The following is a 56,546-nucleotide window of genomic DNA, read 5'->3' as shown; positions in this document are numbered from 1 at the left end:
CCGTACGCAGCCTGTAGCCGCAGCCCCGCCGGGGACGGCAAGCCAAAAAAGCGTTCCCTGCGAAGAGGCTCTCTCGCGGGGAACGCTTTTTCGGTTCATGACGGGACGGCTGCGGCTCCGCCCTCGGCAGCGCCGTCGGCGATCCACTCGGGAACGGCCCCGGCCGTCTGCTCGCGGATGAACTGCCACTGGCGGCGGCTCGCCTGGATCATCGCCGCGTCCATGATGGACGGATCCTGCACGACGCGGGAAAACCAGCGCACCGCCTCGCGCGGCTCGTCCAGGCGGCGGTGCAGCTCGCCGATCAGGTACATGAGCTTGGCGTCGTTCTCCACATGCTCATGCTCGAAGACGGACTTGTACGCCTCGAGCGCATGGCGCAGGAAGCGCCGCTCCTGCTCCTCCTCGCGGCCGTAGCGGTGCAGCCAGGCGATATGATGCAGCAGGCCCGCGATGAGCCGCGCCTTCTCGCCGATCGCCTGGGCGCTCAGAAGCGCGAGCTTGTAGCAGAGCAGCGCCTGCTCCCTCGTCCTCTCGCCGCTGAAGCTCCTCGGCTTCCAGGAAGGGCCGATCTGCTCGAAATAAGCTTTTTTCTGGTCATGCCTCAGCTCGCGCGAGCCGTTCTCCGTCGTCGCGTAGCCGCAGCGCGGGCAGACGCGCACGACATAAAAATCCGCGTTGACATCATGCTTGTAGTAGCAGCAAAAGTCCGTGTCGGACGAGACCGCCCGCTTGAAGCTGGAACGGACGCGGGCGGTCGGATACTCGGATTCGCAGCAGGGACAGGATACGACCGATTCATATAGCGGCTCCATGCGCGAAACATCTCCTTCTCGGTTGTCGGGCTCTTATTCCGTATCGTCCTGGCCGTCGCTGTTCACGAAATGGTAGGCGGGACCGGACAAGCGGTCGATGACGAAGCTTCTCAGGTCGTCCGGCATGCCGATCTCCCTCGCCGCCGCATCCATGCAGCCGAGCCACGCGGCCGCGTGTTCGGGGGTGATGCGGAACGGCAGATGGCGGGCCCTCATCATCGGATGGCCGTGCTCGTCCGAAAACAGCGGCGGACCTCCGAAAAACTGGGTCAAGAACTGGATTTGCTTTTCCATGACCGGCGCCAGATCGTTTTGAAACAACGGGGCAAGCCGCTCGTTCTGAACGACTTTAGGATAAAAGGCATGGACGAGCCTCGTGATCGTCTCCGCTCCGCCCATGAGCTCGTACGGACTGCTCGGTTTATTCATCGGTAAGGAAACCTCCATTTATTAGGTCGAACGGTCTATGAGGAAAGAACTACTCTCTCGCGGCTAGAAAGCGTTTTCCCATGAAAAAATGCCCGCATCGCGGGCATTCGGATAAGTGGTGGGAACAAGCTTCAGCTTTCGTAATCTTCTTCACCGGGAGCCATGAGGGACTCGCGAATCACATACACAAAAGCGCAAACCAGAATGCCTGCGACAACACTCATTCTCCATCACTCCAAGCCGTTTAGAGTAATGCTATTGTACCATAAAGAAAACGGAATGCCAGCCCTTTTTGCAAGCGTTTTCTATCTTTTTTAGATTTTTCTGACAACGGTTTGTCCTTCTGATTCCCGCGCTTGTCTCATACAATGGATCAAGCTTTCCTGTCCCTCATCCCATCCGAAGGAGCGCCCCGCCCATGAGCCGCAAGCTGCTTCATCCGTCGACCGTCACCGCCCTCTGCGCCGCCCTGCTCATGGCGCTCATGGCCTTTTATCCCGCTTCCGTGCTGGCCTCGTCCCTGCGCGGCCTTTCGATCTGGTGGGAGGTGCTGTTCCCCGCCCTCTTCCCGTTCTTCGTCCTGTCGGAGCTCATGCTCGGACTCGGCATCGTCCATTTCGCCGGGAAGCTGCTCGACCCCGTCATGCGGCCGGTATTCCGCATACCGGGAAGCGGAGGCTTCGTGCTGGCGATGGGCTATCTGTCCGGCTATCCGGTCGGAGCTCGCCTGGCGTCCCAGCTCTGGGACCAGAAGCTCATCTCGCGGGTGGAAGGAGAGAGGCTCGTCGCGGTCACGACGACCTCCGATCCGATCTTTCTCATCGGCGCCGTTTCGGTCGGCTTCTTCCACCAGGCCGCGATCGCGCCCGTGCTGGCGGCCGCGCACTACGGCAGCAGCCTCGCGATCGGCTTCCTCATGCGCTGGCACGGCCGCGGCGAAGCGGAGGAGGCTGCTCCCGAGCCGATGCTGCCCCGCCGCAACTCGTCCGCCCGCAAGCGAGGCGGCATCGTCTCCGCTCTGAAGGCGATGCACGAGGCGAGGCTGCTCGACGGCCGCCCGTTCAGCGTGCTCGTGCGAGATGCCGTCCAGTCGGGGCTGAGGCTCATGATTGTCGTCGGCGGGCTGGTCGTCGTGTTCTCCGTCCTCATGGAGCTGCTCCGCGAGACGTCGCTGCTCGGCCTGCTGGAAGCGGGACTCGGCCTCGTGTTCGAAGCGTTCGGCGGCTCGGCCTCCTCCGCCGCTCCGGTCATCAGCGGCCTGTTCGAGGTGACGCTCGGAGCCAAAGCCTCCTCCGAAGCGAGCCTCGCGCTCCTCCACCGCACTGCGCTCGCCGCCTGGGTGCTCAGCTGGGCCGGACTCTCGGTCCACGCGCAGATCGCCAGCCTCGTCAGCCATACCGGCATGCGGTACCGGCCGTTCCTGCTCGCCCGCTTCCTGCACGGACTGCTCGCCGCCGGCATGGTATACGCCCTTTGGGGCTGGATCGGTCCCGGATGAGCCGCTCCCGACAGAGGCCGCCGTCATTGTGTTCGCCCGCGATTTCCGCTATCATTTGGGTATCCTGATTGATTCGGAAGGAGCGCCTGCGTTGTTGAACTATGTGGTATTGAGCCGAGGCGACCGGCTGTCCAACGAGCTGACGGAACGGTTTCACCGGCTGGCGGCCGGACGCGGATTCATCCGCAACGACAAGAAACCGGACATGGTCATCTCCATCGGCGGAGACGGCACTCTGCTTCATGCCTTTCATACTTATCTGGAGCGGATCGAGGAGGTCGCCTTCGTCGGCGTCCATACCGGCCATCTCGGCTTTTACGCCGACTGGCAGGCGGACGAGCTGGAGGAGCTCGTGCGCATGATGGCCGAGCAGCAGCCCAAGCTGGTCCATTATCCGCTCGCTCAGATCGAGCTCGATACGCCGGAGGGAACGACCGGCTATCTGGCGCTCAACGAGTTCACCCTCAAGGGCGTGGACGGCACGCTCGTCGTGCAGGTGAACATCAACGACGAGCCGTTCGAGATGTTCCGCGGCGACGGCATGGTCATCTCGACGCCGACCGGCAGCACCGCGTACAACAAAAGCTTGAACGGCGCCGTCATTCATCCGTCGATCCCGTCGCTGCAGCTGGCGGAGATCGCCTCGATCAACAACCGCGTCTATCGGACGCTCGGCACGTCGGTCATCCTGCCGCAGCATCATCACTGCGATCTGCTGTCCAAAAAAGACCAGCGGCTGCTGCTGACGATCGATCACCTGAACATCCAGCGCTCGGACATCCGCTCGATCCGCTGCAGCGTCGCCGAGTCGCGGGTCAGCTTCGCGCGCTATCGCCCGTTTCCGTTCTGGAACCGCGTGCGCGACGCCTTCATCGACACGAACGATTCCCAGCCTCAGCCCGACTCGCGGTTTCCGGGCTGAACGGCCGCAGCTCCCGCGGGACATGCGCCGGACAGGACAAGCCGCGCAAGGCGCCATGAAAAAGGGACGTGCACGAGCTTGCGCTCGTGCACGTCCCTTTTTGCCGCTCTCCCGCATCCGCCGAGCCCGCTAGTCGCTAGCTGCCGGACGGTCCGCCGGGTCCCGGACCGGCTGGAGGCTGGCCTCCGCCGGCCTGCTGCTTGCGGCGGCCTCCCTGCGGACGCTCGCCGCCACCCGGACGCTCGCCGGCTCCGCCTTGGCGCGGCTCGCCCGGCTGCTGCTGCGGCGCATGCTCGCCGCCCGAGCCGCTGCTGCGGCCGCCGCGCCGGTGCGAGCCGCCTCGACGGCCGCCGCCCGAGCTCTGCGGCGGCCGCTCGCCGCGGTCGGCACGCGGCGTCTCGCCCTGCGTTTCGCGCGCCCGCTCGCCGCCCGGCTCGCGCTGCCGCTCCGGAGCGGCGGAAGCTCCGCTCTGGTCGCGGCGCTCCCGCCGCTCGCGCTTCTCGCCGCCGCCGGGCGAAGCCTGCTCGCGCCGGTCGGAGCCGGCGGAGGCATGCTCCCGCCGTTCGCCGCGCCGCTCGGAGCCGCTCGAGGCATGCTCGCGGCGCTTGCCGCCATGCGGCCCTCCGCCGCCCTGGCGCTTGCCTCCGCCTGTCCGGCCGCCCTGCGGCTGTCGGCGCTCGCCGGCGGCAGCTGCTTCGGCCTCGCCATCGGCCGCCGAATCGCCAGCCGCTCCGCGCTTCGAGCCGGAAGATCGGTCCGCCCCGCGCCGGCGGTCGGCGGCCGGAGGACGGCTGTAGCTGTCCTCCTCGAAGCGCCGCACGCCCGGCACGATGACGATGTCGCCGGCCGCCGGCTGCTCCGGCGGAGCGTCCGGATCGGCGGATGCCGGCTCCTTGAGCTCCATCACGAAGTACGCGCAGCCGAAGTTGCAATACTCGTTGATATATTCCATGAGGCTGGAATAGGACGTGTCCCGGTTCGCCTTCGGATGGCCGTCGCGATAGAAGCCCTTGAGCCGGAGCTGGCTGTATCCCCAGTCTCCGACGATATAGTCGTAGCGCTCCAGCACGTCGCTGTAGCGGTCCCGGAATACTTCGGCGTTCCAGGCGGTCTTGTGTTCATGGATCAGCTCGTACTTCTTCGTTCCGACAAAGATCACCGGTAGCCCTCCTAGCGGCCCGGGCGGCCGGTCATACTCCGGATGCCGCTCCTGCTGCAGATTTGACCTGTTCATGCGCATGGTACGAGCTGCGCACCATCGGACCGGATTCGACGTGGCTGAAGCCGCGCGCGAGGCCGTCTTCCTTCAGCTGCTTGAACTCGTCCGGATGGACGTAGCGCGCGACCGCCAGATGGTTCGGCGACGGCTGCAAATACTGGCCGAGCGTCAAGATGTTGACGTCGACCGAGCGCAGATCGTCCATCGAAGCGATGATTTCCTCGTATTCCTCGCCGACGCCGAGCATGATGCTCGACTTGGTCGGAATCGACGGAGCCATCTCCTTGGCCCGGCGCAGCAGCTCGATCGAGCGCTTGTACTTCGCCTTGGCGCGGACCCGGTCCGACAGCCGCTCGACCGTCTCGATGTTATGGTTGAGGATATCGGGCTTGGCGTCCATCACGATCCGCAGCGACTCCTCGTTGCCCAGGAAGTCGGGAATGAGCACCTCCACGCTGCACAGCGGCAGGCGGGCGCGGATCGCCTTGATCGTCGCGGCGAAGATCGAAGCGCCGCCGTCCTTCAGGTCGTCGCGCGCCACGGAGGTGACGACGCAGTGGCGCAGGCCCATCTGCTCGGCCGCTTCGGCGACCCGCTCCGGCTCCTGCAGGTCGAGCTCGGTCGGCAGACCGGTCTTGACGGCGCAGAACCGGCACGCGCGCGTGCAGATGTCGCCTAGAATCATGAAGGTCGCGGTGCGGTTGGCCCAGCATTCGTAGATGTTGGGGCAGCGCGCTTCCTCGCAGACCGTATGCAGCGTCTTGGAACGCATCATATCTTTAAGCTCGGCGTAGTGGCCGTCGGTCTGAAGCTTGATCTTGAGCCATTCCGGCTTCGGCAGCTTCGGTTTGGGAGCTCTGGTGCTCATGGAATCCCCTGCTTTCGCTTTCTGTCGTTCGGTAGAAAAAAGGGCGTAAAACCTGACCTCCATTATAACATGTTTCGGATAAAATCCAATCGGAACGCAGAACCTACGGGAGCGAGCTCAAGTTCCCGGCGGAGGTGGACATTAGCAATGAAGAAATGGATGGCCCTGACGGCTGCGGCGATGCTGCTCGGCGGCTCGCTCGGTCAGCCGGCGCACGCGGCTCCCGCATCGGAAGCGGACGCGAAGGAGGCGGGAGCGCCGGAGCAGCGCCGCGCCGCCTACGGGCAGCTCTCCCTCATGACGGGACTGGATTGGGAACAGATCGCCGCCCTCGACCAGTACGAGCGCACGCTGCGCAAGGCGCGGCCCAAGGCGCGCCCGAAGCTCGGCTCCTGGGCCGGCCTGTACGCTTCGCCGGAGCAGTGGAGCGGAGCGACGAACCCGGATCCGAGCGATCGCAATCCGGATTCGATCCGCTTTTTCGGCGGCATCGGCCGCGACGGCGACGGCGACGGCAAGGCCGATCCGAGCAGCGACATCGACCTGCTCTACGCCCAGGCGTCGGCCGTCGCGCGCTTCGGCGGCACGGCAGACGACTTCTCGATCGGCGTCTGGGAATTCTACCACAATCAGCGCGCCGTCCAGCGGGTCAACCAGTTCACGCTGCTGTACCGCACGTTCGGACGGCTCGATCTCGACGGCAGCGCCTTTCCGGTGCCGGTCGGGACGGACTACTCCTATCGCAGCACCTGGGGAACGGCCCGCGGCTGGGGCGGGCATCGGACGCACGAGGGCACCGACATCTTCGCCGGCCACGGCCTGCCGGTGCGCAGCACCTGCTACGGCGTCATCGAGAACATGGGCTGGAACGCCTACGGAGGCTGGCGCATCGGCATCCGCGACCTCGACAACCGCTACCATTATTATGCGCATCTGTCCGGCTTCGACAAGTCGCTGCGCAGCGGCATGACGGTCGAGCCCGGCCGCACGCTCGGCTGGGTCGGCAGCTCCGGCTACGGCAAGCCCGGCACGTCCGGCAAATTCCCGCCTCATCTCCACTACGGCATCTATCGGGATCGCGGCATGATCGAGTGGGCGTTCGACCCTTATCCGCTGCTGCGCCAGTGGGAAAAGGCCGAAGCGAAAGCGAAGAAAGCCCGCCGCGGCCGCTAGCGGCGCCGCAGCCCTTTCGGCAAGCCTCGTCAGCCTCAGCCCGCATGATCCGAGCCGCCCTCATGCAGGGCGGCTTTTTGCTTTCTCCCCTTCCCCGGAGTAGGATAGGAGCGATAGATGATAGTTGCCAAAGGAGGCTAAAGGATGGCTTCGTCCCCTAGCATCGTCTGCATCACCGGCGCCTCATCCGGCATCGGCCTCGCCACCGCGCTCCGCCTTGCCGGCGAAGGCCATGCCGTCTATGCCGGCACCCGCCATCCCGAACGGGATCAAGCCGCCTATGCCGGCACGCCCAACCTGACGTTCCTGGAGATGGAGGTGACCGATCCCGCCTCGCTCGAACGGGCCTTCCGTCTCATCGACGAGCGTCACGGCAAGCTGGACGCGCTGTTCTGCAACGCCGGCTACGGCATGCTGCGCACGCTGGAGCAAGCCGACATGGAGGACGTGCGCCGGCTGTTCGAGACCAATGTGTTCGGCGTCATGAGCACGATCCGGGCGGCGCTGCCGCTGCTGAAGCGCTCCGACAACGGTTATGTGCTGGTCACCTCCAGCGTCGGCGGCCTGGTCGGACAGCCGTTCAACGAGCTGTATTGCTCCAGCAAGTTCGCGCTCGAAGGCCTGCTCGAAAGCCTGGCGACCTATTACAAGCCCGCTTTCAACATCGATGTCACGCTGATCGAGCCGGGCGCCGTCGCGACGGCGTTCTCCGGCACCGTCATGGACCAGGTGTCCCGGACGGGCGGCATCCTTGAGGATGAGTACAAGCCTCTATTGACCCGCTACCTCGACCGGTTCGCCTCGCGCACGAGCGTGCCGCAGACGGGCGAGGACGTCGCCGGCATCGTGTCCGCCCTGCTCGCCATGGAGGAGAAGCCGCTGCGCGTGCGCACCTCGGAGGCGGCCGAGGCTTTCGCCCGCTTCAAGACCATGCAGGATCCGGACGGCCTTCAAGGGCTGCGCAATACGCGTAAGCTGCATCTGGATCTCGAGTAGGCAAGACATTGTACGACGAAACGACCCGAGAGAAGGCCCTCAAGGGCTTTCTCCCGGGTCGTTTTCCGTTTGGTCCGCGCTGTTGCCGGGCGGGGCCACTCCCGCTCCCGATCCCGCGTCCGCGCCGCCCGAGGGCGGCGGCAGCGTGAGCGCGGGCGCGGCCGCCGCGCTGTCTCCGACCGGCTTGCCCTTGCCGTCGTAATAGTACATCGGCACGTCTCCGACGACCATCAGGTAGGAGATCGGAATTTCCGTATCGACCGTCTGCGAGGCGGCATTGAACGGAATGATGACCGACAGCTCCGTGTGGATGCGCATGTAGACCTCGACGAGGATCATGTTGATGCCCGCATCCTTCTGCCTCGTGCTCAGCTCGACCTTGGCATCGCCGATCGGCTCGAATCGGATCGGCACGCGCGGGCCGAACGAGGCGAGCAGCGCGCTGTCCAGCGCTTGCCCGATCGGCACGCCCTCGCGGAAGCTCTCGCTTTCCTGCAGCGTATGCTGCACCGTCTGGATCGTCTGCGCCGTGATCCTCATATGCTCGTTGTAGTTCATCATGAAGCCGCTCACCTTGCCGGAGGCGTCCATCTTCCACTCGATCAGGTTCTCGAGCTTGGCGCCCGAGGCGACCTGATCGGTGATCGCCTTGTTGATCGCCTCCGTCATGATCTGCTTCACCTTGAGCTGGGCGATCCGCATGAGCGGCGGCTGCAGCTCGCGTTCCAGGTAAAAATAGCCGTTGAGCGTCCCGAACGCCAGCAGCAGCGCGATCGTCAGCAGCATCCATCGCCAGCGCCTGCGCCGCGTCTGGCGGGGGCGCCCAGCATCCCCGGCGAGCGGAGCCGCCCGGCGGCTCCGCGAAGAGAACAGCGGGCGGGGCCGCAGACGTCCGGACCTCGCGCTCCGGCTCCCGGACGAAGAAGCGGAGCGGGACAGCCTCATCCTCCGGACCGGCCGCATCGGCAGCTCCGGCAGCCGCCAAGGGGCGCGTCTTTTTCCCCATCTCGCCATGCGTTTCCCTCCTCGGACGAACTCGCTTCCCTACTCATCGTATGCGGACGGCGGGCTCGTCAGAAGAAGCCAAAAAAACCGGTCCGCCATCATGGCGGACCGGCTGCAAAAGGACAAGCGCGTCCCGGCTGCGGCCGGGCTATAGAATGGACGAGATGCGGTTGACCGGCATTCCGTTCGAACCGCTCTTGCCCGGCTCCGCGTCCGCGGTCCGGGCGCGCTCCGTCAGCTCGCGGAACCAGTCCTCGTCCCACGTCAGGAGGGCAAGCTCGATCAGCGTCCGCAGCTCGCCGGCTCCGGCCTGCTGGCCGTGCTCGGACAGCTTGCGCACCTTGGAGGCGCGCGCGCCGACGCGCTTGCCGACAATCCGCTCGCGGTCGCTCTGCGTCACGACGATCCGGTAAAACCCGACCGGATCCGCCGCATCGACATACCCGATGAATCTCTCGTCCATAACGGTGACCCCGCTTACCCAGTCCCCGATCTGAATCGCTTCCATCCCCGTTTCCATGCTCATCTGCCATTCCTCCCGCCGTTAGTCGCTTCAGGTCGACGTCTCTTCCGCCTTCACGCGCTGCAGCACGTCGCGGATGGTCATGCTCTCCAGATGCTGGAGCAGCTTGGCCTCCGTTTCCGTGAAAATCTCGTCCATCACCGCTTCCATGCGGCAGGCGATCATGCAGTCTCCCACCTCGCCGCCGGAGCACCAGCCCGGCTTGATCGAGCCGAACGACGTCGCCGAATAGATCTCGGCCAGCGTCGTCTGCTCCGGCAGCCGCTCCAGCAGATAGCCCCCGCCGATGCCTTCCTTCGTCCCGATATATCCCTGCTTGCGAAGCAAGCTCATCACCTTGCGTATCCGCGACGGATGGGTGTTCACGTTGCGGGCGATGGCATCGCTCGTCGCCATCCGATCCGGCCGGCTGGCCAGATAAACCAGGCTGTGGACCGCGATGGTAAATTCGCTGTTCATCCGCACGCTCCCTTCCTTTCCCGCCATACTGTTATTTTAATGGTAACAGTTGCCCGCGTCAATCGTTTACATCGTTTGTTCAATTTAAATAAACTTATTGAATTTTATTTCTAAATATTTATAATTGGTGTTGAAAGCGAATTCATTTCCAAGCGAAAGGGGCGATGCCCGCTTCGGCGCCGTCAGCGCCGGCCGCATCACCGCATGCTCCGCCAGGCATCATCCATCACCTTATTTCAAGGAGGCCCATGATGAATCGACTGACGCTGCCCCGACCCCGCTCCATTCTGCTCCTTGCTCTCGCCGCCGTGCTGCTGTCGCTGCTCGTCCTGCTCGCCCGGCCCGCCAAGACCGAGGCGGCGATCGTCAACCTCGCCTACAACCGCCCCGTCACCGTCTCCAGCACAGAGAGCTCCGCTTACGCCGGCGCCTATGCGGTGGACGCCAACGGCAACACCCGCTGGTCCTCGGCTTACAGCGACCAGCAGTACATCATCGTCGACCTCGGCACCGCCCGCCCGCTCACCGGCGTGAAGCTGCGCTGGGAGGCCGCGTATGCGAAGGGCTTCCAGATCCAGACGTCGAACGACAACTCCACTTGGACGACCGTCTATTCCAACTACAACGGCGTCGGCGGCGTAAACGACATCAGCTTCACGGCCACCGTCCGCTACGTCAAGATGTACGCCTTCCAGCGCGCGACCGCCTACGGCTACTCGCTGTATGAGTTCGAGATCTACGGCGACAACGGCCAAGGCGGAGGCGGCAGCGAGCCGGTGTCCGCCGTCAAGCAGCGCATCCTAAGCTACTTGAACAATCTCGGGGGCAAGACGATCGTCGGCATCGAGAACAAGTTCAACAACACCCCGCGCAGCGACAGCGACCGCGTGGCAGGCATCGCGGGCCGCACGCCGTCTCTGTGGGGAGGCGACTTCGGCTTCGGCAGCCTCGCGCTCGACAACCGCTGGAACATGATCCAGGAAGCGAAGAACCAGTTCAACAAAGGCGCTCTCGTCACGCTCATGTACCATCCTTGCGCGCCGACCCGCGACGAATACTGCAGCTGGGACGAGATCGGCGGAGCAAATCCGGCCAAGCTGACGTCGGCCCAGTTCACCCAGCTGACGACGCCGGGCACGAGCCTGTACAACAGCTGGATCGGCCGTCTCGACACGCTCGCGACCTATTTGCAGGATCTGGAGAACAACAACGTCGTCGTCCTGTTCCGTCCGCTGCATGAGATGAACCAATGCGTGTTCTGGTGGTCCTGCCACAAGGGCTCGAACGGCTCCGCCAAGCTGTACCAGATCACCTACGACTACCTGACGCACACGAAAGGGCTGGAAAACCTCATCTGGGTGTGGAACGTGCAGGACTTCTCCAACCTGAGCACGGAAATCTCCGCCTACAACCCGGGCAGCAGCTATTTCGACATCGCTTCGCTCGACGTCTACAATACCGGCTACACGCAGAACAACTACAACACGATGCTCCAGGCGTCCGGCGGCAAGCCGATCGCGATCGGCGAATGCCAGTTCATGCCGTCCGCCTCGCTGCTCGCCAGCCAGAACAAGTGGATCTACGCGATGTTATGGCCCGACTTCATCGAGGAGAACCGCAGCACGCTGCCAGGCATCTATGGCGCCTCCAACGTGCTGACCCTCGACGAGATGCCGGGCTGGCGGTAACCGCCGCGCCGTCTCTTCTCTTCGGATGAAGAGCGGCCCAAGGAGCGGAACGTACGCATCGCTTGCGTCCCCGCCGCAAAAAGCGCCCCTCTGGAAGCCGTCCCGGACCCATCGTCCGAAAACGGCCCCGAGGGGCGCTTCTCCTTTCAAGCCAGATGGCAGGCGACCTGCCGTCCGCCGCCTGCGGAGCGGAGCTCCGGCGCATCGTGGACGCAGCGCTCCACGGCGAACGGGCAGCGGGTATGGAACTTGCAGCCGGAGGGCGGATTCGACGGGTCGGGAATGTCGCCCTTCAGCACGATCCGCTCCCGCTTGAGCTTCGGGATCGGGATCGGCACGGCGGACAGCAGCGCCTTCGTATACGGATGCAGCGGCGAGCGGAAAAGCTCCTCGCGCGGGCCGGTCTCCATCATCGAGCCGAGATACATGACTCCGATCCGGTCGCATAGATGCTCGACGACGCTCAGGTCATGCGAGATGAACAGATAGCTCAGCCCTCTCTCCTGCTGGAGCCGTCGGAACAGGTTGATGATCTGGGCCTGGATCGATACGTCGAGCGCGGATACCGGCTCGTCGGCGATGATCAGCTTCGGATCGAGCGCGAGCGCGCGGGCGATGCCGATCCGCTGGCGCTGGCCGCCCGAGAATTCATGCGGCAGCCGGTCGGCCTGATAGGCGGACAGGCCGCAGGATTCCAGCGCCTGCAGCGCCTTTTCCCGGACATCCGACTTGCTCGCGAGGCCATGGTCGAGCAGCGGCTCGCCGATCGCGTCGCCGATCCTCACCCGCGGATTGAGCGAGCTGTACGGGTCCTGGAAGATCAGCTGCAGCTTCGGGCGCAGCTGGCGCAGCCGCTCTCCGTGCAGCTCGTGCAGATCCTCGCCCATGAAGCGGACCGTCCCGGCCGTCTTGGCCGCGAGGCGCACGATCGACTTGCCGACCGTGCTCTTGCCGCTGCCGGACTCGCCGACGAGGCCGAACGTCTCGCCCTCGCGGATCGTCAGGCTGATGCCGTCGACCGCCTTGACCTGCCTGGTCGTCCGTCCGAGCAGCCCCGACTTGATCGGAAAATAAGTTTTCAAATCCTCGATTTCGAGCAGCGCCTCACTCATGCTGTCCCTCCTTCCCGTGCAGCCAGCAGGCCGCCTGCTGATCGGAGCCGACCGGCGCAAGCGGCGGCTCCTGCCTGCGGCATCGATCCATCGCGAACTCGCAGCGGTCCGCGAACGCGCAGCCGGCGCCGAGCTCAAGCGGATTCGGCACTTGGCCGGGAATCGAGTACAGCTCCTCCCGCACCTGGCCGAGCACCGGCTTGGAGCGCAGCAGCCCCTGCGTATACGGATGCCGCGGCTCGCGGAACAGCCGCTCGACCTCCCCTTCCTCGACGACCTTGCCCGCATACATGACGATCACGTAGTCGGCCATCTCCGCCACGACCCCGAGATCATGCGTGATGAGAAGCAGCGCCATGCCGCTCTTCTCCTGCAGCCCGCGCAGCAGATCGAGGATCTGCGCCTGGATCGTCACGTCCAGCGCCGTCGTCGGCTCGTCGGCGATGAGCAGCTTCGGCTTGCAGGAGACGGCGATGGCGATCATCACCCGCTGCAGCATACCCCCGCTCAGCTCATGCGGATAGGCGCCCGCGATCTGCTCGGGACGGCTGATGCCGACCTCGCGAATCAGCTCGACCGCGCGGCGCTCCGCTTCCTTGCGGCCGAGCCGCAGATGCTCGCGCAGCGGCTCGGCGATCTGGCGGCCGATCGTCAGCACCGGATTGAGCGAGGACATCGGCTCCTGAAAGATCATCGACAGCTCATGCCCGCGCAGCGTCCGCAGCTCGTGGCGGCTCATGCGCAGCAGATCGCGTCCGCCGAAGCGGACCTCGCCTCCGGCGACCTTGCCGGACGGCCCTTCGACGAGGCCGAGCACCGACATCGCCGTCATGCTCTTGCCGCAGCCGGACTCGCCGACGATGCACACCGTCTCGCCCTCTCGGACGCGCAGGCTGACGCCATCGACCGCGCGCAGCACGCCGGCCTCGGTCTGAAAATGGGTCTGCAGCTCCCGTATGTCTAGCAGCGCTTCCATCGAGTCCACCTACCTTCTCTGCTTCGGATCGAGCACGTCGCGCAGCGCGTCGCCGAAAAGATTGATCGCGATGACGGTCGCGAAAATCGAGAAGCCCGGCGGAATCCACAGCCACGGCCGCTTCTCGAAGTCGATCATGTTGTTGGCCGCGTCGATCATGTTGCCCCAGGTCGGCGTCGGCGGCGTCACGCCGAGGCCGAAAAAGCTCAGCACCGACTCGCTGAGGATCGCCCCGCCGATGTTGAGCGTGGCGATGACGATCAGCAGCGGCACGAGATTGGGCAGCAGATGCCCCAGTAGCCTGCGGCGGCCGCGCAGGCCGAGCACGGTCGTCGCCTGCATGAATTCCCGCTCCCGCAGGCTGAGGATCTGGCCGCGCACCATGCGCGCCAGCCCCGGCCAGCCGACGACGGCGAGCATCACCATGACGATGTACATGCGCGAGTCGGGCGGAACTTTCCACTCCGATAGGAGCGCGCCGGCGATGAACAGCAGCGGCAGGCTCGGAATGGTGAGCAGCAGATCGGCCAGCCGCATGATGAGCTGGTCGACGATGCCGCGATAGTAGCCCGCGACGATGCCGAGCAGCGCGCCGAGCGCGACCGACAGCCCCATCGAGGCGAGGCCGACCGTGAGCGAGATGCGCCCCGCCTGCAGCACGCGCGTCAGCACGTCCCGCCCGAGCGCGTCCGTGCCGAGCCAGTGCGACGCGCTCGGCGGGCGGTTCATTTGCGCCATGTTGATCTTGTTGTCCGCATAGGGCGAGAACAGCGGCCCGAGGAAGCAGGCCGCGAACATGAGCGCGACGACGAGGAAGCCGGACACAGCCAGCTTGTTGCGGATCAGCCGCCGCGCCGCGTCGCCCCAGATCGAGGACCGCTTCGACCGGCCCGCGCCGGGCTGGACGGCGAGCCTTCCGTTAGCCACAGACATAGAAGAACCTTCCTTCGGTTACAGGTTGACGCGGGGATCCGCGATGCGATAGAGCAGGTCGGACAGCAGCGTGCCGACTACGGTGAGCACGGCGATGAACATCGTGAAGCCCATCAGCAGCGGATAGTCCCGCAGGCCGAACGACTTCATGTACAGCTGGCCGATGCCGGGCCAGTTGAAGATGCTCTCGATGATGAGCGAGCCGCCGAACAGCGCCGGCAGCTCGAAGCCGACCAGCGTGATCGCCGGCAGCAGCGCGTTGCGCAGGGCATGGGTGAACAGCACCTTCCTCTCCGGGAGCCCTTTGGCTCTTGCCGTGCGGATATAGTCCTGCTTGATGACGTCGATCATGTTGCTGCGGAAGTAGCGGGTCAGCGAGCCGAGCCCGAGCAGCGTCATGACCGCGGCCGGCAACGCCATATGGTTCGCGACCTCCAGCACATACGCCCAGCCTTCCGCGTTGCTGCCGGTCGTCGTCATGCCGCCGGGCGGCAGCCAGTGCAGGTCGACGGCGAAGATCTTGATGAGGAACAGGCCGATGAAAAACGACGGGATGCTCATCGCCGCGAAGATGAGCACCATGACGAGCGAGTCGAACCAGGAGTACTGGCGGTAGGCGGCAAGCACGCCGATGACGACGGCGAGCAGCCAGGTGAAGAAGGTCGACACCGCCGCCAGCAGGAACGAATTCCAGATGTAGTCCTGGAACAGCGTCAGCACCGGCTTCTGCTGCGCCAGCGAGATGCCGAAGTCGCCGCGGAGCGCGTTGCCCATCCAGGTCAGATAGCGGTCGAGCAGCGGCTGGTCGAGCCCGTAGATCATCCGCAGCTCCGCCTTGCGCTCCGGCGTCAGCTTGATGTTGCCGCTGATGAAGTCGCCGGGCGTCAGCGCGTAGAGGGCGAAGATCAGGAACGAGGCGGCCAGCAGGATGAGCAGCATGTAGCTCAGCCGCCGGATCAGATAAGTGCTCATGGCTTCTCCTTCCGAAAAGGGATTTCCCCTGTCCGCGCCAGTCGGACAGGGGAGAGATCCAGGCTTATTGGACGTCCTTGAGCGACCAGTTCGGCAGGCTCACGGCCAGGCCGTAGAACGGACTGATCTCCAGGTTCTCGATGCGGCCGTTGTAGGCATAGACGCTTTTGCGATAGCTGGTGAAGATGACGGGCAGCTCGTCGTTCAGCAGCTGGAAGATCTCCTTGTACACCGCTTTTCGCTGCTCGATGTCGGTCGTCGCCAGACCTTTGTCGTACAGCTCCTTGAAGGCGGCGTTGTCGAAGCCCTTGATCTCGCCGTCGACGAACTGCGCGAGGCCGTCGGCAGGATCGGTCAGCATCGGCGTGGAGAAGGAGACGAGGTCGTAGTCTCCGCCTTCGACCTTCGAGACGAGCGAGTTGAAGTCGGCGAAGATTTCCGGCTCGAACTGGATGCCGAGCGCGGTGTAGTTCTCTTGCGCTACGGCGATGAAGATGTCGGTGTTCTTGCTTTTGGAACCGAGGTAGTGGATCTTCAGCTTCTGGCCGTCCTTCTCGCGGATGCCGTCCGAGCCTTCGGCCCAGCCGGCCTCGTCCAGCAGCGCCTTCGCTTTTTCGAGATCGTACGGGTAGGCGTTGATGCCTTCCTCCGTGTAGGCCCAGGAGGTGAGCGGAGAAGGAATGTTGGCTACTACGCCGGCTCCCTGCTGCGCGTCGACGTAGATGCTCTGCCGGTCCAGGCCGTAGGTCAGCGCCTGGCGGACCTTCTTGTCCTGCAGCGCCGGGCGCTCGAGGTTCACCTGCAGGTAGCCGTAGGTGCTCGGCGTATACGGCACGATGTTGACGAAGCCGAGCGCGGTCAGCTTGTCGATGTTCTCCTGCGTGGCGCTGAACGAGGCGTAGTCGACCTCGCCCGTCTCGAGGTACTGCCAGGTGTCGCCCTCGGACGTCTTATAGATGAAGTGCGGCGTCTTGGGCTTCTCGCCGAAGTAGTGCTCGTTGGCCGTGAAGCGCACTTCCTGGCCGGGGATGAACTTCTCCAGCTTGTAAGGACCGTTGCCGAGCGGGCTCGAGCTCAGCTGCTTCATGTACCCGAGATCGCCTTGCTTGTAGTCCTTGCCGTAGTAGGCCTTGGAAAGGACGTCGCCGCCGAGCAGCACGAGCGCGGCCGCGTTCGGCTTGTCGAGCGTGACCGAGATCGTCTGCGGATCCTTCACCTCGATGCCGGATACGGCAGCCGCCGTCCCGTCCTTGTAGGCTGCCGCCCCCTTGATGCCGAGCGCGGGAATCTGCGAGTCGCCGTCGTAGGACTTGTCGTTCAGGATCGTCCAGGTGAAGGCGACGTCGTCGGCTGTCAGCGGCGAGCCGTCGCTGAACTTCAAGTCAGGCCGCAGATGGAACGTGTAGGTCAGGCCGTCCGGGCTGGCTTCCCATTTTTCCGCAAGGCCCGGCGTCGGCTCGCCCTTGTCGTCCACGAGCACGAGCGAGGTGTAGAGCAGCGAGGAGACGTTGCCGTCATAGCCGCTTTGCTGGAAATAGGGCGTGAACGCGCCGCTCGGATCGACGAGCCCGACGATGATCGTGTCCGTCCGCTTTTTGGCCGCGTCCGGCAGCTTCGACAGGTCGGCCGCCAGGATGGCGCCTTCCGCTTGCGGAGCGGCCGCGCCAGCGTTCCCTGTAGCGCCTGCGTTTGCCGCCGGCGCGCTTGCAGTCGGAGCCGGAGAGCCGGATGCCCCTTCGTTGTCCGCGCCTCCGTCCGAGCAGGCGGACAGGACCAGCATGCTGGCCAGCAAAATGGATGAAGCGAATCCTACCCTGTTTTTCATGGCATCCTCCCGCTCAATCGAACGATTTAATTCCGATTGAATAAGTATGATTTTTGAATGAATATCCCCATTATAGGAGCCTATATTGGTTCTGTAAATAGAGAACTGTTAAAAATTTCTCCATAAAGAGAATGAATAAGAAAAGCCTTCCCCTTGGCGACGAATGACCGTCGATTCGGGGAAAGGGCTTTTCAGCTTTCGATATACGCTTTCAATGCAGCCTGCATCCGTTCCAGAGCGCCCTTCCGCAAGCTGTAGACGGTCAGCGTCTCGCCTTCGAAATGGGCATGGATCAAGCCGGCGCTGCGAAGCTTGCCGATATGGTCGTGGGTGATTCCCTTGGACAGCTGCAGGTGGCGGACGATCTCGATGAAGCTGCGCGGACCGCCGTGCAGGAAGCGGAGAATCTTGAGCCGGCTCCGCTCGCCGAGGCTGCGGATGATCCGGAAGTCATGGGCGGAGAGGAACTCGTCCTCTCTCAGATCGATCCGGGCGGCATAATAACAGATCGTCATGCGCCGGAAATGGAAGATGACGTTGATCGGCTGGAAATGCATCTGCGGAATGAGGACGAGCTCGCGCAGCCCGTCGATCGGCTCGAAGCGGAGGCCGTTCGTCGTCTCGTCCACATACTTGTCCAGATCGTCGGCATCCGCCAGCGCCGTCCTGCGCTCGCGGCAGACCGCTCCCAGCCGGACGATCGCCTCCCGGTCGACGCTGCGGAAGTACTGCTCCTCCCAGCGCTCGAAGACGGAGGCGGTCAAGTCGCGGAACGCCGCCATATCCTTGGGAAACTGGCTGCAGTACGGCGCGAGCCGCTCGTACAGCTCTCCCGCCCCTTGCCCGCGCAGCCAAGCCGCGAAGCCCGAGGCATCCTCCGCCGGGCTTAGATGCACAAGCAGGAACGTCAGCTTCCAGTCGGCGTTGATCGCCAGCTCGTCCAGCAGCTCCGCGAACTGCGGCTCCAGCCTTGCCTTGACCTCTGCCGCCCACGCCGCCGGGAGATCGAGCTTTTTGTGGGACTGGCGGCAGATGTAGGCATGTAGGCTGCTCATCGCCTCGTGAAGCGGCTTGAATGTGATCGTTATGTCATAAGTCATAGCTGCACGCCCTTCTGCCCTCTAGCCGTTAGAGTCTTTGGGCGTAATTCTACACGACCCGACGACGGTTCGGCAAGGCTCTGGTCCTCCTCGCGCCGCGGCCCAAGCCAAAAAACGCCCGCGGGCCCGCGGACGTTGATGGTGCTTAGGCTCTAAGTCAGATCGTGCCGACCGCTTCCGAGCCGTCCTCTGCGGACGGCGCGGGGCTGTCCGAGCCGGCGACAGGCGCGAGCCGGTAGACGCGCGACTCGTACGGCTTCAGCGACAGCTGCGCGATCGGCGCCTCGGCGTCGGCCAGCTCGCTCGCGAGCAGCAGCTCCGTGCGGCAGCCTTCCAGCTCGCCGGCCAGCTCCGCATGGGCTTCCGACGAGCTCAGGTTGCAGAGCACGAGCAGCTTTTCGCCGTCCAGCGTCCGCGTGTAGGCGTAGATCTGCGGATGGTCGCCCAGGGCGAGATCGTACGTGCCGTAGACGAGCGCCTCATGCTCCGTCCGCAGGCGGATGAGCCGCTTGTAGTGATGGTAGATCGAGTCCGGGTCGTCGATCGCCTGCTGCACGTTGATATGCGTGTAGTTCGGATTCAGCTTGAGCCACGGCTCGCCCGTCGTGAAGCCGGCTTGGTCGTCCGCGCTCCACTGCATCGGCGTGCGCGAGTTGTCGCGGCCGGTCTTCCAGATGACGCGCATGACGTCCTCATGGCTCTTGCCGTTCATCGTCTCGTAGCGGTACAGGTTTTTGATCGCGACGTCGTTGTAGTCCTCGATCGACGGGAACTGCACGTTCGTCATGCCGATCTCCTGCCCCTGGTAGATGAACGGCGTGCCCTGCATGAGGAAGTACATCGTCGCCAGCGTTTTGGCCGACTGCTTCCAGTAGACGCCGTCGTCGCCCCAGGTCGATACGGAGCGCGCCTGGTCGTGGTTCTCGAGGAACAGCGCGTTCCAGCCGCTGCCCTCCAGCCCTTTCTGCCAGCGCGTCAGCGTCTCCTTGAGCGAGGCGAGGTCGAGGCTGCCCTCCGGGCTGCGGTTCCAGAGGCCGAGATGCTCGAACTGGAAAATCATGTTGAAGGCGCCCTTGCGCTCGTCGACCCATGCCTCCGCATCGTCGGCGGTCACGCCGTTGGCTTCGCCGACGGTCACCGCCTCGGGATGCTTGGCGAGCGTCTCTTCCTTCAGCTCGGCGAGGAAGCGGTGGATGCCCTCGCGGTTCATATGCCCGTCGAAGCTCGGCACGTACGGCAGCCCTTGCGGGTTCGGCAGGTCCGGGAAGCCTTCGACTTTTTTGATATGCGAGATCGCGTCGACGCGGAAGCCGTCGATGCCCTTGTCCAGCCACCAGTTGACCATATCGTACAGGTCGCGGCGCACGGCGTCGTTTTCCCAGTTGAGGTCGGGCTGGCGGCGCGAGAAGATGTGCATGAAGTACTGGCCGGTCTTGTCGTCGAACTCCCAGGCCGGGCCGCCGAAAATGCTCTCCCAGTTGTTCGGCTCGGCTCCCGTCTCGGCATGCGGATCGCGCCAGATGTAGTAGTCCCGCTTGTCGCTGTCGCGGGAGCTGCGCGACTCGATGAACCACGGATGCTCGTCGGACGTATGGTTGATGACGAGATCGAGGATGAGCTTCATGCCGCGGGCATGCGTCTCCTCCAGCAGCCGGTCGAAGTCCGCCATCGTGCCGAACTCTTCCATGATGTCCTGGTAGTCCGAGATGTCGTAGCCGTTGTCGTCGTTGGGCGACTTGTAGATCGGACAGATCCAGATCAGCCCGACGCCGAGCCCCTTGAGATAGTCGAGCTTCGAGATGATGCCGGGGATGTCGCCGATTCCGTCGCCGTTGCTGTCCATGAAGGACCGCGGATAGATCTGGTAGGCGACCGCTTCCTTCCACCAGCGGATGTTATGCGTCATTTTATCCATCACCCTTTTGATCGTTGTTTTCGTTCAAGTTGTTGTTCAAACGTTTGCATAACTCATGATAGCATATTCCGAAACGTCTGGCTTCTGTTTTTTGAGTCTATTATTTTCCTACATGCTACCAGTATGAACCGGTTCCTGGGTATTTAGACCGCGAGTTTTAACGGCGCCTGGAGCGACGCATGCAGAGTCGTCGGCAGTAGCTTCTTTATACAACCTAAAAGACGGGAAGAAATGCAGCCGCGATGCGCTGCGCTTCTTCCCGTCTATCCTGGTTTAAAAATCTCGCTGCCGCATCGCCTCGTACAGCACGATCGTGGCGGCCATCGCCACATTGAGCGATTCGCTGCGTCCCTTCATCGGGATCAGGACGCCGTAATCCATCTGCTGCAGCGACAGCGGCGACAGTCCGTCGGCCTCGCTGCCGAGCAGCAGCCAGGTCGGCTCCGTCAAGTCGCACTCGTACAGCCCGCGCGCCGCCTGCAGGCTCGTGCCCGCGAGCTTCATCCCGCGCGACCGCGCCTCCGGCAGCAGCTCGGCCAGATCGCCCTCCAGCACAGGCAGATGAAACAGCGAGCCCATCGTCGAGCGCACGACCTTGGGGTTGTACAGGTCGACGCAGCCTCGGCCCAGCACGACCGCGTCGGCTCCGGCCGCGTCCGCGCTGCGGATGATCGTGCCGGCGTTGCCGGGGTCGCGCACGCCGTCCAGCACGACGACGAAGCCGCGCTCGCGGTAGAGCGCCGAGCGGTCCGCCGACGGCTTGTCGACGACGGCGAATGCCGGCGGCGGCGAGTCGGTGCCGGCGCACTTCGCGACGACGGCGCGCGAGGCCGCGACGAGCTCGACGGCCTTGCCGTAGAGGCGCAGCGGCTCCGCCAGCTCCGGCGGCAAGCCCCGTTCCGCGTCGTAGACGACGGCGCGCACGACGGCTCCGCAGGAGAGCGCCTCGGCGATCATATGCGGCCCTTCGGCGAGGAACTGGCCGAGTCGGTCGCGATGCTTCTTCTCCTGCAGGGAGGCCCATGCCTTGACCTTGGGATTGGCGGTCGAGGCGATCGTCAGCGGCGCCTCGATCACCGGCTCTTCACCTCGCGCGTCACGGCGAACTCGACCTCGAGCCGCAGCAGATCCTTGTTGGCCCCGACGATGACGAGCACGTCGCCGCTGCGGATGACTTGATCCGGCATCGGCGTGATGTCCATCTTGCCGCCGGCCTTGATGCCGAGCACGTTGCACTGGTACTTGGCCCGGATGTCGAGCTGCTTGATCGTGCGGCCGAGCATCGCGTCCGGCGCCTCGAACTCGATGATGCCGTGCTCCGGCGTCAGCTCGATGAAGTCGAGCACGCTCGGCGAGATCAGATGATGGGCGACCCTCAGCCCCATGTCCCGCTCCGGATAGATGACGCGGTCCGCGCCGATCTTGCCGAGCACCTTGCCGTGCAGCTCGTTCTGCGCCTTGACGATCAGCTGCGGCACGCCGAGATCCTTGAGGATGAGCGTCGTCAGGATGCTCGCCTGGATGTCCTCCCCGATGGCGACGACGACGACGTCGAAGTTGCGGATGCCGATCGCGCGCAGCGCCTCCTCGTCGGTCGTGTCGGCCGATACCGCATGGGTGACGATCGGCGCCATGTCCTGGATCCGTTCCTCGTCGCTGTCGATGGCGAGCACCTCGAAGCCCATCTCCGACAGCGCCTGGGCGACGCTTGAGCCGAAGCGGCCCATGCCGATGACGGCAAACTGCTTTTTGCGCATGCCTTACCTTCCCGCCTTTCCAATCCGCTCTGATGGCATCCATTATAGCATACGGCAGGCGATTTCCCGAATGTCCGCGGCCCGGGACGGACAACCTAACGGAGATCCGAATTCAAGGAGGAATGAGCAAGCGATGAGCCAATTCAACCTGCGAGAGGCGATTACGCAGATCGTGCAGGACAAGTCCGAAGGCGAGCTGAGCGAGATCATCCGGGATTCCATCGACAGCGACGAAAAGGCCCTTCCGGGCCTCGGCGTGCTGTTCGAGATGATCTGGAAGGACAGCGCGGCCGCCGAGCAGCAGTCGCTCGTCGGCAAGCTGCACGGGCATCTGCACAGCCAGTCGCAGCAGAGCTGATCTTTCCGCCTTGCCGCATGCCGTCCGGCTTGCGAGCGTTCCGGCCTATTGGGCCGAACAAGCCCCGACAGCCCCGTTTTCGCGACCTCCGCGAAAACAGGGCTTTTGGAGCTAGGCCATGCAGGTGCGCATGCCCATGCCGGCGATCCATTTCCGATAGGCGACCGACAGCTTGTCAGCCTTATGGTTCAGCTCGGCCTGCAGGTCAAGCGGCAGCAGCTCCGGCTTTTGCGTCTCGATGATCCACTTGTCCTGCTCGAATACCGTATCCTGGAAGTCGATGAAGCTCTGATCGTCCACGTCGAACGCATAGTTGCGCGATACCGGCATATAGACGAGGCACTCCTTCTCCGACACCGGCAGCACCGTCAGCATGATCCACAGCGTCTGGCCGGTAGCCGCATCGCGCTTGGACAGCCGCGCGGCCAGCGGACGGAACACCTCCTTGACGTACACATAGGTCGTGCCCTCGGCATGCTCCGAGCCGGAGTGGGCGACCGGCTGGAAAATCGGCACATCTCCGGTGTAGACGCGCCCCTCCTCGCGGTACACCTCGAAGTCCGGCAGCTCCGCATAATCGGGATGGCCGAGCAGGCCGCCATGCACATACATCAGATGGGCGAAGTCGGTGAAGTTCTCGATGACGCGCGTGCCCGCCGCGTTCACGCGGTAGGGACCGCAGACGAGCGGCCGATATTCCGCCGTCTCGAATTCAGCGAAGTCGGGCAGCTCGGCGGCCGGCTCGCCGATGCACACCCAGACGATGCCGTATTTTTCGCGCGCCTGATATTTGACCGCCCTGGCGCGCGGCGGGATGCGGTCGTCCTTGCCTTGCGCCGGGATGCACACGCATTTGCCGTCGGCATCGTACTTCCAGCCATGGTATGGACAGACGAGATCGCGGTCGTTCTCCACCCAGCCCTTGGACAGCATCGCCCCGCGATGGACGCACAGGTCGCGCAGCGCATGCACGCCCCGCGACGTGCGGTAGACGGCGACGCGCTCGCCGAGCACGATGACGGACAGAGGCTTTTGCTGCAGCTCGGCCGCCGAGCAGGCCGGATGCCACTCATGCTCCAGGACGCCGTCCTTGAGCGGCGCCGGATCGGCGTAGTTCGAGGTGTTCGGGATTGTCATGCTCATGGTCTCTTCCTCCTATTGTTCGTTCTTGACCTGCAGCTCGCCGCTATGGAGCGAGACGAAGACCGCCTCGATCTTGTCCTTGACCGCTTGCGGTATGCTCGATTCAAAGCCGTGGTACGGACTCAGATACACGGCGCCTTCCTTGACGCCCAGCATCTTGGGCTCCGCTTTCATGCGGCCTTCCTTGATGTCCTTCACGACCGACGCCATCGCCGCCGGGTAGTCCTGGATGACGCTGACGGCGACCGTGTCCGGCGCGAGCGCATTCAGATCGACATTGGAGCCGATCGACAGCACGCCCTTCTGCTTCGCCGCCTCGATGCCGCCGTTGCCGGCCGCGTTCGCATTCGCCATCACGACGTCCGCGCCTTTTTCGATCATCGAAATGGCCGTCTCCTTCGCCTTGGCGATGTCATCGTTGCTGCCTGTCATCGCCGTGAACACCTCGATGCCCGGCACGGCCGCCTCCGCGCCCTCCTTGAAGCCGGCGACGGAATTGGTGATCGGCGGGATGTCCGTGCCTCCGATGGCGGCAACCTTGCCCGACTTGGACAGCAGCGCGGCCGCCGTGCCCATCAGATAGCCTTGCTCGCGGTTGTTGATGCTGATCGAGGCGACGTTCGGCTCCTGAGAGACGGCGGCGCTCGTCACGAGGAACCAGGTGTCCGGGAATTCCTTGGCGATCTCCATCATCGGCTCGGCGTATTCGAATCCATGGCCGATCACGACCTGAAAGCCGTCCTGCGCATAGCCGCGGATGAACTCCGCCGCGTCGGATTGCCCGACCTTCTCCGAATGCTGGGTATCGGCTCCGAGCACATCCTTGATCTTCAGCAAGCCGTTGTAGGCGACGCTGTTCCAGCCGTTGTCGTTCACCGCTCCCGGCGTCAGCAAGGCGACCTTGAAGCCGCTCTTGCCCGCCGCTTCCGCTTCCGGCTTGGCAGTCGTTCCGGCCGCCTTGTTGCCGCCGCATCCTGCCAGCAGCAGCGTCAGCGCCAGCAGCAGCGCGATCAGCCGCGACGTCCTCATGCGGCTCCGCTTGCCGAGCCGCTTCCTGCCGTTTTCCTGCTGCTTCATTCCGTATGCCTGTTCCATCTCATCGACCCCCGTTTTGGTTTGAAATGAACCTCCTCCAGCCGCGAGCCGCGCCCGCCTGAACGGTCAGCCCTCCATGCCGGCCATCCACATGCCGATCCGGCCCGCGTCGAACTCGCCGCGCTCCAGCTGTCCGAGCAGCCGGCCCTGGTACATCACCGCGATGCGGTCGGACAGAGCGAGCAGCTCCTCCAGCTCCGTCGACAGCAGCAGCACGGCGCAGCCGCGCTCGCGCTCGGCGAGCAGCCGCTCGCGCACATGCTCGGCGGCGCCGACGTCCATGCCCCGCGTCGGCTGCATCGCCAGCAGCAGGCTCGGCTCCAGCATCAGCTCGCGCGCCAGCACGACCTTCTGCTGATTGCCTCCGGACAGCGCCCGCACCGGCTTGCTCAGACCCGGCGTCCGCACGCGGAACGACTGCACCGCCTGCTCCGCGGCCTGGCGGATTTCAAGCCGGCGCAGCAGCCCGAAGCGGCTGAACGGAGCGCTGCGATAGGACTTGGCGATCAAGCTTTCGCCGATAGTCAGATCGAGGCACAGCCCCTCGCGATGCCGATCCTCGGGGATGTAGCCGACCCCGAGCTCCGCCAGCCGCCGCGGATTGGGCCGCTCCAGGCGCTTCCCGCCCAGCTCCACCTCGCCGCTTGCGATCGGCAGCAGGCCGAGCAGCGCCTCGCACAGCTCCCGCTGGCCGTTGCCGTCGACGCCGGCGATGCCCAATATCTCACCCTCCCGCAGCTCCAGCGACACCCCCTGCAGCGGCTGGCCTTCCGGCGCCGGCGCATGCACCTCCTTCATCTTCAGATGCGTCTGCCCTTGCCGGCGCGCCGTCCGGTTCGAGACCGGCTTCAGCTCGCGCCCGACCATGAGCGCGGCCAGCTCGGAGGCGCTCGTCGAAGCGATGTCCCGGCTGGCGACGAGCTGGCCGGAGCGCAGCACGCTCACCCGGTCGCAGACGCTCATCACCTCCTGCAGCTTGTGGCTGATGAATACGATCGTCTTGCCCTGCTCCCGCAAGCGGCGCAAAATGACGATCAGCTCCTCCACCTCCGGCGGCGTCAGCACCGCCGTCGGTTCGTCGAGAATAATGAACTCGGCTCCGCGATACAGCGTCTTGACGATCTCCACGCGCTGCTGCTGTCCGACGGACAGCTCCTGCACCTTGCGCCGGGGATCGATCCGCAGTCCGAACCGCTCCGACAGCCGCTCGATGTCGCGGCAAGCCTGCCGCTTGCGGAACAGCGGACCGCGACCCTGCTTCAGGCCGATCATTACGTTTTCCGCCGCCGTCAGCGCCGGCACGAGCATGAAGTGCTGATGCACCATGCCGATGCCCGCTCTCATCGCCGCGCGAGGCGAATCGAAGCGGACCGGCGCTCCGTTGAAGAGGATCTCGCCCTCGTCCGGCTCGATCAGCCCCGAGAGCATGTTCATGAGCGTGCTTTTGCCGGCGCCGTTCTCGCCGAGGATGGCGTGGATCTCGCCGCGTCGGATATCGAGGTCCAGCCTGTCGTTCGCCGTGAACGAGCCGAACCGCTTTGTCAGTCCGCGGGTGGCGAGCATGCTTTCTCCCGCCGCTTTGCCGTTTGTCCGCATGGCGTTCCCTCCTTATCTAGGCTTCGAGCAAGCTCAGGCGCGGTTGGCGGCGCTTTTGTACGGCATGGCCGTCGCTGCCGGCGCCCGTGTCCGGCCCGAGAACCAGGATAGGGCGAGCATCGTCAGCACATACGGGAAGAGGAGGAGCAGCTGGTACGGAATCTCGATGCCGAGCGTCTGGAAGCGCAGCTGCAGCGCGTCGGCAGCGCCGAACAGCAGCGAGCTCGCCGCCGTGCCCCCTGGCGTCCAGCGGCCGAAGATGACCGCGGACAAGGCGATGAACCCTCGCCCCGCCACCATATTTTCCGTGAACTGGTTCAAGATGCCGATCGACAGCGCCGCCCCCGCAAGTCCAGCCAGCACGCCGCCGATGGCGCAGCACTGGTAGCGGATGCGATGCACGCGCACGCCGAGCGTATCGGCGGCCAGCGGATGCTCGCCGACCGCACGCACGCTGAGTCCCCAGTTCGTCCGATACAGGACGAGGCTGACGGCCGGCAGCAGCAGGAAGGCGAGATAAGTCAGCGCATTGTGCTGGAACAGCAGCGGTCCGACGACCGGCAGATCGCTCAGCAGCGGAACCGGCCACGGCTGCAGGCTGACCGCCTGCCGCGCTTCCGTGCCCATGCCGAGCAGGCTGCGCCCGAAAACGGTCGTCACGCCAAGGCCGAGCAGATTGAGCGCGGTGCCGATGATGACCTGGTCCGCTCCGGTCGTGACGACGAGAAAGGCGAACAGAAGGCCGATCAGGCAGCCCGCGGCAGCGCCGGCCGCCAGTCCCGTCCAGGCGCTGCCGCCGGCGGCCGAGCCGAGCACCGCAGCCAGCGCGCCGATCAGCATCATGCCCTCCATGCCGATGTTCAGGATGCCGCTGCGCGCCATGAACAGCACGCCGAGCGAAGCCAGCAGCACGATCGCGGACAGCCGGATTGCCGCCGCTGCGTAGTTGATCCATACGTCTGCGCTCATGCGCCTTCCCCTCCTAGCTTGGAATCGATAGCCGCGCTCTGTCCGGGTTGCCCGGATTGCCCGGAGTGCCCGGATTGCTCCGCCGACCGCCGGCCGACGAGCCGCGCGACGATCGTCCGCTTCACCCCGGCCAGCCAGTAGCGGTTGCAGAGCAGCAGGATGATGAGCACCGCCTGGATGACGTAGACGAGAGAAGTCGAGGCGCCCGTCGCGCGCTGCATCGCGTTCGCTCCGCTGCGCAGTCCGCCGAACAGCAGCGCCGACAGGATGTTTCCGAGCGGATGCGCGCCTCCGAGCAGCGCGACCGCGATGCCGTCATAGCCGAAGCCCGGGGAAAAATTCTGCAGCAGCCGATGCTGCACGCCGGCGATCTCGACCCACCCGGCCAGACCGGCGAAGCCGCCGCTCGCCATGAGCACAAGCACGGTGTTGCGCCTCACCGGCATGCCCATCACCTCGGCCGCCCGCCGGTTCGAGCCGGCAGAGCGGATCTCGTAGCCCCATGCCGAGCGATGCAGCAGGAGATAGGCGATGAGCGCCGCGCCCAGCGCGACGAACACGCCGGCATGCAGCCGCGAGCCGAGCAGCCTGGGCAGCTCCGCCGCCAGCGGAATCGCCGCCGTCTGCGGCAGCGACCCGCCGGCATCGCGCAGCGGCCCCGTCACCATGTAGCTGACGACGTACAGGCCGACATAATTGAGCATGATCGTATTGATGATCTCGCTTGCTCCTCGGCCGGCCTTGAGCGCTCCGGCGATGCCGCCCCAGAGCGCCCCGCCCGCCATGCCGCACAGCAGCGCCAGCGGCAGATGCAGCCAGCCCGGCAGCGGCGGCAGCAGCAGCGCCGCCGCCGTGCCGGCGAGCGCTCCGGCGTAGAGCTGGCCTTCGGCGCCGATGTTGAACAGGCCGCAGCGGTAAGCGAAGCTGTAGGCGAGCCCCGTAAGCAGCAGCGGCGTCGCCTTCACGAGCGTTTCCTTGATGCTGTTCGCGCTGCCGGCCGCCCCCTCCCACAGGACCGGATAGGCCGACCAGGGCGAGATGCCCGCCGCCGCCATCACCGCCGCTCCTGCCGCCAGCGCCCCGGCAAGCGCCAGAGCGTAAAACAGCGCTTCGACGAGCAGCAGGAGGGCTTTTTCACGGGCCGTGCCCTTATCTCCCAAATGGATGACCCCCTTCTATGGAACTTCTGTCGATCTCGCCTCCGATCCGGCGTCAGCCCCGCTGGGCGTAGGCCGGATAAGAGGCGGCCAGCCGGCTTCGCAGCCGATCGACGCGGCTCTGGGCGCGGCGGATCACCTCCGCCTCGTCGACGAGCGTGCAGCGGCCGCCGCTGACGACGACGCGTCCGTCCACGAGCACCGTGTGCACATCGTTGCCGTTGGCGTTGTACACGAGCGCCGAGGAGATGCGGTGCACCGGCGCGATATGCGCCTTTTGCAGATCGACGATGACGATGTCGGCCTTCATGCCCGGCGCGAGCTTGCCCAGGTCATGCTCGCGGCCGAGCGCCTTCGCTCCGCCTCTCGTGCCGAGCTCTAGCACCTGCATCGGCGGCAGCACGGTCGAGTCCATCCGATCCAGCTTGTGCAGGCAGGCGGTGAACTTGAGCACCTCCAGATTGTCCTGGCAGTTGTTGCTGCCCGGTCCGTCCGTGCCGAGCGCGACGTTGATGCCGGCCTCCAGCATGTCCGGCACTCTGGCGACGCCGGAGGCGAGGTACAGGTTGGATACGGGACAGTGGATGACGGACGCGCCCGCATCCCGGATCAGCTCCAGCTCGCGGTCGCTGAGCCAGATGCCGTGGACGACCTGGGTCGACGGCCCGAGCAGGCCGGACGCCTCGACCAGCTCCAGGTTGCGGAGGCCGAAGCGCTCCAGCGTATTTTCAATCTGGCTGCTCGTCTCCGCGACATGGATGTGGGCGATGAGCCCGCGCTCGCGGCTGAATCGGCCTGCCCGCTCCAGGAACTGCCGCGAGCAGCCGTACAGATTGAGCGGCCCCATCGCGATCCGCAGCCGGCCGCCCGCCTCGCCGTCCCAGCGCTCCAGCGCCTCCTCCGTGCGGCGGAAGATGTCCTCCTCCTCCTCGCGCAGCCGCTCCTCGTAGCTCAGATCGACTCCGCCCCGCGCCAGATAGCCTCGGATGCCGCTTTCGCGCATCGCCTGCAGCACGCCGTCCGTATTGCCTTCAAACGTATGGATGTAGTGATGGTCCATGATCGTCGTCGCGCCGGACTTCAGGTTCTCGATGCAGCCGATCATCGCCGCCAAATAAAAATCCTCTTCTTCCATCGCCAGCGAGCCCGGCCAGATCACCTGCCGCAGCCAGTCGGACAGCCGGAACTCGTCGGATACGCCGCGCAGAAACGTCTGGAACAGATGCGTATGCCCGTTGACCAGCCCCGGGATGACCGCCATCCCGCCCGCATCGATGATCCGTTCGGCCCGCGAGAGCAGCCTCGCCTCGCCTTCCTCCAGCGGCCAGCGGCCGACCTCGACGATCCGGTCGTCCTCCACCAGCACATATCCCGGCTCCAGCAGCTCTCGGCTGTCGTTCATCGTCAGGACGGAGCCGTTTCGAATCAGTATCGTGCCCATCTGTCTCCACCCCGTTTATGTCATGTTTTCTAACATTCTTTGACTTGAAACTAGCATAATGGATTGCTCCCCTTGCTGTCTTTGGTTATACTTAACGAAAAAATAGAGCCCACTTGGCTCGAATGACCAAAGGAACTCTCGCAGGATTGAATATCTGACATATATATGACGAGAGGAAGAAGGACGATGAGGATCGGAGATCTGATTGATGCGCCCGTGCTCGGCAGCTCCCGGCTCATCGGCGGCAAGGGCGGGCTCGACCGGATGGTCGCCAGCGTCAACATGATGGATTCGCCGGATATTTTTGACTTCCTGAAGCCGAATGAGCTGCTGCTCACGACCGCCTATGCCGTCAAGGACAAGCCGGAGATGCTGCTGCGCCTCATCGAGGAGATGGCCCGGCTCGGCTGCGCCGGCCTCGGCATCAAGACGAAGCGCTACTTTGACCGCATGCCGGCCGGGCTGCAGGAAGCGGCGGACCGCCATCAGCTGCCGCTGCTGGAGCTGGGGCTGGACTGCTCGCTGGCCGATGCGGTGCAGCAGCTGATGGGCCGCATCCTGCAGTTCCGCACGGAGGAGATGCGCTATGCGCTGCTCGCCCATCGCCAGCTGACCGAGCTCGTCATGGAAGGGCGCAGCCTCCAGGATCTGACCGAGGCCGTCGGCCGCCTGATCGGCCTGCCCGTGCTGCTGCTCGGGATCGAAGGAGAGCCGCTGGCGACCTCAGGCATCGGTGCGGGCGGCGCTTGGCCCGCTGACTTGATGTCCAGCGAGCGGCCGTCCTCCGGCACGGGCGAGCCGCTCGGCAGCTCTATTTTCCGGAGGCTGCGCGAGAGTCAAGGGCTCTCCTCCCTCCGCCCGGTCTATTTCCCGCTGGATTGCCACGGCTCCAGCTGGTCCGGCGTGCTCGCCGCGCCGATCCATACGACCCAGCTCCAAGGCGGGCTGCTGGCCTTATGCCGCGACGGCTCTCCCGACGAGATGGTCTACCAGACGCTGGAGCAGGCGGCGAACGTCGCCAGCTTCGAGCTGCTCAAGACGCTGGCCGTGCGCGAGCGCTCGCGCCGCTACAAGCATGACTTCCTCTCCGATGTCGTCGACGGGCTGATCGTCCAGGAGGACGAGATCGCGCGGCGGGGCAGCGTCTACGGCCTGCAGCCGTTGCAGCCCTATGTTTGCGTCGTCATCAAAAAAGACCCGCCGTCCGACCTGATGGCCGGGGGCGAGTCGAGTCCGCAGCGGATGGATCGGCGCGAGCGGGACGCCTTGTACGAAGCGGTCAAAAAAGCCGCGCGCTCCGCCGGTCTCGGCGGGCTGCTGTTCGCCAAGCAGGACGGCCTGGCGATGATCGAGCCTTGCCGGGCAGGCGGAGCGAGCGGACTGGAGCCGCTGCTCGGCTCGCCGCTGCAGCGAGCCGTCGGCCAAGCCGCGGAAGCGCTCGGCGCCGGACTCAGCTGCGGCATCGGCAATCCGGCCGAGACGCTGAGCTTTCTTGCGCGCTCTTTCCAGGAAGCGCAGGACGCCTGGCAGTCCGGCCTGCTCGGTGGCAAGCGGCGCTTCATCCAGTTCAGCCATGTGCGCGAGCTGCCCGAGCTGCTGCGGATGCTGCCGCTCCAGGAACGCCGCCGCTTCGTCGCCGAGACGTTCGGCGCGCTCGATCTCGCCGAGGAGAGCGAGGAGCTGCGCCGGACGCTGCGCGCCTACTACGAGCATCACGGACGTATCGCCGACACCGCCAAGGCGCTGTTCGTCCACCGCAATACGGTCATCTACCGGATCGCCAAAATCGAGCAGCTGAGCGGACGCTCCCTGCGATCTCCGGCGGACAGCCTGCGCTTCCGCACCGCCTTCCAGCTCGAGGAGCTGGACAAAACCAACTAGGCCGGGCGCGGCAGCTGCCGCATCCGGCCTTTACCCTTCCAATTCCGCGCGCCGGCGATTCCTTCCGCCAATCCGCATTCGCCGATCCGCGCTGCGGAAGCCGTCAGCCTGCCGCCGCGCCGTCCTCCGGCTGCAGCTCCGGCATCGGCTCCGGCCGCTCGCAGCGGCTGCGCATGCGGTAGCGGATGCCCGTTGCCGCCGCGTCATGGATGCCATGCATCGCCTCCAGCACATGCGCCGCCATGTCGCCGCTCGCGCGATGAGGCCGCTCCTCGCGGATCGCGCGGGCCAGATCGGCGACGCCGATGCCGCGATTGTTGTCCGTATAGCCATGCGTCAGCGGGATGCTCTCGAAGCCCGGCGAGCCGATCCGGCGCAGCTGCACGTCTCCGCCGAAGCCGTTCGGATCCGGCACGAGCAGCGTGCCCTCGGTGCCGTAGATCTCGATCGGCGGAACGGTCGTGCCTCCCGGGGTGTCGAAGCTCGTCACGAGCGTCGCTACCGCCCCGTTTTCAAAATCCAGGACGCCGGCCAGATGCGTCGGCACCTCGACCTGGATGAGCGTGCCCTTTTTCGGCTCGCTGCGGATCAGCCGCTCGGCGTGAGTCGTCACGGCCGAGCCGGTGACCGAAGCGATCGGACCGAGCAGCGTCACGAGCGCGGTCAGGTAGTACGGCCCCATGTCGAACATCGGGCCTCCGCCTTGCTTGTAGTAGAACTCCGGATCCGGATGCCAGCTCTCGTGGCCTCCGCTCAGCATGAACGCCGAGGCGGCGACCGGACGACCGATCGCGCCTTCGTCGATCAGCCGGCGGCAGGTCTGGATCGCTCCGCCAAGGAACGTCTCCGGAGCGCCGGCGATGCGCTTGCCGGTGCGGCGCGACGCTTCCTGCAGCGCGAGCGCCTCCTCGCGCGTCACCGTGATCGGCTTCTCCGCGTAGACATGCTTGCCCGCCTCCAGCGCCTGCAGGCTGACCCGCGCATGCGAGGCCGGGATCGTCAGGTTGACGACGATCTCTACCTCCGGATCGGCCAGCAGCTCCTCCGCCGTGCCGGATTTCGGCACGCCGTACTCCGCCGCGCGCTCCGCGGCCCGGGCCGGATCGAGATCGGCGCAGAACACGAGCTCCGTTTCTTCATAAGCCAGCAGATTCTTGCAATAGATGCGGCTGATGTTGCCGCAGCCGATGATGCCGACCTTCGCCTTCCGCATGCTTCCGCTCATCGCGTCGTCTCCTCCTGAGCCGTCCCGGCTGCCGCTTCCCGAGACGCTTGTTTTCCTTCTGCCGCCCACAGCATGCCGCGCCGCATCAGCTCCAGCACCTGCGGCATCTCGACGATGTTCGCCTGATGGCCGAGCGTGCAGTGATAGACGCGTCCTGCGCCCCAGCCCTTCGTCCAGACGACCGGCATCTCCGTCTCGCCGAACCGGGTGATCGCATGGACGTTGATCGCCGGATCGACATGCATGTAGTACTTCTCCGAGGCGACCTCGATCGTCCCGATGCCGGACGTCAGCGGATCGTCCGCGTCGACCATCTCGACATCGTAGCGGACGCCGTCGTTGCCCGGATGCGCGACCCACTGGCCGCCGACCATGTACTGATAGTCGACCTCCTGACGGAACGCGTCCGACATCCCGCCGTGGCAGCCGGCCAGCCCGCAGCCGGCCTGCACCGTCTCGAGCAGCGGCTTCAGCTGCTCCTGCTCGATCGTGCCCATCGTCCAGATCGGCACGATCAGGTCGAGCGACGCCATCAGCGCCGCATCCTTGAAGCTGTCCAGCGTATCCGAGACCTTCACCTCGAAGCCTTCGCCGCGAAGCACGCCGGCCAGCAGCTCCGCCACCTCCGCGGGCTGATGGCCGTCCCAGCCGCCTTGCACGATCAATGCCTGTTTATTCATTTCTTCTCTTCCCCTCTCCCGGTTCCCGATCTTCCGCCGCCGTTCAGCCTTGCTCCATCTCCGCCAGCTTCACCCAGCGGCGCTCCTCCACGGAGCGCTCCACCGCCTCGAGCACCTCCTGGCACTTGACGCCGTCCACGAAGCTCGGGCTCGGCTGGCGGTCTTCCGCGACCGCGCTCATCAGCTCCAGCATCTCATGCGTGAACGTATGCTCGAATCCGATCGTATGCCCGGCCGGCCACCAAGCCTCCGAATAGGCGTGGGCCGCATCCGTGCACAGCACCCGCCGGAAGCCCTGCACGTCCTCCGCATCGTCGGCGAAATACACCTCCAGCTCGTTCATCCGCTCGAAGTCGAAGCGGACGCTGCCCTTGCTGCCGTTGATCTCGAACGAGTTGGTGCTGCGATGTCCCGGCGCGAAGCGCGTCGCCTCGAAGCTGCCGAGCGCCCCGTTCGCGAAGCGCGCCAGGAACAGCGTGGCGTCGTCGACCGTGACCGGGCCGCGCGGCGCATCCGCGGACGCGCCGCCCTTCGCGCTCAGCCCGGACATTTCCGTCGGCAGCGGACGCTCCTTGACGAACGTCTCGCTCATGCCGACCACCTCGTCGAACTCTCCGACCAGATGGCGGGCCAGGTCGATCAGATGCGCCCCGAGATCGCCATGCGAGCCCGAGCCGGCGATCTCCTTTTGCAGCCGCCATACGAGCGGGAAGTCCGGATCGACGATCCAGTCCTGCAGGAACCACGCGCGGAAATGATAGATGCGTCCGAGCCGCCCTTCCTCCACAAGCTTCTTCGCCAGCTTCACCGCCGGCGAGAAGCGGTAGTTGAAGCCGGTCATATGCTTGACCCCGGCATCCTCGGCCGCCTTCAGCATCGTGCGGGCATCCGCCAGCGAGAGCGCCAGCGGCTTCTCGCAGAACAGATGCTTGCCCGCGTTCGCCGCCGCGACCGCGATCTCCAGATGCGCGTCGCTCGGCGCGTTGATGTCGATCAGATCGAGATCGTCGCGCTCCACCAGCTTGCGCCAGTCCGTCTCCAGCTCCCGCCAGCCGAGCTGAGCTCTCGCCGTCTCGGCCGCGGAGGCATCACGCCCGCACAGTACGGCCATCTCCGGCAGCAGCGGAGCGCCGCCGAAAAACATCGGCAGCGCCCGATAGGCGTTGCTGTGCGCCTTGCCCATGAACTTGTAGCCGATCATGCCGATCCGAAGGGTGTTCTTCACTTCCGCTTGCGCCATATGCCTCTCCCCGTTTCGCTTGAATTGGTCAATTCCGCTCGACATCCCGCTTCAGGCTCGACTCCCGCACGACGAGCCGCGGCGGCAGCTTCCCGTCCGGCCGCTCCAGCTCGCCGAGCGCCATCCTCGCCGCCAGCCGGCCCATCTCGTAAAAGCTGGCCGAAACGCTCGTCAGCGCCGGCTGCGTCAGCCTCGCGCCGTCGGAATCGTCGTAGCCGGCCAGGCCATAGTCCCGGCCGGCTTCCAGCCCGAGCTGCCGCATTCCTTGCAGCAGGCCGATCGCCATGCGGTCGTTCGCCGCCGCCAGCGCGTCGGCCTCGCCGCTGCGAATCAGCCGAGCCGCAGCGTCAGCCATCTCCAGCCCGCTTTTGCGGCTATAGTTGCCGACGAGCGGCTCGAGCCGCTCCGCGCCGGCGGCGCTCATCGCATCGCGGTAGCCGAGCAGCCGGTCGCGGCTGTTGGAATAATCCGGCGGACCGCCGACAAACGCCGGACGGCTCCAGCCCTGCTCCAGCAGATGCGCCGTCGCCAGCCGGCTTCCTTCCCGATGATCCGCCTCCACGGTCCGCTGCTCGAGCCCTTCCATCCGCTGATTGACGAGCGCGTAGGCATGCCCGTCCCGCTCCAGCTCCAGCAGCGCCTCTCGCTCCTCCTCGCCGTCGCGGGCGCCGAGCACGATCAGGCCGCCGACCTTGCGCTGCCGGAACAGCAGCCCGTATTCCCGCCGCTCGTCCGGGCTGCGCTGCAGCAGCAGCAGGTCGGAACCGAGCTCCCGCGCCGCCTCGCTGATGCCGCCGAGAATTTCCGAGAAATAATACGTCGAGAACAGCTGCACCTTGGGCAGGTACGGAAGCACGACTCCGATATTGCCGCTGCGCCGCTTCGCGAACTGCCGCGCCAGCTCGCTCGGCACGTAGCCCAGCTCGCTTGCCGCCTGCAGCACCCGCTCGCGGGTTTTCGGCTTCACCGCCTCGGATCCGCTGAACACCCTCGAGACCGTCGCCTCGGAAACGCCCGCCTTGTCCGCTACTTGCTTCCTCATCGCAAAACCATCTTTCCGCTTCTTCTTGGACCCTCTGATGCCATCATAATGTACGCGCGTTCATTCTAACGCGAAGCGCTTTCAGCTGTCAATGCGAAATCGCGACATCGAGCGAGCGCAAAAAAAACCGCTCCATTAAGGAGCGGTCTCGAGGAATTTCGAGGTCGGATTTTTGTCCATGGCCGTGCGCATCGCGTACTCGTTCTCGAAGAGCGCGACATAGTTGCCCTTTTTGTCCTTCACGAGCGTCGAGTTGATGCGGTACTTGGACGGATCGATATTGTCGTCGACGATCCAGCGGGCGAACTGGAACGGCATCCGCTGCAGGATGACGTCGACGCCGTACTCGCCCTTCATGCGGTATTCGAACACCTCGAACTGCAGCTGGCCGACGACGCCGAGAATCGTGTCCTCGAAGCCGCCCGCCGTCGTGAACACCTGGATCGTGCCCTCTTCGGTCAGCTGGTCGAGGCCCTTCTCGTACTGCTTTTTCTTGAGCGCGTTCTTGATGGATACCTTGGCGAAAATTTCCGGCGAAAACGTCGGCAGCTCGTCGAACTCGAGCTCCTTGGTCATCGCGAGCGAGTCGCCGATCCGGAAGATGCCGGGATCGAACAGGCCGATGATGTCGCCCGGATAAGCCGCCTCGACGATGTCGCGGTCCTGGGCGAGGAACTGCTGCGGCTGGGCGAGCTTGATGTCCTTGCCCATGCGCACATGCTTGACGCTCATGCCGCGCTCGAAGCGGCCGGAGACGATGCGCAGGAACGCGATCCGGTCGCGGTGCGCCGGATTCATGTTGGCCTGGATCTTGAACACGTAGCCGCTGAACTTCTCGCTCGTCGGCTCCACCGGTCCGCTCGTGCTGTTGCGCGGCGTCGGCTTGGGCGCCAGCTGCAGGAAGTTCTCCAGGAACGTCTGCACGCCGAAGTTGTTGACCGCGCTGCCGAAGAACACCGGCGTCAGCTCGCCGGCTCGCACCTTCTCGAAGTCGAACGGGTCGCCCGCGACATCGAGCAGCTCCAGGTCCTGCTCCAGCTGGTCGGCCAAATAGTCGCCCGCCATCTCGCGGATGACCGGATCGCGGAAGCCGCCGACCTTGCGCACCTCGATCGTCGAGTGGTCGTTGCCCTGGAACAGCTCGACCTGGTCCTTCATGCGGTCATAGACGCCGCACAGCTCGCGGCCCATGCCGATCGGCCAGTTCATCGGCACGCTGCGGATGCCGAGCACGCGCTCGAGCTCCTCCATCAGGTCGAACGGGCTCTGCCCTTCGCGGTCCAGCTTGTTGATGAACGTGAAGATCGGAATGCCGCGCCGGCGGCATACCTGGAACAGCTTGATCGTCTGCGCCTCGACGCCCTTGGCGACGTCGATGAGCATGACCGCGCTGTCCGCGGCCGTCAGCGTGCGGTACGTGTCCTCGCTGAAGTCCTGGTGGCCCGGCGTATCCAGGATGTTGACGCGATGCCCTTTGTAATCGAACTGCATCACCGAGGACGTGACCGAGATGCCGCGCTGCTTCTCGATCTCCATCCAGTCGGAGGTCGCGTGCTTGCTTGCCTTGCGGGCCTTGACGGACCCCGCCTCGCGGATCGCGCCGCCGAACAGCAGCAGCTTCTCGGTCAGCGTCGTCTTGCCGGCGTCAGGGTGGGAAATGATGGCGAACGTCCGCCTCTTGTCGACTTCGTGTTGAATCTCTTCCATAAGTTGCTTCGTCATTGACTTCTCCTTGCTTCGTGCAATTTATCGTCAGGCTCCGACTTGTGCGTCGCTCTCCGTTGGCGGATGGCCGGAAAACTCAGATCGGATGCAGCATCGGCTTGTTCCCCTCTGTCATGAACCGATCAGCAGCGCCCGCGCGGGCGCGGCCTCGATCCCGCTCAGCTTGAGCGGAGCGATGACCATGAAGTAGGTTCCGGCGGCGACCTCCTTGAGCCTGAGGCCCTCCACAATCAGGATGCGGTTGCGGAACAGCAGCCGATGCGTCGGAAATTCCGGCTGCGAGCGCTCGATGCCGAGCGCGTCCGTGCCGATGCCTCGAACCCCTACTTCAATTAAATACCGAGCGCCATCTTCGCGCAAGTAGATAAAGTCGTCCTCGAACGTTTCCGTCTCGGAGTTGATCGTCTTGAACAGCACCCAGTCGCCCCGGACGAGGCCGAGCGGCTCCAGATCGGCGCGTCCGATGCCGTCGCGCACGGCCGTCAAGTCGACGACCCGCGCGCTTCCCACCAGCTCCTCGAGGCCGATCGTCTCGATCGTATCGCCGTCCGCCAGCATATGCAGCGGAGCGTCGAGATGCGTGCCGGTATGGAGGCCGAGCCGCAGCTCGGATTCGTAGACGCCGTCCTTGTCCGGAGGATGCGGGCTGAGCGTGCGCAGCTCCGGCTGCTTTTCGGGAGCGCGGCCCCATACGGCCATGCCGGGCTGGACCGTCATGGAGATGTCGTAGATCTTGAACATAGGAATCCCCTTTCGCGAGAAGGAATAGACGGGCCAAAACGCCTCAAATCCTGTCCGGATGCCCGAACAGGATTGGAATGGCGATGGATATGAAAAATCGGTCGAATCAGCTGCCGCCGCCGCTGATCCAGACGACGTTGTCTTCGGCCTGGCCGTTGACCGGCCACCAGAAGAATCCGTCCTGCTGCAGCAGGCGATCCGCTTCTTCCGGCCCCCAGGAGCCGGCCGCATACGAGCGGAGATCGCCGTCGGACTCGCGCCATGCGGCGGCGATGCGGTCGACGAACGTCCAAGCGGCCGCGACTTCGTCCCAGCGGGTGAAGTATGTGGAGTCGCCGCGAGCGGCGTCGTAGAGGAGCAGCTCGTACGCTTCCGGCGTATTGATGCCGATCTGGCAGCTTTGGCAGAACTCCATCGCGACCGGCTGCACCTCGTTGTCGGAGCCCGGCCGCTTGGCGTTGATCTTGAGGTAGATGCCCTCCATCGGATTGACGCGTATGACGAGCAGGTTCGGAGCGAGCTGATGCCGCTTGGCGAACAGCACGTTGTCCGGCACGTTTTTGAACTCGATCACGACTTCCGTCGTCTTGACCGGCAGCCGCTTGCCCGTGCGGATGTAGAACGGCACGCCCGCCCAGCGGAAGTTGTCCACAAACACCTTGGCGGCGAAGTACGTCTCCGTCGTCGACTCGGGATCGACCTTGTCCTCCTGCCGGTAGCCCGGCAGCTCCTTGACCTTGCTGCTGCCTGCGCGGTACTGCGCGCGCACGACGCGCTCGCGCACCTCGTCGCTGCCGGCGAACTGGCGCAGCGAGCGGAGCACCTTGACCTTTTCGTCGCGCAGGCTCTCCGGATGAAGGCGTCCCGGCGGCTCCATCGCGATCATCGTGATCATCTGCAGGATATGGTTCTGGCCCATGTCCCGCAGCGCTCCGGAGTGGTCGTAGTAGCCGCCGCGCTCCTCGACGCCGACCGTCTCCGACAGCGTGATCTGCACGTTGGCGATATGATTCTTGTTCCAGAGCGGCTCGAACATCTGGTTGGCGAAGCGCAGCACCTGGATGTTCTGCACCATCTCCTTGCCGAGATAGTGGTCGATCCGGTACACCTCTTCTTCCTTGAACACCTGGCTCAGCTGGCTGTTCAGCTCGCGCGCCGACTTCAGGTCATAGCCGAACGGCTTTTCGATGACGAGCTTATGCCAGCCGGCGGACTCGAGCAGCCCTCCGTCCCGCAGGTTGAACGAGACCGGACCGAACAGCTCCGGCGCCAGCGCGAGGTAGAACAGGCGGTTGCCGTTGATGCCGAACTTCTGGTCGAGCTCGCCGGACAGCCGGTTCAGCTCGCGGAAGCCGTCCACGTTGTGGATGTCTAGCGGCATGTAGACGAAATGATCGGCGAACCGGCTCCACAGCTCCGGATCGGACGGCTTGTACCGGCAGAACTCCTGGATCGACTCGAATATGTCCTGGCGGAACTGGTCGTTGTCGCGAGGACGGCGGGCGAGGCCGACGACCGCGAAGTTTTCCGCCAGCTTGCCTTCTTTATATAGGGAAAAGAGCGCCGGGAACAGCTTCCTCCTCGCCAGATCGCCTGTGGCTCCGAACAGATAGTAGACCGCGCCTTCGGCGGCTGTCAGTTCCTGTTTGTTAGAGTAGTTCATGTTCCTCATTCTTTCGTCATGAATTTGGTTGGATCGGTTCGATATGGTATGTAGTGTATCATATCGTGCAGGGCGCGGCTATTGATCTCACCCAATCTTCATGGGCCCTTCACGTTCGGCAAGCATCGAAGCATGGCGGCTGCGCCCGCCTAGGGCTGGCCGGCCTCGCCCGTCAATAAAGGCACGCCGATCGTGAGGGCTGCGCCTGGTTTGTTTCCCGGCTTGGACTGCGCCAGCTGCAGGTTCGCCCGCTCCGAGCCATCATCAGCCTCCAGGCTTACGGATCCCTCTAGGCGGTTGGTGGCGTAGGTCGACACGATCGTCGCCTCGTCCTCGTACTTGTCCAGCCGCCGCGCCTCGGCAGCCGCGAGGATGCGCTCGGCGCTGTCCTCCCGCAGCCCGTTCCCGCTTGCCTGAATCGACAGGAGCGCGGCCGCGTCGTCCACGCCGGCGCCGCGCAGGACGCCGAGCACCCGCGCTTGCGCGCGCTCCAGCGACGGCTTGGAAGCGGGCTGCGCCGCTGCCAGCCGGATGACGGCTTCCACCGCTCCTTCCCCGCTGCCGCTCCGCAGCGCGGAGACGAGCCAGCGGCCCGTTTCGTCCGTCCGCTCCGCTTTCCATAGAATGCCCGATTCCGTTCCCCTTTCATCCGTGGAAGGCACGGAAGCCGCATCGGCGCCGGCCAGCTGCGTCCGCAGCTGCTTCGCCTGCGTCTCCGTCAGCTCCGGGACGAGCCAGCGAAGTCCCCAGCTGCCGCCGGCCGCGCCGCCGCTGAACTCCGCATCGGCCCATTGCCAGAGCCGGCCCAGATCGCCCGTCGACGCCGACACGAGCTGGCTCGCGCTCGCCGGCTTGTCGGGCACTCCCCACCCTGGCGTCCCCGCCCCGCGGGAAGACGAGTAGAGGGCCAGCACGGCGAGCAGCAGCGCCGCAGCCCCCAGCCCGAAAGCCTGCCTGGACCGCCGTTTCCGCTCCAAATCGTTCGCTTGCATCCGATCCGCTCCTTTCGGATGATCCGAATTGGGTATTTGACCATGCGCATTCGCCCGTAGGTGAATATACTGCATCATCCCATCCCCCACTTCGATCAGAAAGGATGATTGGCAGCATGGAACCGATTCGACCGCTTCACGAAGACCACATCAAGCAATTTTGCGGCATGCCCGTATGCATGATCCTGAAGGACGGCACGCGCCATGTCGGCATGCTCACCGCCTGCCGCGACGGCCATATTTTCTTGAACGGCGGCGAGGAGCATCATGACCGCCGCTTCCTGTCCGCCGGCATTTCTGCCGCCAAGACCGCCAAGCCGTCTAAGGTCAAGGGCAAAAAAGGCAAGGCCGCCAAGTCGGCCGACTTGGAGCCGGAAGCCCATACGCAGGCTTTTCCGTTCCGTCCCGGCTATCCTTACGGCCCCGGCGCGGCCGAGGGAGGAGCGCAGGGCTTCGGCTATCCGGGCGGTCCCGGCGGTTATCCCGGCGGCTACCCTGGCGGATTTCCGCCGTATGGCTTCGGCGCGGCGATCGGCGTCAGTCTGGCCGCCCTGGCCTTTCTGCTGCTTCTCATCTGATACGGAGCTGGACTCGGCCGGCTCAGCGCGGATCAGCCTGCTTCCTTTTCGAAAAAAAGGGAGCAGGCAGTTTGGCGCGTCGATCGATCCGGGTAAAAGAGGGAAAGCATTCCATTCCGCATCAGGAAGGAGGACCTCCCATGCTCCAGCCCTTGCAACGGATCTTCCCTCGCCGCTCGATCGAGCGGACAGCGCCGATCCAGCCCGCCTCCATCCGTCCGGAGACCTCCGCGCCCTCTGGGGCTCCGGACTGGAGCCTGCTCTATGGAGAAGCAGGCGGTCATATGAAGAGAGCGCTCGCGGAGGCCGCTTCCTGGTCGGAAGCGATGGCCGCTCAGCTCCTGGACATCCGCCGCTTGCGGGAACGCCGCCGCCATCTGGCGGACGGCAGAAGCGTCCTGGACGTCCCCGGCCTTGGAGAGGCCGTCCGCAGGCTTGAGAGCGGATGGAACTCGCTGCTGCTGCTGGGCTTCCGCTACAGCGCGACGTTGAGCGATGACGTTGAAGCGGAGCTATGCCGCCTGGCTGCGCATCCTGCCGCCGCAGCAGCCGGATTCCAGCCTGCCGAGGCTGCCGGGAAAGGGAGGCTCCAGCTCGATTCGATCGCCCTGCGCCGCCTGCTCGACGAGCGGCCGGACTCCGTGCTCCGCGCTCTGTTCAGCGCGGAAGGCCTGCTCCCCTGCGCCGAGGACATCCTGACCGGGCTGCTGGCGCAGCCGTCCCGCTCGCTGCTGAGCGACGCGCTGACGCTGCCCTATACGCAGTACAACGAGTATGGGACGCCGGGCAGCTTCCTGCCGCCGCAAGGCTGGCGGCTGCACGAAAGCGTCTAAGCCCCGCTCGCGCGAAGCAGGCGCCGCCTCTTTGTGAGCGGGGCAGGCGCCGCTTCGGCGCGGGCGTCGGCCATGCGGCCCGCCCGCCTGTCGCCCGCGCCGGTTCAGTCGAGCGCCAAATCATGCTTGTGCGCGTAGATCGCGGCTTGCGTGCGGTCCTCTACGCCAAGCTTGTTCAGCACGTTCGTCACATGGAACTTGACGGTCTTGATGCTGATGAACAGCCGGTCGGCGATGTCCTGGTTGGACAGCCCCTGGGCGACCAGCTTGAGCACGTCCATCTCCCGCTCCGTAAGCTCCTCATGCGGAGCTTTTTGCGCGGACGGCTTCGGCTGCCGGAAACGGTTCATCATCTTGGCCGCCACCTGCGACTCCAGCACGGACTGTCCGCGGGACGCGGCCCGGATCGCGTCCGCGATCTCGCCGGCGCGCGACGTTTTCAGCAAATAGCTGAACGCCCCCGCCTCGATGACCGGGTACAGCTTGCTGTCGTCCAGATAGCTGGTCAGCACGATGACCTTCGTCTCCGGCAGCTGCTCCATGATCTGCCGGGTCGTCTCCACGCCGTCCATCTCCTCCATGACGAGATCCATCAGCACGACCTCCGGCTTGTAGGCCATGGCCAGGCGGACCCCGTCCTTGCCGTTGCCCGCTTCGCCGACGACCTCGATGCCGTCCTCGGTATCCAGCACCGCCGCCAGTCCGATCCGCACCATCTCATGATCGTCGACCAGCAGCACCCGGATCGCCGATGCCTCCCGGCCTTCGACGTCTAACGCTCTGCTCATGCTCCTATCCCCTTTCCATCCTCGAGCGGCACCCACATCTCGATCGCGGTGCCCTCGCCCAGAGCCGTATTGACGGCGATCCGTCCGCCCAGCTCATGGATGCGCTCCCCCATCGTCAGCAAGCCGTAAGAGGCCTGCTTCTTTTCTTCCAAATCGAATCCGATTCCGTTGTCGGTGAAGCTCAGCTTGGCCATCGATCCGTCCCGTCTCAGCGAAATGTCCATCTTGGTCGCCTTGGCATGCCGCAGCGTATTCGAAAGAGCCTCCTGCGCGATGCGGAACAAATGGTCCTCCGCATTGGGATGGAACAGCAGCGTCCGATCGACCTGGATGCTGATCTCCATCGGCACCTTCGCCTGCAGCTCCGACACGAGCCGCTCCAGCGCCTGCGCCAAATCCTTGCCGTCGAGATGGACCGGCCGCAGATGAAGCAGCAGCGCCCTCATCTCGGATTGGGCGACCGCCGCCATCTCCTCGATCAGCTGCACTTGGCGGCGCGCCCGTTCCCAGTCCTTTTCGATCGTCCGGCTGACGGCGGTAGCCGTCATGGAGATGGCGAACAGCTGCTGGCTGACCGCGTCATGCAGCTCCCGAGCGAGACGCTGGCGCTCTTCGATGACCGCAGTGAACTTTACCTGCTCCTGCCATTCCTCGCGCTCCTGCTCCTCTTGCTCGTCTTGCTCGTCGTGATCCTTCGCCGACGGAATCGTAATCGTCTTGCGCCGCGCCCCCTGCTGCTGATTGAGCTTGCGCAGCGCTTCCTTCAGCTTGCTCGTCTGCACCGAGCTCTTGAGCGCGGCCGCCGCCATCGCGACCGCGATGATCGACAGTCCGTACAGAGCGGCCTTGCCCTGCAGCGCGAAAAACTCCACATACCCGAGCCCTTGCAGCAAAATGAGCAGCAAGCCCAGCAAAATGAGCAGCCACAGCAGAATTTCCATTCGGTTGCGGCGGCTTGGCTCCCGTTCGCTGCCCGGAGGTTTCTTGGCGGACAATTCAGCTCCCCCTCTCTTTCTCTACTTTAACGCTTCCCGAGCTGTCGGAACAAGCTCATGCCGTCGCAACGAAGCCACTCAACCAAAGAAAAGCCCCGAACCGTCAGCTTCAGCTGTCCGGTTGGGGCTGCCGCAGGACGAGCAGCCGCGAGTCTCGGCCCCCGTTCCGCCTGTCGTCCTAGGATTCCGTCGACGTCGGCTCTTCCGCCGGCGGCGTCGGATTCAGCTTGTTCTTGAGCAGACGCAGCTGCTCCTCGACCTTGAGCTGGTTCTCCGGCTTCGTCTCAGAGCGATAGCCGCCGGTTCCTTGACCGTAAGGCGTGCGGAGCACATCGGCTTCCGCCTCCAGGCGAAGGATCTTCTCCTCCATGCGGCCGAAGCCGCGGGAAGCGGTGCCCGAGTCGATATGGCCGACGGAAGAGCTCTGGGACATCTGCTTCTTGGCCTTGGCCATTTGAGCGCGCGCCGCCAGCTCGTTGCGCTTGTTGCGCAGCTGGTAGAATTCGTCCTTCATGCCGTACAGCTGATGCTTCAGCTCATCGGCCTGAGCTTTGGCTTCCGCATGGAGGCGGCTGAATTCCTCGGTCTTCTCGTCGAAGTACAGCTTTTCCTCCAGCATCGTGCGGGCCAGATCCTCCTGTCCGGAGCGCAGAGCCGCCTCGGCCTTGCTGTCGCGGTCCGCCGCGCTGCGCTGAGCTTCCTCGTAGCGCTGCTGCATGCGGCGCTCGTTCGCCATCTGCTTGGCGACGGTGACCTCCGCCTGGTGGATCTCCTGCTCCATGTCGCGCAGGTACTGGTTGAGCATGATGACCGGATCCTCCATCTTGTCCAGCACCTCATGCATCGAAGCCTTCGTAATATCCTTCATCCGTTTGAAAATACCCATGTTGTCATTCTCCCTTCTCGTATTTCGCGAGTTTGGCTTTCAAATCGTCCAGCTCCTTGCGGAGCGCCTTTTTCTCCAGATCGTCCATCATTTTGTCCAGCTCGGACGCGGTCGGCTCCGAAGCGTCCTTCCATGCCGGATCATGCGCGCCGGCGCCGAAATGCGGCGGGTTGCGGTACGGGCCGCCGTGAGGACCCTCCTGGCGTCTGCGCGGATCGAAGCCGTAGCCTTGCTCCGGACGCTGCGGGCCGCCGTATCCGCCATAGGATCCGTAGCCTCCGGGCGGGTAGGAATCGTAGGGCGGCTCCTTCGGAATGACGAGCGCCGCCAGAATGTAGACCACGATCGCAGCTCCGCTCGTGCAGATCGCCAGGATGATGATCAGGATGCGGAGCAGATTGACATCGACGTTGAAGTAATCGGACAATCCGCCGCTGAGCCCGGTCATGATCTTCTTTTGTCTGGACCGGTAAAGTTGCTTCATGTCGGTCAGCCTCCTTGTCCTAGCTTCCGTTTGAGCTGCTCCAGCTCCAGCTCGACTTGGGGATTGCCGACTCCGCGCTGCGGACCGGCGTAGTCGGGGCCGCCCTGCCTGAGATCGCGCAGGCTGCGGGCTTCATGCTCCAGGCCGCTGATGCGGTCGTCCAGGCGGCGGAACATGCCCTCCGGCTTGCCGCTGGAGCCGACCGCGCCATAGCGCGAGTTCATGCGCTGCTGCAGCTTGAGCGATTCCATGCGGGCCGAGTAGTATTCCCGCTTGTCGTATACGATCTGATACTCGCTGCGCATCTCCTGCAGCGTCTTTTCCAGATCCTCCATGTTGAGCCGGCTCTGCTCGTACAGGTCGCGGTATTGGGCGGAGCGTTCCTCGGCCGAAGCCTTTTCGTGAAGGGCGATGCGAGCCAGCTGCTCTTCTCCGGCTTTCAGCGCCGTCACCGCTTGCTGCTCTCTCTTTTCCTTCTGCTGCTCCGCCTGGAGCCATTGCATTTTCAGATGCTGGCCATGCGTCGAGTACTGGGCGTGCAGCCGTTCGGACTGAATGATCTCCTCCCGCGTCGCCCACAGGAACTGGTCGATCAGCTTGACCGGATCCTCGGCTTTTTCAAGATGCTCGTTCAAGGTTGCGAGCGTAATGTCGCGAACTCTTCTGATGATGCTCATCCATTCTTCCTCCTTAGCAGGCGCTTATGATGCGATATCCGGTCAGTAAGTACGTCCTTCTTTGAGCTTCGATACGCCCCATGCGATCAGGCCGATCGCCAGCAGCAGCAGGAACAGGCCAGACAGCTTGCCGAGCAGGATGATTACGCCGATAAAGGCGAGAATGCCGCCGATCAGCCGATTGCCGTTGCGCCATCCGATGTAGCCGAGGCCGATCAGGATCAGAGGGAACAGCAGCGAGACGACCCAGCTGATCAAATGTCCGAGCCCCAGGAATTTCATTGCGACGAGCACCCCTGCCGCAATCAAGACTAAGCCTACCGTCGAATTCTTTTTCATCGTTGATTGTCACCGCCTTCCGGACCTTTGGTCGTTTTCTTCATGTCTTTATTCTAGGTCAGACGCGCATTTCCCAAAACGGACCTCGGAACGTTTCTCGACCTGGACTCAGGTCGGGGGCTTCCTCCACCCGCTGTCCGGGGGCTTCCCGGACCTGGCAGGACAAGCAGAAAAGGCGCCCCGGCGGGCGCCCCTTCGTCAATCCTGTTCGATCGCCTCCAGCAGGTCCAGGAGCCGCTGAATCAAAACGACCGCCTCGGCCCGCGTCCCGCTCGCGACCGGCAGGAACCGGCCGTCGCCGGCCCCCTCGATCAATCCGAGCGAGTCAGCCTGGCCGATCGCCTGCTTGGCCCAAGCCGCCAGCTTGGCCGTATCGCGGAAGCCCGCGTCCGCTGGCGCGTCCGGGAGCGGCCGCTCCGTTCGATGCGCGTAGGCGCGGACCAGCATGGCGGCCATTTCCTGGCGCATGATCGCACGGTCCGGCTCAAACCGCCCGGCAGCCGAGCCCATCGTCAGTCCAGCCTGCCGGGCCTGCGCGATCTCGGCGGCATGCCAGCTGTCCGGCGAAACGTCCGCATAGCCCGCTTCTCCGTCGCTCGGCTCCAGCCTTAGAGCGCGGGCCAGCATCGCCGCGAACTCGGCGCGGGTCACGCTCCGCCCCGGCTCGAACGCCTGTCCGCCAACGCCCTGCACGATCAGCCTCGCCGTCAAGGAATGGATCGCTCCCTCGGCCCAATGGCCGGCCTTCACATCCGTATAGGACCGTTCGAATAGAAGCATTCCGTATACGCCGGCTTCCTCCAGCTTCATGGAAGCCCAGGAGCCTGCCGCGGCCCCTTCGAAGCGAAGCGTTCCATCCGGCAACAGCCGATAAAGGCCTGTCCGCTGAGGATACGTTCCTTCCTGAAGCAGCTCCACTCCGATCGGCTGATCCGATACGGCGATCGTCCGGCCGTCTTGGCCGACCAGCGCCAGCGACCATTCCCGCAGCTCGCCCGCGGCCTGCACCCGGGCGTTGTAGCGTACCGCGGCGGCGGCCAGCAGCTTTTCCGCATCCTGCGGGAGGGATGTCAGCACGAGGCTCGCGCCCGCGGCGGCGGATTCATCTCCCGGCAGCCGGCTCTGCAGCTTGCGGAGCGTGTCCGCTGGAATCGAGACGCGGATCCGGCTCGATTGGATCTGCAGCGTCCGCCCGTCCAGCAGCTCGCCAACCCGGTCCGGGAACGCGATCCGGCTTGGCCAGTCCGAAACGCTCACGACGACGCGGCTCTCCTCCTGCCCCGCTCCTCGCAGCTGTTCTTCCGTCAGCACCAGCACATCCGACGACGGCGTCGGCGTCGGGGTCGGGTCGCCGCCTGGACGCGGCGTCGGCGATGCCGGAACGCTTGGCGCTGGAGTCGGATCCGGGCTCGGATCCGGACTCGGGCTCGGCGTCGGCGAAGGCTCCGGCGAAGGCGATGCCGGGCTTGCAACCTCCAGCTCGTACCGGTCTCGCCATTCTCCGTAGACGGCGGTCACGACCGTCCGGCCGGCTCCGACCGCCTTCAGATAGCCGTCTTGGACGATCGCCACGGACGGATGGTCCGTGCCGTACTCGACTCCCTTCAGCTCATAACGAAGCCCGTCGCTGTATACCGCTTCGGTAACTAACACGGCGCTTTCTCCCGGAGCCAGCTTGCGCGGTCCTTGGAGCCGGATCGACGCGAGCGTCGGCTCCTTCTCCGTCACTTCCAGCTCGTAGCTCGCCGTCAAGCCGCCATGCTCGGCCTGCACGACAGCGCGGCCTGCCTGCAGCGCCGTGACGATTCCGTCGCGGTCGATTGTCGCGACCCGCTCATTCGAGCTGGAGTACGCGACGCCTTCCCGAATCGCTTGCACGCGGCCGGAGGCGTACACCGCCTCGGTCACGACGGCATCCGTATCTCCCGGCTTCAGCTGCAGCTTGCCCGTCAGCCGCAGCGAGGCCGGCTTCTCCGCCTCGCGGCTTGGAATGCGCAGCGTGTCGACGATGCTTCCGTCCTGCTTTTTCGCCGTCAGCTGGATCTCCTTTTCGCCGATAACGATCGACGTATAGATCTGCTCGTCTCCATCAAAAATCTTCTCCTGCCACATGCGCTCCGTCCAGGCATAGAACTTCGGTCCGGAAGAGCCGCCGATGACGTAGCGGGTGCCGTCCTCTTCCGCCGCGATCTGCCCGCCCCTCATCGGATAGCTTCTCATATAGATGTGGTCATGGCCGTTCAGCACGAGGTCGACCTCATGCTTGTCGATGACAGGCACCCACAGCTGCTGGACCTTCTCATTCGAATAAATGCTGCCGTAAGGACCTTGATGGAACACGAGCACCGTCCATTTCGCCTCGGAGCCGGCCAGGTCGCGATCCAGCCATTCCGCTTGCTCCTTGAGCCCGGCATCGGCCTGCTCGGTATCGAGGACGACGACATGGGTATCCTTGATGTCGAAGGAATAGCTCGTTCCCCGAGCTGCCGAAGCCCCGTTGTCCGGCGTCTGGAACTGCGCCCGGAAGTCGCCGCTTCCGTTCGTGCCCATGACCTCGTGATTGCCGATGACCGGCACGAGCGTCGTCGTGCGGAGCGCTTCGCCGGCTTCGCTGAACCACCAGTTCCACTGCTCCTGCTCAAAGCCTTTGTCCACCATATCGCCGGCATGAAGGATCAGATCCGTATCCGGCACGTCCGCCAGCGCCCGCTTGAGCGTATCGCCCCAAAGCTTGAAGCCGGCCTGATCGCCCGCCTGCGAGTCGCCGAAAAACAGCAATCGAGTCGTCGCTCCCTTGTCCCCGCTCGTGCGGAACGAGCCTTCGGAGCTCCAGGCTCCGTGTCCGTCTCCGACCCGGTAGGCATACTCGGTATCCGGCTCCAGATGGGCGGACCGAGCCCGGTGCAAGCGGAGGGTGCCGTCGTTGTCCGTCGTATACAGGCTCGACGTTCCTTCGATCCGCTGGACCGCGCCTTTATCGAAGCCCTCGAACGCCTCCCGCTCCGCCAGCTCGACGACCGTGCCCTTCGTCTCCGGGGACGTCTGCCAAGCGAACAGCCGCTCCGTCGCGGCGTCCTCTCCGACCGTGACATTTACATTTTGCGGCGCCGAAGAGCCTGCCGGGGGCGCGACCGTATAGCGCAGCAGCGCGCTGTACGATGTGCCCGACACGGCTTGCAGCGTGTAGGTTCCCGCCTTGGCCGCAGCTTCGAGGCTGCGGATGATGCCGCCCTCTTCTGCAGAGCCGTCGCTCACTTCAATGCCGTTCAAGAGCAGCCTCGCATCCGGCACCGCCGCCCCTTGCCTCAGGACGGTGAATTCCGCAGGCTCCCCAAGCGCGATCTCATGCGGCTGCCAAGCCAAGGAAAGCTCCGGACGCACGACCGCCTCAATGTCCGGTCCGGCGAATTCGATCGTCTTGCCTTCGCCTTCCGTCGATCGGACGGAGCCCGACTCGAAGCGGATTGCAAACGGACGCGCCAGCTCTCCCTTCGCTTCCTCCAGCGTGTGGGGACCGATATAGCCGCTGTCCACCGTGTACAGGATCGAGGCGATCGAATCCTCATCGGACAGTCCCGCCTCATGCAATTGCTTGAAGTTCAAGCGAACTACGCCTTGTTCCTCGTCTACCGTTGTCTCCAGCTGCTGCTCCGACACCTTGTCGGAGCGCCGCACCTGCAAGCCTCCGGCCGCATTCGGATCGAAGCGGAAGGCGATATGCCCTTCCATCAGCTTGGACGCTTTTTCGGCCCGAACCTCCACCGCGTAGGTTCCGCCAGGATGAAGTTCCTCCGAAGTGCCATATTCGTAATACGGCGAGCCCAGATTGACGCTGAAAGACCAGGTTTGGATCGTCTGGTTGCCGGCCAGGTCCCGGACCGCCACTTTGACCTTATGCCGTCCTTCCGCCAACGGCTCCCGCGGCTTGTAGGAAATCTCGCCCTTGGGAGGGTACAAGCCATGCTCGACCTTCTGGTCATCGACATAGACCCGGATCGACTCCGGATCGATCAGCGTCGTTCCCGGATGCTGGACCGGATCGTAGCCGGCATCTTCTGCCGTCACGGAGATCATCGGCGTCGGCGTGGACACTCTCTCATTGGCAGCCGGCGAAGCCTTTAGGAGCGCCGGGGGCTCGCGGTCCTCTTCCAGCGGACCGTAGACGGCGCGGATGTCGTCGATGTAGAGCGTGCCTGCCGTTTTGTTCGTATTTTTCGTCTCCATATATCGGACGGGCATGTCCATCGTGAACGGAAGCGTCTTGCCCTTCGGCACCGCGGCTTCGACATAGCGCCAGCCCGTCCAATCGACGCCGATTCCTTGATCGGTGAAGTCGATCGCCACCGCCGCGTTGTTGCCGTCCCTCAGCTGCCCGCGCAGCCAGTGCTTCTTTCCGTCTCCGTATACCCACATGCTGATTTTTTCCGGGTAGCCCGGCACCTGGATCCGCGTCTCTTGAGATACGGCGCTCAGATAGGCCCCTGACGTGCCGGTTTTGCCCGTGAAGTCGTAATCCAGCTTGAGCGACTTCTGCCCGCTGCGGACGAAGTCGGGATCGGACGTCTCGGCGATTTCCACCGAATTGAACGCGGCGCCGGATGCCTGATACGCGGACAAGCCCTGCTCGAACGTCTCCAGCAGAGCCGGCGGAACGCCGACGCTGACGTCCATGGTCGCTTCGATGCCGCTGTAGCTGGCGACGATCTTGCCGTGCACGCCCGTTTCTTCCGCAGCGGCAAAGACCCCCTCCGCGTCGATCGTGCCGATATCGCCTTCCACTCTCCACTGCAGGCTCCGGTTGTCGGCTTGGATGACCTGCCCGTCTCTCAGCGCCCGAACAGCGAGCTTTTCCTTGGCCCCGCTGGAAAACGTCTTCGCCTTGTCGGGGAACTCCAGGCCGGTCAAGACGTCCACTACCTCGACCTGAGCCGTACCGCTCGCTTGCCCGGATGCCGCTCGGACCAACCCGCTGCCCGCGCTCGTCCCCGCCTGGAGCTTGCCGTCGCTTCCGATCGTTCCGATTCCGCCCTCGCTGCTCCAGACAGGCTCGCCTGCCATTGGAGCAGGATGGCCGTTCTCATCCACGCCTGCGGCTGTGAAGGCCAGCGACGAGCCGGCCAAAATCCGCTCGGCCGAAGGCTGTACCGCCAGACTCGCCGCGATCCCGGTTTCTGGCGCCGTGCTGACAAGCAGCAGCCCATTGCCGGTCTTGCGCTCGAACCCGTCCGATCCGCGGTTCATCATGACCGCTTTAGATGTTCCCGGCATGCGGGCAATAAACGTCGATGAGCCTCCCCCGTCCAGATTCATCGCCTGCACGATGCCCATATCCTTCATCATGCCGCCCAGTTCGGTCGTCTCGACGCCCTCGCTGAAGCCAGGCGCTCTGCCGTCGACCTCGAACAGGACGACGCTGCCGTCGGCCTTGGTGCCGATAGCGGTCCGTGGATGGACGCCTGCCGGACCGACATCGGCTTGGACGACGCCATCTTTTACGAGCGGTCCGGTTCCGCCGATGATCAGCTCCGCCTCCTGCCAAGGACCGTCCAGCAGGAAAGAAGCGACGACCTCGTCTCCTGCCTTAAGCCCGGAGGCAACGGCTCTTGCCGTTCCGGAGGCGGATAAGACGACGGTTCCTTCCGTCAATGCCGTGTCGCCTTTTCCCGTTCGGACTTCGGCAACCTGGAGCTTGACCTGCTGTCCGCTTTTCACTTCCCCTTCCCGTATCGTCAGCACATATTCGTCCCCGTCGGGAGAGGTATGAGTCGATTGAGAATAGTCCGATGTATAAAAGACCAGCTGATCGACATCCCGATGACGGTTGATGCTCGTGAGCTCATAGGAGCCCCCCTTGATCTCGATCATTTTCGTCAGCTTCGGCGAGCCGTACAATGAACGGCCGTCCCTCGTGAGACCGAAAGCATAGGGCGAAATGCCGCTATTGAGAATCCGGCCTTCATCGACAAAGAGCCCGTTCGGTACGCCCGTAGCAAAGCCGGATATCTCATAAAAATCGCCGTTGATGCCAGCGACGACACGATTTCCAGGCTTATCCGCATAGGCTGCCATCTCGGTCACGCCCTTCATTCCGTATACTTTTCCGTCCTTCAGTCCGGCCCGCAGCTCAAGCCCGTCCATTCCGGGACGGAACGAGACGGCATGGATCTTCTGTCTGCCGCGCTGATCCTCTACATCCTGCCAGACATACCGAGCGCCTGGGACCAAGTCCAGCTGCCGTGAATCTACAATGCGGCCATATTGAGGCTCTAGCTCAGCGGAAAAAGCTTGAAAAGCCCACGTTTGCTGCAGCAAGGCTACGATCAGAAACGCAACCAGAATCGAATAGCCGGATCTGCTTCTTGCCCTCATTTTCAATCCCCCTTAGAAACGAATGATTTCCTGTTCCTCTTTGTGATGGCTATGTCTTCCTCCAGCCTAACCGGCGAGTATCAACTCCTCATCATTTGAATATAAATTTCATATTAATATTTCAAATTTAACTTTTATTTCATAATTTTAATTCCATTGACCTTGCCGAAGATATCCTACGAAAAGCACAAAAAACCCTTAGGAAAAATTTCCTAAGGGTTTCATTCGTGATGCTGGTGAAGGGACTCGAACCCCCACTCCGTCTCCGGAAGCGGATTTTGAGTCCGCCGCGTCTGCCATTCCGCCACACCAGCAAAGATAAACGTACAAGAGCTCTTAAAATAAAAAAATCCGCTTGTGGCGTGCCCTAAGAGATTCGAACTCCTGACCTTTTGATTCGTAGTCAAATGCTCTATCCAGCTGAGCTAAGGGCACACATCAAGCAAAAAAGAATGGAGGCGCCACCCAGACTCGAACTGGGGGTAAAGCTTTTGCAGAGCTTTGCCTTACCACTTGGCTATGGCGCCTCAATAAAAATGGAGCGGAAGACGGGAATCGAACCCGCGACCCTCGCCTTGGCAAGGCGATGCTCTACCGCTGAGCCACTTCCGCAAATGGCTGGGGATTCAGGGATCGAACCTGAGAATGACGGAGTCAAAGTCCGTTGCCTTACCGCTTGGCTAATCCCCAACAAACACATGGGGCGATCGAGGGGAATTGAACCCCCGAATGCCGGAACCACAATCCGGTGCGTTAACCACTTCGCCACGATCGCCATGCTGGCAGGGGCAGCAGGAATTGAACCCACACTAACGGTTTTGGAGACCGCTGTTCTACCTTTAAACTATGCCCCTATAAACTGGTGGAGGATGATGGATTCGAACCACCGAACTCGTCAGAGAACAGATTTACAGTCTGCTGCGTTTGGCCACTTCGCTAATCCTCCACGGAAAAGCTGGTGCCGCCGAGAGGACTTGAACCCCCAACCTACTGATTACAAGTCAGTTGCTCTACCAGTTGAGCTACAGCGGCGTATTCAATTTTCAAATGGTGGCTCGGGACGGAATCGAACCGCCGACACAAGGATTTTCAGTCCTTTGCTCTACCAACTGAGCTACCGAGCCTAACATTTTTAGAAAATGGCGGAGCTGACGGGATTCGAACCCGCGGTCTCCTGCGTGACAGGCAGGCATGTTAGGCCTCTACACCACAGCTCCGTATTGGTTGCGGGGACAGGATTTGAACCTGTGACCTTCGGGTTATGAGCCCGACGAGCTACCGGACTGCTCCACCCCGCGATAGTTCATGGTGGAAGCTGAGGGGGTCGAACCCCCGACCCTCTGCTTGTAAGGCAGATGCTCTCCCAGCTGAGCTAAGCTTCCATAACAATTACAACAGCTTGTATTAATATACCTTAATTCGATATCCAATATCAAGCCATCGAAAGAAAAATGGTGACCCGTAGGGGATTCGAACCCCTGTTACCTCCGTGAAAGGGAGGTGTCTTAACCCCTTGACCAACGGGCCATATCTGGCGGAGAGCGAGAGATTCGAACTCTCGATACGCGATTAACGTATACACGATTTCCAATCGTGCTCCTTCGACCACTCGGACAGCTCTCCAGATGGCTCCCCGAACAGGACTCGAACCTGTGACAACTCGATTAACAGTCGAGTGCTCTACCAACTGAGCTATCAGGGAATATGAAGCGATGGGATGCTTCAGGACTTGCGCCCTGAAAACTGGATCGAACGAAATGCCGTGCTGACCGGCTGGTTCTTGCTTGAATAGGATAAGCCCTCGACCGATTAGTACTCGTCAGCTGCACACGTTGCCGCGCTTCCACCTCGAGCCTATCCACCTGGTCGTCTTCCAGGGGTCTTACATACTGGGAAATCTCATCTTGAGGGGGGCTTCGCGCTTAGATGCTTTCAGCGCTTATCCCGTCCGTACGTAGCTACCCAGCGGTGCTCCTGGCGGAACAACTGGTACACCAGCGGTACGTCCATCCCGGTCCTCTCGTACTAAGGACAGCTCCTCTCAAATTTCCTACGCCCACGACAGATAGGGACCGAACTGTCTCACGACGTTCTGAACCCAGCTCGCGTACCGCTTTAATGGGCGAACAGCCCAACCCTTGGGACCTACTTCAGCCCCAGGATGCGATGAGCCGACATCGAGGTGCCAAACCTCCCCGTCGATGTGGACTCTTGGGGGAGATAAGCCTGTTATCCCCAGGGTAGCTTTTATCCGTTGAGCGATGGCCCTTCCATTCGGTACCACCGGATCACTAAGCCCGACTTTCGTCCCTGCTCGACTTGTTGGTCTCGCAGTCAAGCTCCCTTATGCCTTTGCACGCTTCGAATGATTTCCAACCATTCTGAGGGAACCTTTGGGCGCCTCCGTTACATTTTAGGAGGCGACCGCCCCAGTCAAACTGCCCGCCTGACACGGTCCCTTCACCGGCTTCACGGTGACAGGTTAGAACTCCGATACGATCAGGGTGGTATCCCAACGGCGCCTCCACCGAAGCTGGCGCTCCGGCTTCCTAGGCTCCCACCTATCCTGTACAGATCGTACCAAAGTCCAATATCAAGCTGCAGTAAAGCTCCATGGGGTCTTTCCGTCTTGTCGCGGGTAACCTGCATCTTCACAGGTAGTAAAATTTCACCGGATCTCTCGTTGAGACAGCGCCCAAGTCGTTACGCCATTCGTGCGGGTCAGAATTTACCTGACAAGGAATTTCGCTACCTTAGGACCGTTATAGTTACGGCCGCCGTTTACTGGGGCTTCGGTTCACAGCTTCGGGTTGCCCCTAACCGCTCCCCTTAACCTTCCAGCACCGGGCAGGCGTCAGCCCGTATACTTCGCCTTACGGCTTCGCACAGACCTGTGTTTTTGCTAAACAGTCGCTTGGGCCTTTTCACTGCGGCCCCCTCGGGCTATTCACCCTACCGAGGCACCCCTTCTCCCGAAGTTACGGGGTCATGTTGCCGAGTTCCTTAACGAGAGTTACTCCGCGCGCCTTAGCATGCTCTGCTCGCCTACCTGTGTCGGTTTGCGGTACGGGCACCTTCGCCTGGCTAGAAGCTTTTCTTGGCAGCTGGAGATCATGACCTTCGGTACTGTAAGTTTCCCTCCCCATCACAGCCCAGCCTTACGGTTTGCGGATTTGCCAACAAACCAGCCTCACTGCTTGGACGGACACATCCATCGGTCCGCGTCACTACCCTTCTGCGTCACTCCATTGCTCATAACGGCTTACGGTGGTACAGGAATATCAACCTGTTGTCCTTCGACTACGCCTTTCGGCCTCGCCTTAGGTCCCGACTTACCCTGAGCGGACGAACCTTCCTCAGGAACCCTTAGGCTTACGGCGGATCAGATTCTCACTGATCTTTTCGTTACTCATACCGGCATTCTCACTTGTGTACCGTCCACCAGTCCTTGCGGTCTGACTTCA

47 protein-coding genes, 16 tRNA genes and 1 rRNA gene (2 of these 64 cut by a window edge) are annotated in these 56,546 nt (G+C 63.8%); 10 read left to right on the top strand and 54 right to left on the bottom strand.

What is annotated here, in order from left to right; translation table 11 throughout:
• Positions 1 to 17: the 3' portion of a hypothetical protein gene (locus B8V81_RS16690; protein ID WP_101808784.1), read on the top strand. Its footprint begins 217 nt before the window's first position; 17 of the gene's 234 nt are visible here — the last part of the coding sequence; its start codon lies off the left edge, out of view; its stop codon occupies positions 15 to 17.
• Between the two features lie 78 nt (positions 18 to 95).
• On the opposite strand, the gene B8V81_RS16685 is transcribed toward B8V81_RS16690, so the two are convergent.
• Entirely contained in the window at positions 96 to 815 is a 720-nt protein-coding gene (locus tag B8V81_RS16685) for a DUF2225 domain-containing protein (protein ID WP_101808783.1), read from the bottom strand.
• Positions 816 to 848: 33 nt separating this feature from the next.
• Positions 849 to 1,244, bottom strand: coding sequence for a globin domain-containing protein (locus tag B8V81_RS16680; protein WP_028599978.1), 396 nt, complete (start codon positions 1,242 to 1,244; stop codon positions 849 to 851).
• A gap of 418 nt (positions 1,245 to 1,662) precedes the next feature.
• Between B8V81_RS16680 and B8V81_RS16675 the strand changes: the two genes are divergently transcribed.
• Positions 1,663 to 2,742: a nucleoside recognition domain-containing protein gene (locus tag B8V81_RS16675; RefSeq protein WP_101808782.1), complete on the top strand. Its 1,080-nt coding sequence runs from the start codon at positions 1,663 to 1,665 to the stop codon at positions 2,740 to 2,742.
• A gap of 94 nt (positions 2,743 to 2,836) precedes the next feature.
• Positions 2,837 to 3,664 carry an NAD kinase gene (locus B8V81_RS16670; protein WP_043111631.1) on the top strand — a complete coding sequence of 276 codons (828 nt, stop codon included), beginning with the start codon at positions 2,837 to 2,839 and terminating at the stop codon, positions 3,662 to 3,664.
• A 136-nt stretch (positions 3,665 to 3,800) separates the two neighbouring features.
• Here B8V81_RS16670 and B8V81_RS24935 read toward each other — a convergent pair whose 3' ends face one another.
• Complete coding sequence (locus B8V81_RS24935) at positions 3,801 to 4,823, bottom strand: YutD family protein (RefSeq protein ID WP_180968473.1); 1,023 nt, start codon at positions 4,821 to 4,823, stop codon at positions 3,801 to 3,803.
• 31 nt (positions 4,824 to 4,854) lie between these two features.
• Positions 4,855 to 5,751, bottom strand: a complete 897-nt coding sequence (lipA, locus tag B8V81_RS16660) for a lipoyl synthase (RefSeq protein ID WP_028599980.1) — start codon at positions 5,749 to 5,751, stop codon at positions 4,855 to 4,857.
• Positions 5,752 to 5,898: 147 nt separating this feature from the next.
• On the opposite strand from lipA, the gene B8V81_RS16655 reads away from it, so the two are divergent.
• On the top strand, positions 5,899 to 6,924 hold the full coding sequence (locus B8V81_RS16655; RefSeq protein ID WP_101808781.1) for a M23 family metallopeptidase: 1,026 nt from the start codon (positions 5,899 to 5,901) through the stop codon (positions 6,922 to 6,924).
• Positions 6,925 to 7,068: 144 nt separating this feature from the next.
• The gene (locus tag B8V81_RS16650) at positions 7,069 to 7,920 is read left to right on the top strand and encodes an SDR family oxidoreductase (RefSeq protein WP_101808780.1); all 852 of its coding nucleotides are present in this window, start codon (positions 7,069 to 7,071) and stop codon (positions 7,918 to 7,920) included.
• A 39-nt stretch (positions 7,921 to 7,959) separates the two neighbouring features.
• Here the strand turns inward: B8V81_RS16650 and yunB are convergent, their stop codons facing one another.
• From yunB to B8V81_RS16635, 3 genes are all read right to left on the bottom strand, one after another.
• On the bottom strand, positions 7,960 to 8,934 hold the full coding sequence (gene yunB / locus B8V81_RS16645) for a sporulation protein YunB (protein WP_244912783.1): 975 nt from the start codon (positions 8,932 to 8,934) through the stop codon (positions 7,960 to 7,962).
• Between the two features lie 139 nt (positions 8,935 to 9,073).
• Positions 9,074 to 9,451, bottom strand: a complete 378-nt coding sequence (locus B8V81_RS16640; RefSeq protein ID WP_052333472.1) for a hypothetical protein — start codon at positions 9,449 to 9,451, stop codon at positions 9,074 to 9,076.
• Positions 9,452 to 9,478: 27 nt separating this feature from the next.
• Positions 9,479 to 9,907, bottom strand: coding sequence for an RrF2 family transcriptional regulator (locus tag B8V81_RS16635; protein ID WP_028599982.1), 429 nt, complete (start codon positions 9,905 to 9,907; stop codon positions 9,479 to 9,481).
• Positions 9,908 to 10,155: 248 nt separating this feature from the next.
• On the opposite strand from B8V81_RS16635, the gene B8V81_RS16630 reads away from it, so the two are divergent.
• A complete protein-coding gene (locus B8V81_RS16630; RefSeq protein ID WP_180968472.1) occupies positions 10,156 to 11,595 on the top strand; it encodes a glycosyl hydrolase in 1,440 nt (479 codons plus the stop codon).
• 146 nt (positions 11,596 to 11,741) lie between these two features.
• Here the strand turns inward: B8V81_RS16630 and B8V81_RS16625 are convergent, their stop codons facing one another.
• The 9 genes from B8V81_RS16625 to B8V81_RS16585 all read right to left on the bottom strand — a co-directional run bounded on the left by B8V81_RS16625 (position 11,742) and on the right by B8V81_RS16585 (position 22,185).
• Positions 11,742 to 12,707, bottom strand: a complete 966-nt coding sequence (locus tag B8V81_RS16625; protein WP_101808778.1) for an ABC transporter ATP-binding protein — start codon at positions 12,705 to 12,707, stop codon at positions 11,742 to 11,744.
• Complete coding sequence (locus tag B8V81_RS16620) at positions 12,700 to 13,683, bottom strand: ABC transporter ATP-binding protein (RefSeq protein ID WP_101809444.1); 984 nt, start codon at positions 13,681 to 13,683, stop codon at positions 12,700 to 12,702. Before B8V81_RS16620 ends, B8V81_RS16625 begins: the two co-directional genes overlap by 8 nt.
• A 9-nt stretch (positions 13,684 to 13,692) precedes the next feature.
• Positions 13,693 to 14,616: an oligopeptide ABC transporter permease gene (gene opp4C, locus B8V81_RS16615; protein ID WP_101808777.1), complete on the bottom strand. Its 924-nt coding sequence runs from the start codon at positions 14,614 to 14,616 to the stop codon at positions 13,693 to 13,695.
• A gap of 18 nt (positions 14,617 to 14,634) precedes the next feature.
• On the bottom strand, positions 14,635 to 15,588 hold the full coding sequence (locus B8V81_RS16610; RefSeq protein WP_101808776.1) for an ABC transporter permease: 954 nt from the start codon (positions 15,586 to 15,588) through the stop codon (positions 14,635 to 14,637).
• Positions 15,589 to 15,652: 64 nt separating this feature from the next.
• Positions 15,653 to 17,413: an ABC transporter substrate-binding protein gene (locus B8V81_RS16605; protein WP_101808775.1), complete on the bottom strand. Its 1,761-nt coding sequence runs from the start codon at positions 17,411 to 17,413 to the stop codon at positions 15,653 to 15,655.
• A 191-nt stretch (positions 17,414 to 17,604) separates the two neighbouring features.
• Positions 17,605 to 18,513 (bottom strand): ArsR/SmtB family transcription factor, encoded by a 909-nt coding sequence (locus B8V81_RS16600; RefSeq protein WP_101808774.1) that lies wholly within the window; start codon positions 18,511 to 18,513, stop codon positions 17,605 to 17,607.
• A gap of 157 nt (positions 18,514 to 18,670) precedes the next feature.
• Positions 18,671 to 20,419 carry a glycoside hydrolase family 13 protein gene (locus B8V81_RS16595; protein ID WP_101808773.1) on the bottom strand — a complete coding sequence of 583 codons (1,749 nt, stop codon included), beginning with the start codon at positions 20,417 to 20,419 and terminating at the stop codon, positions 18,671 to 18,673.
• Positions 20,420 to 20,701: 282 nt separating this feature from the next.
• Positions 20,702 to 21,505, bottom strand: coding sequence for a TrmH family RNA methyltransferase (locus tag B8V81_RS16590; protein ID WP_244912782.1), 804 nt, complete (start codon positions 21,503 to 21,505; stop codon positions 20,702 to 20,704).
• On the bottom strand, positions 21,502 to 22,185 hold the full coding sequence (locus tag B8V81_RS16585; RefSeq protein WP_028599999.1) for a potassium channel family protein: 684 nt from the start codon (positions 22,183 to 22,185) through the stop codon (positions 21,502 to 21,504). Before B8V81_RS16585 ends, B8V81_RS16590 begins: the two co-directional genes overlap by 4 nt.
• 133 nt (positions 22,186 to 22,318) lie before the next feature.
• Between B8V81_RS16585 and sspI the strand changes: the two genes are divergently transcribed.
• Positions 22,319 to 22,543, top strand: a complete 225-nt coding sequence (gene sspI, locus B8V81_RS16580; RefSeq protein WP_028600000.1) for a small acid-soluble spore protein SspI — start codon at positions 22,319 to 22,321, stop codon at positions 22,541 to 22,543.
• Between the two features lie 111 nt (positions 22,544 to 22,654).
• On the opposite strand, the gene B8V81_RS16575 is transcribed toward sspI, so the two are convergent.
• The 6 genes from B8V81_RS16575 to B8V81_RS16550 form a co-directional block, all read right to left on the bottom strand.
• On the bottom strand, positions 22,655 to 23,686 hold the full coding sequence (locus B8V81_RS16575; protein WP_228551350.1) for an aromatic ring-hydroxylating dioxygenase subunit alpha: 1,032 nt from the start codon (positions 23,684 to 23,686) through the stop codon (positions 22,655 to 22,657).
• Positions 23,687 to 23,698: 12 nt separating this feature from the next.
• On the bottom strand, positions 23,699 to 24,763 hold the full coding sequence (locus B8V81_RS16570; protein WP_228551348.1) for a BMP family protein: 1,065 nt from the start codon (positions 24,761 to 24,763) through the stop codon (positions 23,699 to 23,701).
• A gap of 84 nt (positions 24,764 to 24,847) precedes the next feature.
• Positions 24,848 to 26,377, bottom strand: a complete 1,530-nt coding sequence (locus B8V81_RS16565) for an ABC transporter ATP-binding protein (protein ID WP_101808772.1) — start codon at positions 26,375 to 26,377, stop codon at positions 24,848 to 24,850.
• 33 nt (positions 26,378 to 26,410) lie between these two features.
• Positions 26,411 to 27,346, bottom strand: coding sequence for an ABC transporter permease (locus B8V81_RS16560; RefSeq protein WP_101808771.1), 936 nt, complete (start codon positions 27,344 to 27,346; stop codon positions 26,411 to 26,413).
• Positions 27,343 to 28,506: an ABC transporter permease gene (locus B8V81_RS16555; protein WP_244912781.1), complete on the bottom strand. Its 1,164-nt coding sequence runs from the start codon at positions 28,504 to 28,506 to the stop codon at positions 27,343 to 27,345. Before B8V81_RS16555 ends, B8V81_RS16560 begins: the two co-directional genes overlap by 4 nt.
• A gap of 52 nt (positions 28,507 to 28,558) precedes the next feature.
• A complete protein-coding gene (locus B8V81_RS16550) occupies positions 28,559 to 29,944 on the bottom strand; it encodes an amidohydrolase family protein (protein ID WP_028600005.1) in 1,386 nt (461 codons plus the stop codon).
• A gap of 186 nt (positions 29,945 to 30,130) precedes the next feature.
• Between B8V81_RS16550 and B8V81_RS16545 the strand changes: the two genes are divergently transcribed.
• Complete coding sequence (locus B8V81_RS16545; RefSeq protein WP_180968471.1) at positions 30,131 to 31,825, top strand: PucR family transcriptional regulator; 1,695 nt, start codon at positions 30,131 to 30,133, stop codon at positions 31,823 to 31,825.
• A 103-nt stretch (positions 31,826 to 31,928) separates the two neighbouring features.
• Here B8V81_RS16545 and B8V81_RS16540 read toward each other — a convergent pair whose 3' ends face one another.
• The 8 genes from B8V81_RS16540 to B8V81_RS16505 form a co-directional block, all read right to left on the bottom strand.
• Positions 31,929 to 33,038 (bottom strand): Gfo/Idh/MocA family protein, encoded by a 1,110-nt coding sequence (locus tag B8V81_RS16540; protein WP_028600007.1) that lies wholly within the window; start codon positions 33,036 to 33,038, stop codon positions 31,929 to 31,931.
• 8 nt (positions 33,039 to 33,046) lie between these two features.
• Positions 33,047 to 33,730 carry a ThuA domain-containing protein gene (locus tag B8V81_RS16535; RefSeq protein ID WP_028600008.1) on the bottom strand — a complete coding sequence of 228 codons (684 nt, stop codon included), beginning with the start codon at positions 33,728 to 33,730 and terminating at the stop codon, positions 33,047 to 33,049.
• A 43-nt stretch (positions 33,731 to 33,773) separates the two neighbouring features.
• Complete coding sequence (locus B8V81_RS16530; RefSeq protein WP_043111634.1) at positions 33,774 to 34,970, bottom strand: Gfo/Idh/MocA family protein; 1,197 nt, start codon at positions 34,968 to 34,970, stop codon at positions 33,774 to 33,776.
• Between the two features lie 28 nt (positions 34,971 to 34,998).
• Positions 34,999 to 36,012, bottom strand: coding sequence for a LacI family DNA-binding transcriptional regulator (locus B8V81_RS16525; protein ID WP_028600010.1), 1,014 nt, complete (start codon positions 36,010 to 36,012; stop codon positions 34,999 to 35,001).
• 135 nt (positions 36,013 to 36,147) lie between these two features.
• On the bottom strand, positions 36,148 to 37,734 hold the full coding sequence (locus B8V81_RS16520; RefSeq protein WP_028600011.1) for a peptide chain release factor 3: 1,587 nt from the start codon (positions 37,732 to 37,734) through the stop codon (positions 36,148 to 36,150).
• A 114-nt stretch (positions 37,735 to 37,848) separates the two neighbouring features.
• Positions 37,849 to 38,478: a cyclase family protein gene (locus tag B8V81_RS16515; RefSeq protein WP_028600012.1), complete on the bottom strand. Its 630-nt coding sequence runs from the start codon at positions 38,476 to 38,478 to the stop codon at positions 37,849 to 37,851.
• Between the two features lie 106 nt (positions 38,479 to 38,584).
• Positions 38,585 to 40,141 carry a glucose-6-phosphate dehydrogenase gene (gene zwf / locus B8V81_RS16510; RefSeq protein ID WP_101808769.1) on the bottom strand — a complete coding sequence of 519 codons (1,557 nt, stop codon included), beginning with the start codon at positions 40,139 to 40,141 and terminating at the stop codon, positions 38,585 to 38,587.
• Positions 40,142 to 40,290: 149 nt separating this feature from the next.
• Positions 40,291 to 41,133, bottom strand: a complete 843-nt coding sequence (locus B8V81_RS16505) for a hypothetical protein (RefSeq protein WP_101808768.1) — start codon at positions 41,131 to 41,133, stop codon at positions 40,291 to 40,293.
• 116 nt (positions 41,134 to 41,249) lie between these two features.
• Here B8V81_RS16505 and B8V81_RS16500 point away from each other — a divergent pair, with 116 nt between their 5' ends.
• Positions 41,250 to 41,711, top strand: a complete 462-nt coding sequence (locus tag B8V81_RS16500) for a hypothetical protein (protein ID WP_101808767.1) — start codon at positions 41,250 to 41,252, stop codon at positions 41,709 to 41,711.
• A 140-nt stretch (positions 41,712 to 41,851) separates the two neighbouring features.
• The gene (locus B8V81_RS16495; RefSeq protein ID WP_101808766.1) at positions 41,852 to 42,544 is read left to right on the top strand and encodes a hypothetical protein; all 693 of its coding nucleotides are present in this window, start codon (positions 41,852 to 41,854) and stop codon (positions 42,542 to 42,544) included.
• A 104-nt stretch (positions 42,545 to 42,648) separates the two neighbouring features.
• On the opposite strand, the gene B8V81_RS16490 is transcribed toward B8V81_RS16495, so the two are convergent.
• The 24 genes from B8V81_RS16490 to B8V81_RS16375 form a co-directional block, all read right to left on the bottom strand.
• Positions 42,649 to 43,332, bottom strand: coding sequence for a response regulator (locus tag B8V81_RS16490; protein ID WP_028600017.1), 684 nt, complete (start codon positions 43,330 to 43,332; stop codon positions 42,649 to 42,651).
• Positions 43,329 to 44,327 carry a sensor histidine kinase gene (locus B8V81_RS16485; protein ID WP_244912780.1) on the bottom strand — a complete coding sequence of 333 codons (999 nt, stop codon included), beginning with the start codon at positions 44,325 to 44,327 and terminating at the stop codon, positions 43,329 to 43,331. The genes B8V81_RS16490 and B8V81_RS16485 overlap by 4 nt, the downstream gene beginning before the upstream one ends.
• Before the next feature lie 178 nt (positions 44,328 to 44,505).
• The gene (locus B8V81_RS16480) at positions 44,506 to 45,213 is read right to left on the bottom strand and encodes a PspA/IM30 family protein (protein WP_028600019.1); all 708 of its coding nucleotides are present in this window, start codon (positions 45,211 to 45,213) and stop codon (positions 44,506 to 44,508) included.
• Positions 45,214 to 45,217: 4 nt separating this feature from the next.
• The gene (locus B8V81_RS16475; RefSeq protein ID WP_244912779.1) at positions 45,218 to 45,697 is read right to left on the bottom strand and encodes a PspC domain-containing protein; all 480 of its coding nucleotides are present in this window, start codon (positions 45,695 to 45,697) and stop codon (positions 45,218 to 45,220) included.
• Between the two features lie 5 nt (positions 45,698 to 45,702).
• The gene (locus tag B8V81_RS16470) at positions 45,703 to 46,374 is read right to left on the bottom strand and encodes a PspA/IM30 family protein (RefSeq protein ID WP_101808763.1); all 672 of its coding nucleotides are present in this window, start codon (positions 46,372 to 46,374) and stop codon (positions 45,703 to 45,705) included.
• A gap of 42 nt (positions 46,375 to 46,416) precedes the next feature.
• Complete coding sequence (locus tag B8V81_RS16465) at positions 46,417 to 46,713, bottom strand: LiaF transmembrane domain-containing protein (protein WP_101808762.1); 297 nt, start codon at positions 46,711 to 46,713, stop codon at positions 46,417 to 46,419.
• Between the two features lie 198 nt (positions 46,714 to 46,911).
• Positions 46,912 to 52,938, bottom strand: a complete 6,027-nt coding sequence (locus B8V81_RS16460) for a phosphodiester glycosidase family protein (protein ID WP_180968470.1) — start codon at positions 52,936 to 52,938, stop codon at positions 46,912 to 46,914.
• Positions 52,939 to 53,313: 375 nt separating this feature from the next.
• Positions 53,314 to 53,396 (bottom strand) — tRNA-Leu (locus B8V81_RS16455).
• A 44-nt stretch (positions 53,397 to 53,440) separates the two neighbouring features.
• Positions 53,441 to 53,517, bottom strand: a tRNA-Arg gene (locus B8V81_RS16450).
• Between the two features lie 18 nt (positions 53,518 to 53,535).
• Positions 53,536 to 53,609: transfer RNA gene (locus tag B8V81_RS16445), tRNA-Cys, on the bottom strand.
• Positions 53,610 to 53,619: 10 nt separating this feature from the next.
• Positions 53,620 to 53,694: transfer RNA gene (locus B8V81_RS16440), tRNA-Gly, on the bottom strand.
• 3 nt (positions 53,695 to 53,697) lie between these two features.
• Positions 53,698 to 53,772 (bottom strand) — tRNA-Gln (locus B8V81_RS16435).
• 9 nt (positions 53,773 to 53,781) lie between these two features.
• Positions 53,782 to 53,857, bottom strand: a tRNA-His gene (locus B8V81_RS16430).
• Between the two features lie 5 nt (positions 53,858 to 53,862).
• Positions 53,863 to 53,936, bottom strand: a tRNA-Trp gene (locus tag B8V81_RS16425).
• A 6-nt stretch (positions 53,937 to 53,942) separates the two neighbouring features.
• Positions 53,943 to 54,028, bottom strand: a tRNA-Tyr gene (locus B8V81_RS16420).
• A 10-nt stretch (positions 54,029 to 54,038) separates the two neighbouring features.
• Positions 54,039 to 54,114 (bottom strand) — tRNA-Thr (locus tag B8V81_RS16415).
• A gap of 16 nt (positions 54,115 to 54,130) precedes the next feature.
• Positions 54,131 to 54,206, bottom strand: a tRNA-Phe gene (locus B8V81_RS16410).
• 16 nt (positions 54,207 to 54,222) lie between these two features.
• Positions 54,223 to 54,299: transfer RNA gene (locus tag B8V81_RS16405), tRNA-Asp, on the bottom strand.
• A gap of 4 nt (positions 54,300 to 54,303) precedes the next feature.
• Positions 54,304 to 54,380: transfer RNA gene (locus B8V81_RS16400), tRNA-Met, on the bottom strand.
• 8 nt (positions 54,381 to 54,388) lie between these two features.
• Positions 54,389 to 54,464 (bottom strand) — tRNA-Val (locus B8V81_RS16395).
• A 70-nt stretch (positions 54,465 to 54,534) separates the two neighbouring features.
• Positions 54,535 to 54,609: transfer RNA gene (locus tag B8V81_RS16390), tRNA-Glu, on the bottom strand.
• Positions 54,610 to 54,614: 5 nt separating this feature from the next.
• Positions 54,615 to 54,705, bottom strand: a tRNA-Ser gene (locus B8V81_RS16385).
• Between the two features lie 3 nt (positions 54,706 to 54,708).
• Positions 54,709 to 54,784 (bottom strand) — tRNA-Asn (locus B8V81_RS16380).
• An 87-nt stretch (positions 54,785 to 54,871) separates the two neighbouring features.
• Positions 54,872 to 56,546 (bottom strand): 23S ribosomal RNA (locus B8V81_RS16375); it runs 1,267 nt beyond the window's last position.

The sequence above is a fragment of the Paenibacillus pasadenensis genome (assembly GCF_002864175.1).
GTDB lineage: Bacteria > Bacillota > Bacilli > Paenibacillales > Paenibacillaceae > Paenibacillus_O > Paenibacillus_O pasadenensis.
This window is presented reverse-complemented; position numbering and strand designations above follow the sequence as displayed.

Bases quoted from the DNA above. Each gene is read 5' to 3' on its own strand.
- B8V81_RS16685 (WP_101808783.1), bottom strand. From the start codon at position 815: ATGGAGCCGCTATATGAATCGGTCGTATCCTGTCCCTGCTGCGAATCC.
- B8V81_RS16680 (WP_028599978.1), bottom strand. From the start codon at position 1,244: ATGAATAAACCGAGCAGTCCGTACGAGCTCATGGGCGGAGCGGAGACG.
- B8V81_RS16675 (WP_101808782.1), top strand. From the start codon at position 1,663: ATGAGCCGCAAGCTGCTTCATCCGTCGACCGTCACCGCCCTCTGCGCC.
- lipA (WP_028599980.1), bottom strand. From the start codon at position 5,751: ATGAGCACCAGAGCTCCCAAACCGAAGCTGCCGAAGCCGGAATGGCTC.
- B8V81_RS16655 (WP_101808781.1), top strand. From the start codon at position 5,899: ATGAAGAAATGGATGGCCCTGACGGCTGCGGCGATGCTGCTCGGCGGC.
- B8V81_RS16650 (WP_101808780.1), top strand. From the start codon at position 7,069: ATGGCTTCGTCCCCTAGCATCGTCTGCATCACCGGCGCCTCATCCGGC.
- yunB (WP_244912783.1), bottom strand. From the start codon at position 8,934: ATGGCGAGATGGGGAAAAAGACGCGCCCCTTGGCGGCTGCCGGAGCTG.
- B8V81_RS16640 (WP_052333472.1), bottom strand. From the start codon at position 9,451: ATGAGCATGGAAACGGGGATGGAAGCGATTCAGATCGGGGACTGGGTA.
- B8V81_RS16635 (WP_028599982.1), bottom strand. From the start codon at position 9,907: ATGAACAGCGAATTTACCATCGCGGTCCACAGCCTGGTTTATCTGGCC.
- B8V81_RS16630 (WP_180968472.1), top strand. From the start codon at position 10,156: ATGATGAATCGACTGACGCTGCCCCGACCCCGCTCCATTCTGCTCCTT.
- B8V81_RS16625 (WP_101808778.1), bottom strand. From the start codon at position 12,707: ATGAGTGAGGCGCTGCTCGAAATCGAGGATTTGAAAACTTATTTTCCG.
- B8V81_RS16620 (WP_101809444.1), bottom strand. From the start codon at position 13,683: ATGGAAGCGCTGCTAGACATACGGGAGCTGCAGACCCATTTTCAGACC.
- opp4C (WP_101808777.1), bottom strand. From the start codon at position 14,616: ATGTCTGTGGCTAACGGAAGGCTCGCCGTCCAGCCCGGCGCGGGCCGG.
- B8V81_RS16610 (WP_101808776.1), bottom strand. From the start codon at position 15,588: ATGAGCACTTATCTGATCCGGCGGCTGAGCTACATGCTGCTCATCCTG.
- B8V81_RS16605 (WP_101808775.1), bottom strand. From the start codon at position 17,413: ATGAAAAACAGGGTAGGATTCGCTTCATCCATTTTGCTGGCCAGCATG.
- B8V81_RS16600 (WP_101808774.1), bottom strand. From the start codon at position 18,513: ATGACTTATGACATAACGATCACATTCAAGCCGCTTCACGAGGCGATG.
- B8V81_RS16595 (WP_101808773.1), bottom strand. From the start codon at position 20,419: ATGACGCATAACATCCGCTGGTGGAAGGAAGCGGTCGCCTACCAGATC.
- B8V81_RS16585 (WP_028599999.1), bottom strand. From the start codon at position 22,185: ATGCGCAAAAAGCAGTTTGCCGTCATCGGCATGGGCCGCTTCGGCTCA.
- sspI (WP_028600000.1), top strand. From the start codon at position 22,319: ATGAGCCAATTCAACCTGCGAGAGGCGATTACGCAGATCGTGCAGGAC.
- B8V81_RS16575 (WP_228551350.1), bottom strand. From the start codon at position 23,686: ATGAGCATGACAATCCCGAACACCTCGAACTACGCCGATCCGGCGCCG.
- B8V81_RS16570 (WP_228551348.1), bottom strand. From the start codon at position 24,763: ATGAAGCAGCAGGAAAACGGCAGGAAGCGGCTCGGCAAGCGGAGCCGC.
- B8V81_RS16565 (WP_101808772.1), bottom strand. From the start codon at position 26,377: ATGCGGACAAACGGCAAAGCGGCGGGAGAAAGCATGCTCGCCACCCGC.
- B8V81_RS16560 (WP_101808771.1), bottom strand. From the start codon at position 27,346: ATGAGCGCAGACGTATGGATCAACTACGCAGCGGCGGCAATCCGGCTG.
- B8V81_RS16550 (WP_028600005.1), bottom strand. From the start codon at position 29,944: ATGGGCACGATACTGATTCGAAACGGCTCCGTCCTGACGATGAACGAC.
- B8V81_RS16545 (WP_180968471.1), top strand. From the start codon at position 30,131: ATGAGGATCGGAGATCTGATTGATGCGCCCGTGCTCGGCAGCTCCCGG.
- B8V81_RS16540 (WP_028600007.1), bottom strand. From the start codon at position 33,038: ATGCGGAAGGCGAAGGTCGGCATCATCGGCTGCGGCAACATCAGCCGC.
- B8V81_RS16535 (WP_028600008.1), bottom strand. From the start codon at position 33,730: ATGAATAAACAGGCATTGATCGTGCAAGGCGGCTGGGACGGCCATCAG.
- B8V81_RS16530 (WP_043111634.1), bottom strand. From the start codon at position 34,970: ATGGCGCAAGCGGAAGTGAAGAACACCCTTCGGATCGGCATGATCGGC.
- B8V81_RS16525 (WP_028600010.1), bottom strand. From the start codon at position 36,012: ATGAGGAAGCAAGTAGCGGACAAGGCGGGCGTTTCCGAGGCGACGGTC.
- B8V81_RS16520 (WP_028600011.1), bottom strand. From the start codon at position 37,734: ATGACGAAGCAACTTATGGAAGAGATTCAACACGAAGTCGACAAGAGG.
- B8V81_RS16515 (WP_028600012.1), bottom strand. From the start codon at position 38,478: ATGTTCAAGATCTACGACATCTCCATGACGGTCCAGCCCGGCATGGCC.
- zwf (WP_101808769.1), bottom strand. From the start codon at position 40,141: ATGAACTACTCTAACAAACAGGAACTGACAGCCGCCGAAGGCGCGGTC.
- B8V81_RS16505 (WP_101808768.1), bottom strand. From the start codon at position 41,133: ATGCAAGCGAACGATTTGGAGCGGAAACGGCGGTCCAGGCAGGCTTTC.
- B8V81_RS16500 (WP_101808767.1), top strand. From the start codon at position 41,250: ATGGAACCGATTCGACCGCTTCACGAAGACCACATCAAGCAATTTTGC.
- B8V81_RS16495 (WP_101808766.1), top strand. From the start codon at position 41,852: ATGCTCCAGCCCTTGCAACGGATCTTCCCTCGCCGCTCGATCGAGCGG.
- B8V81_RS16490 (WP_028600017.1), bottom strand. From the start codon at position 43,332: ATGAGCAGAGCGTTAGACGTCGAAGGCCGGGAGGCATCGGCGATCCGG.
- B8V81_RS16480 (WP_028600019.1), bottom strand. From the start codon at position 45,213: ATGGGTATTTTCAAACGGATGAAGGATATTACGAAGGCTTCGATGCAT.
- B8V81_RS16475 (WP_244912779.1), bottom strand. From the start codon at position 45,697: ATGAAGCAACTTTACCGGTCCAGACAAAAGAAGATCATGACCGGGCTC.
- B8V81_RS16470 (WP_101808763.1), bottom strand. From the start codon at position 46,374: ATGAGCATCATCAGAAGAGTTCGCGACATTACGCTCGCAACCTTGAAC.
- B8V81_RS16465 (WP_101808762.1), bottom strand. From the start codon at position 46,713: ATGAAAAAGAATTCGACGGTAGGCTTAGTCTTGATTGCGGCAGGGGTG.